Below are 57,305 nucleotides of genomic sequence, written 5' to 3' on the forward strand. Positions count from 1 at the left end.
GCGCCTTTATCTGAGTCAAGGTCGCAGACTGACTATAAAACCTACGCCTTATATCCCCGCCCTCATCGGGCGAGGGTTTACGGCGAAACTGCTAACTGCAGTAAGGGGTTATCGCCGATGTTTTTCATCCACCCCGCCAGCGCGTCTACAACACCAGAACGCCAAAGCGCCTGGCTGATAACCAACACTGCCGCAACGGTTATAACTGCCGCATTACCAAAGCCTGAAAAAACCTCCGTAGTGGGCACTAGTCCAAGCACGGCGGCCGTCAGCAGCGCCATCATTGCGACTAAGTCGTAGCGCCACTTGTCTATGACCAGTAGCACCAACATCGCCAGTAGGATAATACCAATTAACCATTGATCCAGCATATCGCGTGCCTCGTTATAATTTTAGATACCTTACACGCAAGCGACGAGTTGTACTAGCGGCTGAACTTAACTATACCTAGTGTATTAGTTACCAAGGAGTTAATACGATGAGACTGCCTTATACGATGATAGCAGCGACGCTCTCTGCGTTATTTTTTATCGGCGATGCAAGTGCTGATCACCACAAGTCTGCCAGCGGTTTGGCAACAGCACAAGTTCAGGAGTGGGATGTGCCATGGGAAGATACGCGGCCCCGAGACCCCTGGGTGCATAACGGTACGGTTTGGTTTGTGGGACAGTCTGGTAACTATGTGGCAACACTTAACCCGGACAGTGGCGATTTTAAACGCTATGAAATCCCCGAGGGTGCACACCCGCATACGGTGATTGTTGATGACCGAGGTGCATGGTACGCCGGTAATCTGGATGAGCATATTGGTCTGGTTAACCCGAATGACGGCAGCGTTAAGCAATTTCCGTTGCCGGGCGGGGGCACCAAAGATAGTCACACCATGGATTTTACCAGTAACGGTGATATTTACTTTACCGTACAAAATGGCAATCAGTTGGGTTTTTTAGACACCGATAGCGAGCAAATCATGTTGTGGGATGTGCCGACTGATAGTGCTCGTCCTTATGGCTTAATCGTAGAAAATGACAAACCCTGGGCGACGCTGTTTGGCACCAACAAGTTGGCGACAATCGAAAAGGGTCAACTAAAGGAAATCGAGCTGAATCGTGACGATAACCGGCCGCGCCGCCTCGGCATGACCAGTGATGGCCATATTTGGTACGTCGACTATAACCAGGGGTATGTCGGTGTTTATGATCCGGAGTCCGGCGAGAATAATGACTGGCGTGCTCCCGGTGAAATAAACTCACGGCCCTATGGCATGGCTATCGATAAACGTGATGACGTGTGGTTTGTCGAAACCGGCATGCAGCCTAACCGCTTGGTGGGTTTTGATACCGAGTCAAAAACCTTTTCTGAACCGATGGAAATACCCAGTGGTGGCGGTACGATTCGCCATATGTATTATGACGAATCGACCGATTCGATTTGGTTCGGTACCGATGTCGATACCGTGGGTGTTGTTCGCTTAACGCCTTAAGTTACAGCGATAAAACCTCTAAAACGGCCACATAGGAGCCCTGGCGTTGGGTCGCTGGGGCTTCTGCGTTATTGTCCTGGTATTCAGCTTCTAACCAGTACATGCCAGGCTCGTCCACGCTAAAGCTGACTTCGCCTTTGTTATTCGTGGTTAGCGACACTTCGTCAGCTTGGTCACGATAGCGCTCTGCACCTTTGACTAACAAAATGTTAGTCCCCGCAGCAGGTTTTCCGTCCATCATAAAGGTAAAATTGATGGTTTCACCGGTGTACAGGTCGTTAGGATGTGTGCCGGGTTCCAACTCAAGGCCTCTGCCTGTCGCGCCCAGCGTGTCGTAGGTCGGCATACCCGCAGTCACAAACGTTTCTACTCGACGTGAACGCTCGCTAACCTCTAACTGCTTGGCGCTTTTTGGCACTTCCTTATAAAAGTCCGCGTTACTTTTTTGACTGCCACGAGGCGGCCAGAATTGCCGCTGGCCATTGTCATCAACCCAGCGCGCCGTTAACCCTGAGCTGGCTGAATAAATGGTGTAAGTACCTTCTTGTTCAAGCTCGATATCAAACACCGAACGGTACTTACCCTTATGACCGTTCTCCAGGGTGATGGCGTTACCATCAGGGCCCATGGCGTTAACGCGATCTAACGCCAGAGGGAAATGATCAGGATAAAACAGGCCATTGGCGATGGCCGCGTCAAAGGTTACCCATTCTGCTTCGCCGGAAACAACGGTATGGCTTGGTTTTATCCAGATTCGGTGGGCATTCGAGCTGGTGCTGGCAAATAACGTGAGTACTGCCAGGCTAGTGGTTAATACAGAAGATAATTTCATAAATAATGCTCCAGGTATTGGCAATCAAGGTTAAGGAAGTAGGTGGAGTGTTACCGAGCCCAATTCGTGTTCACCTGACTCAGTTACTGACAAGGCATTGGTTAACGGTAGTGTGAGAGGTAAACGCAGTAGCTCGCGGCCACCGACTTCCCGGGCGGCTTCGATATACAGGTAATAGTTGCCGGGTTGCAGTTGTGGCAGCTGTTTTAACAGCGGAGTTAGCTCTACAGTCTGTGTGCCCGGCCGACGAGTGGCACCTGATACACCATCGATAGGCATTTCTGCCATGCGACCGCTGCGGCGCCACCATTGACGCAGGTCTTTAAGCCACTTTTCACTCTCATTGTTGGCTAAGCGTAAGTCATACCATACGGCAATATCAGCGACTCGCTGTTGACGCTCGTTAGCCAACCAGACGGCAACATAAGGTGGATGATATTCTGCGACATTAAGCCGTGGTATTTCGATACTGAGTGTCGCCGTTGGTAAGGGCTTATCGGCGGCATGGGCTGATCCGATAATGGCAAACAAGGGAATCATGAAACCGGCCAGAATCAGTGGCCAGGTGGATTTTCGTCCTTTACTGTATTTATTCAAAAGTAATAACCCCGTCATGGTAAAAATTATGCTGGCGATGGCAAAAACATCAATAAACAGACTCCAGATAAAGCCGGTATTGCGAGCTTTATGCAGATCATTTAAATAAGCAATCCAGCCACGATCGGTATTTTCGCCGTAAATCTCACCGCTGGTTAAATCGACACTAAACCAACGGTCGCCACCGGGTTGCGGCATGCCGACGTAAAGCTCGTAGTCACTCCATTCAATTTGCGCATTGTTGCTAAGTGCATAACCGGACTGTTCCGCATACCATTGTTCGAACGCTGCGGGGAGCGCGTCACTACCGGATGCACTCGATAACTGGTCCAGGGTGTTTTTAGGCAAGGACGTTTCGAACACCTCCACATCCGGGCTTGATTCAATCCAGCCGGCGTGGTTTAACGTAATACCGGTAACCGAAAACAGTAGCATGCCGATTAGGCAAATTGCCGAGCTGATCCAGTGCCAGTCTTTAATGGTTTTAGCGCGCATAACGATGTAACAACAACTATTTGGTGACAACAGAACTTGGTGTTACTCTATATGCAAACAATTCGCATTTACAATATAGTAATCGTGGATGCATTCTTTAGTAAAAGTTAAGAGCAGGTGTTATGAGAAGTATTATTTCGGAAACGGTCACAGCTGTACGTCATTGGAACGATACCCTGTTTAGCTTTAAAACCACGCGCAAGCCGACGTTTACCTTCGAAAATGGTCAATTTGTGATGATGGGTTTGCAGCTGGAAGATAAGCCGTTGTTGCGTGCCTACAGCATTGCCAGCGCTAATTACGAAGACGAGCTGGAGTTTTTTAGTATCAAAGTGCCGGACGGCGCACTCACGTCGCGCTTACAACATATTCAGGTGGGAGATGAAGTAGTGTTATCGACCCGCCCTACCGGAACACTGGTGCCGGGCCATCTGCTACCCGGCAAGAATTTATACTTGCTCGCGACCGGCACTGGACTGGCGCCGTTTATGAGTGTGATAAAAGATCCTGATATGTACGAGCGCTTCGATAAAATCGTGCTAGTACACGGAGTACGTTATGTATCGGAACTAGCGTATCAGGAAGAGATTCAGCAGCAATTGCCAAACAATGAGTTCTTTGGCGACTGGGTACGTGAAAAGCTAATTTATTACCCGACAGTAACTCGTGAGGCGTTTATGGACGAGGCGCACCAACAACGCATTACCACGCTTCTGGAAACAGACACGTTAACGCAGCAACTTGGCTTGCCGGCGATCGACCCGGCCAGCGACCGCTTTATGCTGTGCGGAAACAACGCTATGCTGGATGATATTATGGCGATACTAAATGGCCGCGGATTTACCAAAGCCACCTCACGCAAACAAGGTGACTATGTGATTGAACAGGCCTTTTTGGAAAAATAACAGACGCTCGGGGATGCGCTATCAGCTGGCACCAATTACTGACCGACATTCGAGCTTGTCAGCTCTGTGATAAACACCTGCCGTTGGGTGCCCGGCCGGTGGTTCAATTTCATCCTAATGCGCGCATTCTGATTGCCGGACAGGCACCAGGCCGCCGGGTACATGAGTCAGGTAAGCCATTTGATGATCCGAGCGGCGACCGATTGCGCGACTGGATGGGTGTAGATAAAGCCGACTTTTACGATCCTCAGCAGTTGGCTATTGTGCCAATGGGTTTTTGCTATCCTGGTACCGGCAAATCCGGCGACTTGCCGCCGCGTAAGGAGTGTGCGGATACCTGGCGTGCGTCCATACTCGCTGAGCTGCCAAATCTTGAGCTTATTTTAGCTATAGGCCAATACGCCCAGCAATGGCACGTAAAGAAAACGACCAGGCAAACATTAACCCAGCGCGTAAAAGATTGGCAAATGCACCTGGAACAGGGAGTTTTGCCATTGCCACACCCCAGCCCGCGTAATAATCTATGGTTACGTAAAAACCCCTGGTTTGAAGTCGAGGTTTTGCCCGAACTTAAGCAGCGCATTGCGCAATTGAGGTGACACTATGCGGGTGTTCTATTCTTATCTGCGCCTGATTACTTTTATTTTTGGCGTGCTTATTGGTGTGCAGGTTCCACACTTTGTCGACCAATATGGTAAAGCACTTCAGTCGCATGCAATCGAGTCACAGCAAGCACTTGATGAATTTCAGCAAGAAGCAGACCGTTATTTTAATGGCGATATCGAACAGCTAATAGCCTATTACCGAGAATCAGGTGATCAGGTGTTTAGCGAGGGTGGTGATAGCATCGATGCTATTTACCAACGTAATCAGCAGTTACAACAGGCGTTATCTAATTACCAACAGAGTCTGCGGTCCGCCTACTGGCAAACCTTCGTTGGTCCGCAAACGGATATTCGAAGCGAAGTGGTGACAAGTTACACTTATGCCATTCAGCTGACACCGCATGCGATGGCCATTGGTTTGATTTTAGGGCTTCTCGTGGCTGTGATAATGGAGTCTTTGCTGCGTTTACTGTTATTACCTCTGCGAAAGAAGCAAACGGGAGAACAACATGGATAAATTTATGGAAGCCGCGTTGGCTGAGGCAAAAAAGGGTATGGAAACGGGTGGTATTCCGATTGGCTCAGTGATTGTTCACAACGGTGAAATTATCGGCCGCGGACATAATCAACGCGTACAACAAGGTAGTGCAACTCTGCATGGCGAAATGGATGCACTGGAAAATGCCGGACGTCAGCCGGCATCGGTTTATAAAAATAGCGTTCTCTATACGACGTTGTCGCCCTGCCCGATGTGTACAGGGGCTATTTTGCTGTACGGCATACCAAAAGTGGTGATTGGCGAGAACAAGACCTTTATGGGCGAGGAAGAGCTGTTAAGATCACGAGGCGTAGAAGTCGAAGTGGTGCAGGCAGAGCCCTGTATTGCATTGATGCAGACGTTTATTCAGCAGTCACCGCAATTGTGGAACGAAGATATTGGCTGTGAGTAGTGAATAATAGCTTCGGGAGTAGTAGTTATGCCATACGATTGGGTTGTCTTTGACGCCGACGAAACCTTGTTTAGTTTTGATGCCCGAAAGGGTCTGGAAACCCTGTTTTGGCGTTATGAATTAGACTTTAATGAGGCTGTTTTTAGCCAATTTAAAACCGTCAACGCGCCGCTGTGGCAAGGCTTTCAGCAAGGTAAGCTACAAGCTAAAGACATCAAGCAACGACGTTTTGTGCCCTGGGAACCATACTTTGGTAAGCCCTCAGAAGCAATCAATTTGGAATTTATGCAGTGCATGGCCGACGTTAGCGAAACCATTGAAGGCACACGCAGGTTGTTGGATACCCTGCACGGCAATACTCGCATGGGTATTATCACCAATGGCTTCACCGAGCTGCAACAAGAACGCCTGCAAAAAACACAAACCGATAAGTACTTTGAGTTTTTGGTGGTTTCAGAAGAAGTGGGAATGGCTAAACCCGATCCGGAAATCTTCCACCATACCCACAGAAACCACATTAACGAGTCAGTCCCAGCCGAGCGAATTCTGATGGTCGGTGACAATCCGCACTCCGATATTCTCGGCGGTATCAACGCCGGCTGGCATACGTGCTGGTTTAAACGCGGCGATGATGCTGATAACAGCAATATCGAAGCTAATCACACGATAACTCACTTAGATGAGCTAACCGCGCTACTGGCAAATAGTTGAGTCCGTCCACGACTAAAGCCATCGGTTCGCTTTGCTGCGGTAGTCTTGGTAGGCTTGGCCGAATTTCTCGGTTAAAATGCGCTCTTCGGGTTTTATCTGAAACGCATTCATATAGAACATGTAAGCCGGTAAGCCAAACAAGGCCACCATGTTACCGAGGTATAATCCCCAGCCCAGTAGTATAAATGCAAAACCCAGGTACATCGGGTTGCGGGTGACACGGTAGATGCCGGTAGTTACGATGGTAGAGGTTTTTTCGGGGTTAGATGGATGTACCGTTGTTTGGGCCCGCCGAAAACTAATCGCCGCTACCAGTGGCAGAATGACACCCAGTATCGCTACAGCAAGCGAGATCCAATTGGGTAGAGGCCCAAACTGCACTTGCGGGAACAATGACGCGACTAATAACATCAAGCCGGCGACTAGCACGACGATAATCACCGGTGGTATTTTGAGCTCGAGCGCTTTCATCATTTAGGAGTCTTTTGTGTTGAGCGATGTTGTGATTATTAGCCAAACCGAGGCTTGGGTGCAACGGCTGATTGTTAAATACAATATCTGTCCGTTTGCACGCAAGGAATTAGAGCAGCAAACCGTCCGTTATGTTGTTTTTAACGATACGCAGTTCGAAGCGACACTGGATAAATTGATTAACGAATGCCGTTACCTGGATGAGAACCCGGGCACAGAAACCACCTTGCTAATACTGCCAACGTTTAAAAATTTCGACGATTTTCTTGATTTAATTGCGGTAGCGGAGCGGCTATTAGCCATGAGCAGCTATGAAGGCGTTTACCAGCTGGCGCACTTCCACCCTGACTACTGTTTTGAAGGTGAAGCGGTTGACGACCCAGCCAATTACACTAACCGCTCACCGCATCCAACCTTGCACATTCTGCGAGAAGAATCGATGGCACAGGCGCTTGCGCAAACCGATAGCCCTGAGGCAATCCCCGAGCGTAATATTGAGTTCGCACGTCGTAAAGGCGCACAATTCTTTGAGGCTATTTTAAAGGATATTGTTTAGCGCAATGCCTACACCAAAGCGAGTTTGCTTGTGGTTGTAGTCAATCAGGCTCTCGCCGTATCCGGTGAATAAGCTGGTGTAGCCGGTAAATTTACCCCACAGCGGGAAGGTCCAGTTAATTTCTGCCGACCCGCGGCCCGTGTCTATGGCATGCCGGATGCGGAAAATATATTCAAAGTCACCGTCATTATATGCGGTCGAGAATTCGTAATTGCCGACGTAATCCTCAATATTTGGGTTGTCGTCACCACTAGACTGCAAGGGGTCTTCTTTAGCGTCCTCTTGTAATCTGATCCAGGGCTTAAAGGAAAACACCCAATCACCGTCTTCGACCACAAATTGTGCATAAAACCGGTTCCAGCTGCGCGATAAAGGCTGGCTGCGTCCGTTAGAGAGATGTTCCGCACCAAATGCTATTGCTGTATTGGTGCCAAAAGGATGCCACCCGGTCGGTGTTGCGTACACAAACTCGGGCATATAATTGGTTTCCCGGAAAGGCTTAGAAATTTCATCAGAGTATACCTGCCACCAGGATTGTACTGTGAAGCCAAAAAAGAGGCGGTCATTTTCAAATAACAAACTGTCTTTAATTAGCGGCACTTTAAAGCTTAACTGAACTTTAGCTTCGAGATCTTCAAGATTTTGTTCGTAACCTTCAACGTCTGCGTATTGCAGACGGTTAATGTTGTTGCTTGTTAGCACTGGCAGTATGTAATTACGTCGATGAGGCGTTAGTACATAGGGATCGAATTCAGTCAGTTGCTCACTGCGCATTCGCTCGGTTAGTGCCCCCGGCTTATCTTCCACCGCATCGACCTGAACTACCTCTTCGCTGTCTGTAGAGTTCTCGACTCGAGCGAGCGATTTTTCGCACCAGGCTTTAATCTCCGCTACGGTAACATCCTCATCGGCACTTTGGAGCCGTTCAAGCAAACACTGCTGTTGTTCGTTTTGTTGGGCGCCTGCCTGTAGTGAAAATAATGCAAGTGCTCCTGCAGTAACTGAGAGGTAAAGACGGGTTAGGCTCATTAAGTCATCCCTTTAGCAAATCGGTGCAGTTAAGTAATAAGTTTACCAAGCCTAAGCTTGGTGTCTATCGACTAATACGTTGCGGTAAACGCATTGTGATCATTTTACGTAAGTTTTACCTTAACGTTATGCTATGCTTCGCGATTAATTGAACGGTATAAAAGAGAAGGTAGGTAACGCGTTGCTGAACATTTGGCAAATCAAAACTACGATGATTCGTTTATTTGACCAGTTACCGCTTTACGTGCGCTTTGGGCTGGCTTTTCTACTGCCCGTGTTGGTCATTGCCTGGGTTACTGCCAGTAACATTCTCCAATTAGGCACGTCGGTGAGTCAAATCGATCGCTTGAAAAGCAACCTCGCGTTGACTGTTGATGCCGGGCAGTTAGTTGGTAACTTGCAGGATGAACGAGACTATAGTGTTCTGCGGCTAAAAACGGGTGCTGCTGCCTTCGGGCAGCGTTTACAAGAGAGCCAACAGCGAACGGACACTGTCTTAGCCGATTTAGAACAACGTCTCGACAGTACCACCCCGGCGCATCGACAAAGCGCCACCTACAAAAACTTATCTGAAATTCTGCGCGACCTGTCACAACTAAAAGAAATACGTAGTCAGATCACTACAGCGACGATAAACAGCAACGAAGTCATCGCGTTTTACAGCAAGCCGATAGCCGCTTTTAATGACCAAATTAGTCGATTATCACGGGATGTTTCAGCCCCCCGGTTTGCGCGGCAATTGAATGCGTATTTTATCCTCAACCGGTTACGCGAGTTACTTGGTCAGGAGCGCGCTTTGCTTGGTGTCGCTATCGCTGAGCAGCAATTAAACTCGATTGATTTGCGCGATCTTGTTTATTTGGCAGGTCGACAAAAGAGTTTATTGGTAGGGCTACAAAATCAGACACAGCTGGCAGACGTGATCAATTTACAGTCAGTGGCAACAAACTTGCGAGAGCAGATACTGGAGTCGGAAAATCCGCAAGCATTATTAAGCCAGACCAACTTAGAGAACTGGTATCAACGCCAATCGCGACTGATCGCGCAAGTGAAGCAAGTAGAACAGCAGATTATCGCTAACTTAGAGCAACAATCAGCGGCACAGTATACTGCAGCAAAAGGCGAGTTGTGGCGTTATGCTGTTATTTCGCCACTTGCATTAGTTGTCAGTCTGTTCCTCGCTTTACTTATTTTGCGCTTTGTAAAACGTCGTCTAGTGCTGTCAGACAAGGTGTTTAACCACAGCCATGACCGTATAACTGTCAGCGATGCAAACGGACGTATCGTTGACGTCAACCCTGCTTTTTCGCGAATGACCGGTTACAGCAAGCAAGAAGTGTTGGGGAAAAATCCGCGATTTTTACAATCCGGACGCCAGGACAAGGCGTTCTACAAAGCTATGTGGGATCGTATCCTGCGTGAGGGCTATTGGCAGGGAGAGCTGTGGAATCGTCGCAAGGACGGCGAACTATACGCGGAACAATCGTCAATTAGCGCCATTCGTAATGAGCATGGCACGATACAGAACTTCATTTCGGTTTCTTCAGATGTTACCGAGCGCGCTGAAGCTCATCAGCGAGAACTAGAACATCAGGCCTATCACGATGCTTTGACCGGACTACCGAATCTCATGCTGGTACGGGATCGCCTGGAACATGCAATTAACTTAGCCAACCGAGATACCAAATCAGTGGTTGTGGCGTCGCTTGATATTGATAACTTTAAAGCGATTAATGCACGTTTCGGTCATGTCATCGGCGATAAAACAATCGAGTGCATGGCTAGTCGGCTTAATCATTTGCTACGCAGCGGGGACACCCTGGGGCGAGTCACCGGCGATGAATTTATCTTCATTCTGGAGGGCCACTGCGATACTTCAGTAATCAATAATTTGCTTGAGCGTATCCGTGAGGAAACTTCAGCGCCAATGTCTATTGATGGTCGAACTTTGCAAATTACCGCGAGTATCGGCGCGACCGCTTATCCTAATGATAAACACGATGCGGACACTTTGATTCGCCATGCGACTCAGGCCCTGCATATGGCTAAGCGTAAAGGTCGTGACCAGGTTAATTGGTTTGATGCGGAGCGCGAGCGTGAACAAACTCAGTTAACTCAACTGATCAAAAAGCTCCGTCGTGCAATGGAACACAAAGAACTGATTTTGTATTACCAACCCAAGGTTGATATGAAACGGTGTCAAGTTGTTGGCGTTGAAGCCCTGCTGCGTTGGCAGAAAGCGGATGGCACACTGGTACCGCCGGGCGACTTTTTACCTCACATAGAGCAGCATCCTTTTTCGATAGAGGTTGGTGACTTCGTGATTGAACAAGCATTAACGCAAATGGAAGCATGGCGTAAGGCCGGCTTGAAGCTGCCGGTAAGCGTTAATGTCAGTGCGTTGCAGTTACTAGACCAGCGGTTTGTTGAAGCGTTAGTGACACATTTACGCAATCATCCCAAGGTCGAGCCCGCTGACTTTGAAATAGAAATTCTTGAAAGTGCGGCTATTGGCAAGATCAACGAAGCTGCAAAAGTAATTGAACGCTGTAAAGCGCTTGGCGTGAGTGTTTCATTAGACGATTTTGGTACCGGATATGCCGCTCTGGACTACCTAAAAAGATTACCTGCGCAAACATTAAAAATTGATCAAAGCTTTGTGCGCGATATGCAGGGCGACGATACCGACATGACTATTGTAAAAGGTATCATGGGTTTAGCGGATGCTTTTGGCTTTAACGTGATTGCAGAGGGTGTGGAAACCCCCGAGCAGGGTCGTCTTCTGGTCGCTTTGGGCTGCGATATAGGCCAGGGCTACGGCATTGCCAGGCCTATGCCGGCAACGGATGTACACGACTGGGTAAGTAACTGGAATTGCCCATCTGACTGGCAGTTTCACGGATGATTAACACGGCGTGATGTGGTAAAACAAATTTCGTTACAAATTATGCCTGAGGATAAACTTATTTTTGGTTAACCTTGAGGTTTTAGGCGGAACATACAATGAGTTCGAAGTCGATTAATGTTGTAGAGTCGGTCATTTCGCCCATTTCTTACGATCAGTTTTTCGATGAATTTTTTGGTCAAAAGCCGCTGGTGCTGACGGAAGAAAACGCAGCACGTTTAAAGCTAGCCGGCGAAAACCCACGTCAACAATTGCTTAGTGACTTTAAGCGCTATGCGCCAACTCTGACTAGTCATTCCCGCTCACCCAAAGGCCCCGCGCCTACTCCACGGGCTGTTGATGATGCTGATGCCTTCTATGCCCTGATAAATGAATACTTTAGTGGGGGGTATACTATTCGTATCCCTGAGGTTACCGAGTTGTCGGATGCCTTAACGCGTTTTACACGCTCACTGGAAGTGCAAACTCAATCTGAAGTTGGTGTGGTTGTATTCTGGAGTGAGGCGGGAGCCGCGGCTCCCATACATTATGATGATGTTGACGTTATTGTGGTGCAGCTGGAAGGAACTAAAAGGTGGTTTATCTCTAAAGACCGCCCTGTATACCCAAACAAGTGGAAATTTGCTGGTGAAACACCGCCGCAAATGAAGGACTATCACACTGTAGATGTAAAACCCGGTGATCTGATCTATATACCGAGAGGGACTGCGCATACGGTGCAGTCGACATCGGAGTCAATTCACATTGCGATTGGTTTTGTTCCTGTAACTATCAGAGACGCTATCAATGCCGCGCTGGATCATTATTCTGATTTAAACAAGCCAGTACGCATGGGGTTAGGATCGCGTGCAGATTGCCTGACGGCCAACACAGACCAGCGGAGAGTTATGGAGCAGATCCGGGAACACCTGAGTGGGTTGAGCGATGCCTGCAAAGCAGACGATTTTATCAAGGCTGCATTAAGCCGCCGCAAAACTAGAATGATTCGCGACCTGCCAAAATTACCAAGTGGTAAGGCGATAAATTCATTAGACTTAAATACCCGGGTTAGACACCACCCGCTTGCCATCTGTGAGATAACCGTAACGGAACAAATCGTAGATTTCTGCCAGCCTGGTGAGCAGATTCTAATTCATTTAGGTGCCAGAGAGAGTGTTGAGTTTATTGCCAATACAGATGAGTTTCGGGTAAAAGATATTCCCGGCGGGCTGGAAGATGCGGTTAAACTCGCGCTGGCACAACGCTTCTTACAAAGTGGTTTTCTGGTGCTTGCTGACTAAATTACAGTGCCTCTGCTGCGGCATAGGCACTGGCCCAGGCCCATTGAAAGTTATAACCACCGAGCCAGCCGGTAACGTCTACTACTTCGCCAATAAAGTAAAGCCCGGGCTGCAACTTGCTCTCCATCGTTTTAGAACTTACTTCGTCAACATTGACACCGCCCAGAGTGACCTCTGCAGTGCGGTAGCCCTCGGTGCCATTGGGTTTTAACTGCCAATTGTTCAGCTGGCTCGCAATTGCGTTGAACGTTGCTTTGTTGATATCTGCCAGACGTTTGTCGCCCGGCCAGTTAAACTCATCAATGAGAGCGATCGCTAATCGTTTAGGAAATGCATTTTGCAATAACGTTGATAATTGCATTTTGGGGTTATTGTGTTGACTCGACTGCAGCCAGTCCAGCGCATCAGTGTCGGGCATTAAATTAATACTGACCGGCTCGCCCGGTTGCCAGTAAGAGGAAATTTGTAGCACCGCAGGGCCACTTACGCCACGATGCGTAAACAACATAGCCTCTCGGAAGTAGCCATCACCACTGGCCGCAGTAACAGGTACGGAGATACCAGAAACTTCACCGAACCGTTGTTTTTGTTCTTCATGGAGGGTGAACGGAACCAGCCCTGCGCGCACAGGAATAATCGAGTGGCCGAACTGTTCGGCAATCTGATAACCAAATGGCGTTGCGCCAAGTTTCGGCATGGATAGACCACCGCAAGCTACCACTAATTGTTTGGCATTATAATCGCCGGCGCTGGTTGTTAATTTATAGCACTGATCGTATTCAACAGCTGTTATGTCGGTTCGTAACTGTACTTTGGCACCGTGCTCCGCGCATTCATCCAACAGCATCCTGACGATGTCTTTGGCGGAGTTATCACAGAATAACTGGCCTAAGGTTTTTTCGTGATACGGAATTTTGTAGCGATCGACCAGTGCGATAAAGTCCCACTGGGTGTAACGACTCAGGGCTGATTTACAAAAATGCGGATTGCTGGATAGATAATTTTCGGGGCTTGCGTATAAATTCGTGAAGTTGCAGCGTCCGCCTCCGGAAATAAGTATTTTTTTTCCCGCTTGTTTAGCGTGATCAAGCAGCAGTACGTTTTTGCCACGGCGGGCCGCGTTTGCTGCGCAATGCAGGCCGGCGGCACCTGCGCCAATAATAATCGTGTCGTACTGCTGCATCGGGTTTATTTCAGTTTTTCTAATACGTATTCAGCTTTGCTGACTTCGAATTGCTTGTCATCTTCTACAAACAAGTGCTCAACGACGCCATCCTCAATAACCATGGCATATCGTTTAGAGCGGATACCGCCAAACGCGCCTGTGTCTGTGGCTAAACCTAAGGCTTCGCTAAAAGCACCGTTACCATCAGATAATAACCGAACCTGATCTCCGATCCCCAAGGAATCACCCCAGGCTTTCATTACAAAAGCATCGTTCACAGCCAGGCAGTTAATGCTCTGAACCCCAGCTTTTTTAAGGGCTTCGGCATTTTCGACATAGCCTGGCAGATGCTTCTCCGAACAGGTCGGAGTAAATGCGCCGGGTACGGCGAACAGTACGTGACGTCCTTTGGCAAAAATCTCGCGCGGGTCATAATGCTGAATACCTAAGTCACCTTTACTGGTAAGCGCGCCGTTCGGAATTTGGTCATTTTCTTTAATCATTTGTCGAATCCTTGATTGATATAAATATCGAAACGATGCTTTTTACTGGTTAACTGCTGGTTTGGTTCATTACCATTCAAAAACGGTGCTGAATTAGGGCGTTTTACGACTACACGGTAACGCGCAACGCTTAAAGCCGGCTGCAACAGGTCATCGGCATCCAGGTCACTGCCAACCAGTTGCTGAAACATCTGCATATCTTTTTTAACCTGCGCCTTGCGTTTACCGGTTTTTGGATACATCGGATCCAGATAAACCACATCCGCCGCATTGTGCTCAACTTCGTTAATACTCGATACGTCCAGAAGGTTTAGCCGCTTTGCTGCTTCGCCAATAGCGTCAGACTTTGCTTGTGCGCGGGCCAGCGCGTCATTAAGCAAAGCCCGCACGTATGGCTGGCGCTCAATCAGCAATACCTGACAGCCAAAACCAGCCATCACCATAGCATCTCGTGCCAAGCCGGCGGTAGCATCGATAACAGACGGTTGACGCTTACCGGTGATTCCTACAGCGCGGGCAATGGCCTCTGATTTTAACGCACTATGCTGCGCGCGATAGGCACTTTTACCCTTATGAAAATCAATAATTAATGGCTGAAACCTGGGCTCATCTAACCAAACAAGGGCAAGACCATTATCGGTTTGTTGTAGCTCAAAGCCAACGCTCATTAACGCTCCATATCAATATGAGGAATACCGTCTTCAAGATATTCGTCGCCGATGGGCTTAAACCCGAAGTCTTTATAAAATTGCAGTAAATAGACTTGCGCGCCAACCCGTATTGGCGCATTGCTACAGCGCTGCTCAAGATAATCAATGGCGCGTTGCATGAGTTCGCGGCCGAGCCCTGTGCGGCGCACAGACTGTGCGGTCAACACCCGTCCGATGCGGGAGTAGCTCTGGCTATCGTTAGCTTGGTATAACCTCGCATAGGCTATCATCTGGGCATCATCAGAGCGTGCAAATAAGTGCTCGGCTTGCTCGTCTTCACCGTCTGCATCTAAATACGGACAGTTTTGTTCAACAACAAAGACGTCCTGGCGTAACTTCAGCAATTGGTATAGCTGCCGCAAAGATAGTTCGTCAAAGGTACGTAAAAACCAATTCATGTGCCCACTTTCTTAATCTGTTTAGAAATTGGAATAACCTTTCCTGCTGTGGAGGCTGTTAGGGTGCCTGAATACAATGCTAACAACTCTTTTACCGGCTTCCTGCCATCAGCCTTCTGGCTAATACTCCGGGCAACGGATAATTGGCTTATCGTTGCCGGCTCATACAGCGCTCGCGTCAACGGCGTGTCGTGATTACTTATTAGTACAGGTATTTGTCTTTTACAAGCCGCTCGCAGTGCATGCCGAGCTAACTCGCTTTGGTCACCCAGTCCAAAACCACCGGTTGCATAACTGGTAAAGTTTGATGCCTGAACCAGCGGTGCATAGGGCGGATCGCAATAAATCACATCACCTTTGCGGGCGCGGCGAAAAACATGCTCAAATGAGTGACAAATAAATTTGGCTCGCTTTGCTTTTTCAGCAAAAAACTCTAATTCGGCTTCGGGAAAATAGGGCTTACGGTAATCGCCAAATGGCACATTAAATATACCTTTGCTGTTATAGCGGCAAAGTCCGTTATAACCATGGCGATTCATATATAAGAACAACAGCGAACGGTAATAAGGATCGGCACTGGCATTAAACTCTGCGCGCAGTGCGTAATAAACATCGGCTTGGTTGTTACGCGCAGTAAACAGCTTTTTGGCGTCCTGAATAAAGGTTTTGGGACGGCGTTTTACAAACTGGTACAGGGTGATGAGATCGGCATTTATGTCGTTCAGCAGATAACTTTCGTAGTCCGTATTCAAAAATACAGATCCTGCACCGACAAAGGGTTCGATGAGCTTTTTACCGTGCGGCAACTGATTTTTTATGGGATTGATAAGAGAGTACTTACCGCCCGCCCATTTTAAAAAAGCCCTGTTCTTTTTCATTTGCCGGCCTTTGGTGAATCTTAACGCTAGTGTACCCCAAAGGCCGGGTGATGAAAATTACTGTTGCACTGGTGCTGCAATTTCCGTTTGCATAGCGGCAAAGGATTTGGCCCAGGGCTCCATCTGTTGAACGGCTTGTGGCAGCTCAGAGGTGGCATCGCGTGCTTGTTGCAGCGATGCATAATTTCCGTAAATAATGACGTAACGACCATCTTCGCGTTGATACACCGAGGTACTCTCGGTCAGGTCGTAGTCATTGCGGAACTCTGTTAATAACCGCTCCGTTGTGATGATGGCAATTTGCAATGCAAAATGTTGCGGGTCGGCTGCCATAACTTGATCTGTTTGTAGTGCTCGCTGAGGGGGAGCGGCAGCCGGTTCAACTGTTTCGGCTTCGGCTAGCTTGGGCTCTTTGATCAGCCCAAGCTCAAGTTCACGCGGGTCATTTTCAGCAGCAGCAACCCGGTTAAGATCATCAAGTGCTTCCCGGTAAGAGATAGCAAGATCTTCGGGCATTAGCGCTAATGACTGCTCAGCCAACGGCTCGAAACTAGGGAGCTCAACTGGTGCTTGCGGAGCCTCGGCTTTAACTGGCTCGGGAGCTGATTCAGGCGATTCCGCTGTTGCAGGGACTGACTGCGTCTGGCTAAACCAGTCAGTCAATTGTTCTTTATTAATGAACCCGACAACGGCCAGACTGATTAACATGGCTACGGCAATTATGTAGCCAAGTTTTATTCCGCTGCCTTTATTTTGCTCATGCGTTTGGCTTAACTTGACGTGGTCATCGTCTGGTTCGTCAATAGCAGAGTCTGCCGGTGCAGTATCTTCTTTGTAGCGTTGGGCTTGGGTTGCCAGCGCCAGTTGCAATCGTTGCTGGATTTCACCCGGATAACCGTTAATGGTGCTCAGGAACTGATGAATACGATCAAAATTCCATAGCCGCTGAAGTCTTTCTGGCAGCAAGGCCTGGACAAACTGCACCTGCTCATCTTTATTCAGCGGTTGTACCTCAACCATAACCGGGCCTTGTAAACGCAGGTGAGGTGCAGGCTTTTGTTGATACGCCCAACGGCTGTCGGCAGCGATAATAATACTGACTTTTTGACCGACTGCGGACAGTTGGTTAATGGCAGCAACGCATTCGGCTAAAAAGCTCTCGCTGAGTTGTTCGCCGTTATCGATCACAATGACGGCGTGTTTTAACGGTGTTTGGCGTTGGATTTGTCGACTCAGCGTTTCGTCACTTAAGCTGATAGTGCCAAATAATTGGTTTAATATTTGCGCGCGGAGACGGTCGGGTGTAGAGCGTTCGTTGACAGTAATAAACGCGCACTCAGCATAGTTAGATGCTTGTTCCAGGAACAGTTCCGCTATGGTTGTCTTACCCGAACCATCACTGCCATGCAGCATAATCACCGTGTCAGTTTGCTGACAGTGATGATGTATCTGGTCAATAATCTGCTGTTGAGATGTTTTAACTTTTACCGGAGCGGCAACAATCTGTTGTTGAGCCAAAGCTTGCATAACTGTTTTCCTGTCTGATGCGTTAGCAACATTCAGTGATCACAGCAGCTATCGTTTCGTGTTCGATGTTACTGACTACCTCAGCGGAACCAATCGCTGTTGGCAGGACAAAGTGCAGTCTTCCGTCTTTAACTTTTTTGTCACGCTGCATATAGCTTAACCAGTCTTGCCAGGGCATCTGTGGCGCTTTTATTGGCAAGCCCAGCTGGTTGAGCAGGTCGGCTACGCGACGGAAATCTGACGACGATAGCTTTTGTGTCACTTCCGACAGTTTAGATGCAATAACAGTGCCAGCTGCAACAGCTTCGCCATGAGTCCATTCGCCATAGTGAGTTGCCGCCTCTATTGCGTGACCAAAGGTATGACCCAGGTTCAGCAGCGCTCTTATGCCAGATTCGCGTTCATCGGCAGCCACAACTTCCGCTTTTATGGCGCAGGAACGCTCGATTGCGTAGGTTAATGCAGCGGTGTCCCGGTTGCGCAACTCAGCTACATGGTCTTCCAGCCAATGAAAGAACTCCGCGTCGTAGATGACGCCGTACTTGACCACCTCGGCCAAGCCGCTGCGATAATTTCGTGCGCTGAGGGTTTGTAAGCAGTCAGTGTCAATGAGCACTGCCAGCGGTTGGTAAAAGGCGCCAATAAGATTTTTACCCAGCGGATGATTGATGGCCGTTTTACCGCCAACGGAAGAGTCGACCTGTGCTAACAGGGTGGTTGGTATTTGATAAAAATCCACCCCGCGCTGATAGGTTGATGCAACAAAGCCAGCTAAGTCACCGACAACCCCTCCCCCAAGGGCAATGATCGCACAATCGCGATTAAAGCCTGCACTGATTAACTGTTGCATGATGTCGGCGTAGGTTGTGAGGCTTTTGTACTCTTCCCCATCCTGCATGTTAAACACTTCGACATGATGCGAATGCAACACGCTCAAAAGAGGCTGCAAATAGTGTTCTGCGACCGTGGGGTTGGTGACGATAAGTATTTGGCGCGGGCTGCCGGGAAAAAGGTTTGCTGCTGATCTCAGCGCCTTCGGGCTAATATCAATTGGGTAGCTGCGCTCTGCGAGCTTGACGGTTACTTTTGCCATGCGCAGCTCCGTTTGATGGTTTTAACCTAAGCCGTTAACACCAAGTTTTTCGACAATCTCGTTGACGACGACTTTCGCGCTTTGCTCATCAGTTCGAACGGTGATGTCAGCGATTTCTTCGTAAAGAGGATTGCGAACTTCGGCCAGCTCTTCCAATACCTTGCGCGGATCATCCGCCTCGGCGATAAGTGGGCGTCGTTTATCACGCTGCGTACGGGCCAGTTGCTTTTCTATTGTCGTTTCAAGATAAACCACCACGCCGCGAGCCGATAATCGATTACGACTCTCTTTGCTCATGATGGAGCCACCACCTGTTGCCAGGACAATGCCCATGTGCTCAGTTAGGTCCTCGATGACTTTCTCTTCTCTTACACGAAAGCCTTCTTCCCCCTCCAGCTCAAATACCCAGCTGATGTCTGCACCGGTTCGGCGTTCAATTTCTGTGTCAGAATCATAGAAATCTAGATGGAGTTGTCTGGCAATTTGACGACCAATAGTACTTTTGCCGGCGCCCATAGGGCCGACAAGAAAAATATTACGTTTCTCAGCCATATTCCTGCTTACATCACTGTTTAAATTAGCTGTAACTCACGAATCCGGAGTGTCTAGAGACGTCCCCCAACCCAACGAAAAGAAGCGCGATTATCGCAATTCACCAGCGTTTTAGCAACTCTATTCGGAGCCCTCTAAAATTGTGGGTGTTACGAAGATAACAAGCTCACGCTTCTGCTGTTGTTGACGCTGGTGTTTGAACAAGCTGCCGACTAGCGGCAACGAGGATAAAATTGGGACGCCGGAGTCGTCCTTCAACTCCAGTGTTTGAAAAATCCCACCGAGTACGATGGTTTCGCCGTTTTTTACCAACACTTGTGTCCCCATCTCCTGGGTATCAATGGCTACAGCGGGTCCGGTCGGCGTGCTAACAGTATCGCCGCGGGTGTTTTGGGTAATAGTTAAGTCGAGTAGAACGTGGTTATTGGGTGTGATTTTAGGAGTAACCCGTAAGCCCATTACCGCTTTTTTAAATTGTACTGCGGTTGCCCCTGATGCAGCGCTCTCAACATAAGGAATTTCGGTCCCTTGTTCTATAAAGGCAGGTTGCTGATTAGCCGTGAAAATCTTCGGGCTCGCTATGATCTCACCTTTATTCTCGTGCTCTAGTGCGGTGAGCTCTAAATCCAGAAGCAGATCGTCACTCAGGCGCGCAACGTTAAGACCAACTGTTGCGTGAGGTTGAACAACCGGTGCACTAATTTGCATGCCATGAATAAAATTCGTGTCATCAACTGTTGTGGCTTCTAGCCCCGAGGATGAAGCGCCCCAGCGAACGCCGAACTCTTTTGCCAGGTTAGTTTTTAAGCTTACCATTCTGGCTTCGATCATGACTTGCCTTACTGGCCGGTCGAGCTCAGCAACCAACTGTTTTATTGCCTGCCGGTGTTTCTCAGTATCGTTAATAATTAGGGTATTAGTTCGTTCATCAACGGTAATAGAGCCCTGATGAGAACTTAGATTTTGTCCATTTTGAGTTATTAGCTCAGCTAGCTCATTAGCCGCAGCAAAGTTAACGCTAACCAGTTCCAGCTTTCGTTCTTCCGGTTCCGAAGGGTTGTCATCGCTTTTAGAAACCCACAGTACATTGTTTTGCAGGTGGATGAAGATTCCGTGGGTTTTCGACAAGCTAGTCATAGCGTCCAGCCAGCTGACGTCCTTCAGTTTTAAGTTGGTTGAACCTGTTATATCGTCTGCGACAATAAGGTTTAACTGAAGCTGATCGGCAAGAATCTGTAGCGCCTCGCTTAAACCAACACGAGTAAGATTAAGGTTCACTTTTTGTTGGCGTTGTTGTTCGCTGAGCAAGGAGTACCAAGCATTATCCTTAGCAATACTTACTGTTGTTGCAAAAATACCGCCCAGTAACAAGGTGATAGGAGCTACCGTCCTCAGTATTGCCATAATATCCTCTATAGTTGAATGATTTTTTTTGTGGTGACATTGCAGTCTTCTGTCGGCAACAGCTGGTCAAGCTCGACGTGTTCGTCAGCAATAGAAGTGATAACCGAGGTCGGGTTATAGAACCGTTGGCCGACTGTTGTTTTGATGTACACGCCAGTGTCGGATTGCCAGTATGCGAATGATGCAGCGTGCTTAGAGGTAACGGTTGCTGCTAGCCTTAAGTCAGCCAGGTTCAGCTCGGCTTGCTGCTGTGTTACCGGTGCTTCAGGGCAGCTCACTTCCGTAATCGAAAGGTTTGCCATGATGGGCTCTAACGCTTGCTCCTGATTAGTTCTTGTAAGCTGCCAATTAAGTCGGCCATCCTGTCCTGGCGTTTTAGAAAAGCTGATAAACTGAGAGTGAAGCGCTCGCTTCCAGACACCTTTTAGCGACTGCCCTGATGTAAGCAACAACAGCTGTCGTAATTTAGCGGCTGCACCGGTAACAACTACCGAATAAGTAAACTTAGTATTATTAAGCGGCTGTAAAGTAAGCGTGAGGCCAAGCTCATCAACCCATTGACTTAGCTGCCAGATAAACTCCGTTTGGGGGCCGTCAGGGGGCGTATGAGATCTTATCATGCGCAAATGTTGGTGATGCTGCGTGAGTTGCTGGCGCCGGCTTTTAAGCTCGCTTAAAAGGCTTTTTTCAGCGGCATGAGTCATCATGTAAGCAGCAGCTACAGCAATAATGACAATAGTACAGAACATGCCATAAACAATGTGTGATGTTCGCAGCCAGGGTGTGGTCATGACGCGCGCTCGATTATCGCCCGAATAACAAACTGCCTTGGCGCCGAAAACTGAACGGAAATAGATGAGTTATTGAGAAGATTTGTTAGTTGGTTTTCGAGTAACTTGACACTTTCTGTTCGTAAAAAACTGCCGCTTATTTTTACTTCACGTTTTAATCGGTGAATTGAAGAAATCTGAATTCCCTGTTGTGTCAAGTCGAGTAACTTAATGAACTCAGCTATTACCTGCGCATGAGTTTGTTGCGCAGAGCGCTGTTTTGTGGCTGCGGTGGTGTCTTGTTGAAGTTCACTCGCTTGTTTTGCGACTAGCTCAAAGTCGTTTAATTCAACGTTTAGCGTTGCCAGCTGTTGTTCTAGTTTTATCAGGCGCGAATTAAATGTTAGGTAATAGGCCGCCACTAAAAGTGCAAAGACAGTAGCTACTGTCAGCACACGGCGATACTGCCTGCGCAACACAAGCTGAATGCCGGGGCGGCGCCAATCGGCTAAATTTAATGATGCCAAGAGCTGAAGCCCCTTAATGCGTTGCCAAATAAGCTGATGGCTGCGGTTGAGCCGACTGCAGAACTAAAATCGCCCATCGACTTGGGTAGCTGCAACTCGATAGCAGTGTTCAAAAGATTTTGTGTTGTCTCGGAAAACTTTGTCTTGTCGCCAAAATAAAGGGTTAAGGGTGAGTTAGTTATAACCTCATGAAGTTCCGACTCTGCAACAAACTGCAACCTGTCTAAACAACCGTGATGACAAAACAAACAGGTGGATAAGGGATGGCTGAGTTCAACTATGAGCCACTGTTCGCAAGGGCGACTAGTAATTAATTCGCCTTGCCCTAATAAAAAATTGGTAGCTCTTAGGATGGCCTGAAAAGCGGGCTCGACAATGCTCAAGGGACCCGCGAGTTGAGCAAATAACTGTTGGCGCTTTTTGACCTGTGAGCTGTGAGCAGATATTACGTGTGCTGAAGTAGGGTCGTACTGATAATCGAGTACTATGTCTTGTGTATAGTCAGCAGTTCCACCGTAGGTTTCATGTACGAAACTAGTTACATTGTCCGTAGCACTCGGTTGTGTAAGCCGCTGGTAGTGAGACGCTCGGTGCTCCATCACGGTCATAAGCTCGCGACAATCTAAGCCTTTATTCCAGGCGGTGTTAGCTTTCTGTTTGTGCCACTGATGGATAAAAACATTTCCTCGTTCGGTGCTTAACTGTAAATAAATTAGCTCGTTGTCAATTATGTCGACAGCGGCTAAAGCGGCTTTTGTTCGAGGCATGCGGTTCTCTTTGTAAAGGTTTTTAAAATAGCTTCAAAGGTTAGTTTTTCGGATAAAAATCAGCCATAATGCACAGTCGCGTAATACTGTACGAAATACATGGAAACCGTTGTCCTAAATGGAGCTAACGATTGAAGTTTTTTAAACGTTTTATACTTGCCTTGTTGGTACTTGCGGTGCTTGGAGTTGCCGCTGTTGGTGCGCTTTATTTATATGTTAAGCCAGAACTCCCGAGTGTTGCGACGTTGCGTGATGTGGAGTTGCAAACGCCAATGCAAGTGTTTACCCAAGACGGTGAGCTCATTTCTCAGTTTGGCGAAAAAAGGCGTATTCCCGTTGATTTAGAAGACGTGCCCCAGTCGATGGTAGATGCATTTCTGGCAACGGAAGACAGTCGGTTCTATCAACATATAGGGGTCGATCCGATTGGCGTTATGCGTGCTGTTTGGGTGCTGGTAACAACGGGGGAGATAAAAGAAGGCGCAAGTACTATCACCATGCAGTTAGCGCGAAACTTCTTTTTATCGTTTGACCGTGCGTGGATGCGTAAAATTAAAGAAACATTTATCGCGCTTCATATTGAACAGTTACTGGATAAAGACGAAATTTTAGAGTTGTATCTTAATAAGATAACCTTTGGCCACCGGGCTTTTGGGGTTGGCGCAGCAGCGCAGGTTTATTATGGTAAGTCATTGAATGAACTTACTCTGGCGCAAATAGCAACTATAGCGGGCCTTCCTAAAGCACCTTCTAATCTTAATCCTATTAGCAATCCTGATGCGTCCAAAGCTCGTCGACGAGTGGTCTTGTTGCGCATGCTGGATGAGAAAAAAATCACCCGAGAACAATTTGATCAGGCTGCTGATGCGCCGGTTACTGCCCGCCGCCATGGCGCCGAAGTTACAGTGAATGCGCCTTACCTTGCCGAAATGGTTCGGCAACAAATGATCGATCGTTACGGTGAGGAAGAGGCATATAATGGGGGTTACAACGTCTATACGACCGTTAAGAGTGATGTGCAACTAGCCGCGCGTCAGGCTGTGTGGGATAACCTTCATGCCTATGATGAGCGTCATGGTTACCGTGGTCCCGTCAGTGTGTTGTGGTCTGAAGAAGACGGTAGAGCTGCATTATCGTCAAATGAAATTACTCGTTATCTTGAGAAGTTAAAATCGGTTGGTGCAGTAATCCCCGCGGTTGTTGTTGAAGTGGAGGGACAAACCGCTACTGTTATGGCAAAAGATGTCGGTAGGGTTACCTTGCCATGGGAATCAATGCACTGGGCACGCGAATACCTTAACGAGGAGCGCCAGGGACCTCCGCCGGAGTCGGCCGCCGACATTATGGCCGCGGGGCATGTTATTTGGTTGCGTCGCGTTGCAGCAACAGATGAAAACAACGCTGTCTGGCGTTTAGCCCAACTACCTGAGCCCAGTTCAGCCATAGCGTCATTGCGACCATCAGATGGCGCAGTGGCGGCTGTTGTGGGTGGTTATAGTTTTGCATTAAGTCAGTATAATCGGGCGTTGCAAGCCGAGCGGCAGGTTGGTTCTAATATCAAACCGCTGATTTATTCGGCTGCTTTTGAGCAGGACTTAACGCTGGCAACGCTAGTGAATGACGCGCCGATAAATCAGTGGAACCCCGGCTCCGGCATCGCCTGGCGACCGAAAAACTCGCCTGATGTTTATGAAGGGCCGATTCGTTTACGTAAGGCACTGGCAAAATCTAAAAACGTGGTTTCGGTGCGTTTAATTCGCGAAGTGGGTGTAAAGCAAACCGCTGATCATATTGCTAAGTTCGGACTTGATCGAAGTGAAGTTCCTGAAAATGAATCAATTTCGCTGGGTTCGCTTTCGATGACGCCGATGCAAGTTGCACGAGCTTATGCGACATTTGCAAATGGCGGTTTCTTGGTTGACCCCTATGTTATCGAGCGAATAGAAGACCGCAATGGCGAAGTGATTTTTAATGCTGAGCCTAAGCTGGCTTGCGTGGATTGTGACAATCCTGCGCCACAAATTATTTCGGAGCAGAATGCGTTTCTGGTCGCTCAGGCTATGAACTCGGCGGTTTGGGGCGGTGGCAGTTGGGCCCACAATACCGGCTGGAATGGAACGTCCTGGCGCATACAGCGCTCAAAGCCGATTGTTAATGAAGTCGGTCGCTCTATCGCTGGTAAGACAGGTACCACCAATGATGTTCGCGATACTTGGTTCTCAGGCTTTACTACCGGCCTGGTGACAACAACCTGGGTCGGCTTTGATGATGTATCCCGGCAGCTTGGCAGAACCACCATGAATCCATTGCTTGATAGCAAACAACAAGCTATTTCGGGCGGTGAAGCCGGCGCTAAAACCGCGTTGCCGGGGTGGATTTTGTTTATGGAGAAAGCATTGCCCCGGTATGAGTCAGGCAACATGATGATACCGCCGGGTGTGGTCAACGTGCGAATCGACCTGGCAACCGGCAAGTTGTCACATTTAACTGACCACACGACTCGGTTTGAATACTTTATAGATGGTACCGAACCTACCGAGTATGCCGATACACAAAAAGACAACGGCGACATTTTTAAGGAAGACGATCGCGAGCTCTTTTAAGCTCGCTGTCGTTTACTGCGCAGGTGATCAGCTGATGGCGCTAAGACGCCCCAGTAATTGGTTGAGGTCGGATTGCACTCCGCCTGCAGTCACTTGCTTGCCGGCCCCCGGGCCACTTATTACCAGTGGCATTTCTGAGTACCAATCTGTATAGATCACAAAAATGTTTTCACCCGGGATCAGGTTCGCTAACATGTCTCCCGCGGGTATATATTCGATACCGACTTTTGCTTTAACCCGTCGTTCTTCCGATACTGAAAAGCTGGCGAGCAAGCGCGGGACTTTGCCATCTTTAGCAGCTGATTCAAGCATTTCATTCATTGGCTCGTCGAGCTCGCTACGCCGTTGCATAAACTCAGCAACTGAAATATCACGCAGATGTTCAGGAACCAGACTATTAACCTCGATATCCTGCCAGTCAAGTTTCAGCCCAATCTCGCGAGCCAGGATTAGAAGTTTACGAACCAAATCCTGACACGACAGGTCTTCACGGGGATCGGGCTCGGTGTAGCCGCGTTCTTTTGCCTCGGCAACTAAATCGCTAAATGCTGTGTCGGCACTGAAGTTTTCGAACAGCCATGACATGGTGCCCGAAAAAATTCCTGAAATACTTCGAATTTCATCGCCTTGAGCGCGCAAATCGTTAATGGCGTAATTAAGTGGTAAGCCAGCCCCAACCGTAGTGTTGTATAACCATTCACGTTTGTACTCATGCTGGATTGTGCGTATCTCATGGTACAGAGATTCATGGGCAGAGCCCGCGCGTTTGTTAGCACTGATGATATGCAGTCCGTTAGCAAACAAGCTGGGATACAATTGTGCTATCGGTTTGGCATCGGTTAAATCAAGTATCACCAGTTCATCGTATGGCGCATTAGGTAATTCACGTAATAATTCGGTCAGTACGTAGGGTCGTGCCAGCCGGTCAAAATCAGCAGACCAAGCATTTAACTCAACACCTCCGTAGTCTAGCCACAGGCGCTTAGAGTTAGCTATGCCTATGATCCGCACGTCCATCACCTGGTTGATTCGATCGCGTTGCTGTTTAAACAGTTCTAACCAGGCACTACCAATATTTCCGCGCCCCAACACCAGCACACCCAGACTACGGCGATAATTGAATAACTGGCTGTGTAAACGGTTTAAAAAACGACTATCGAGCTGCTGTTCAAGAATAGCGATAGCCGAATTGCCATGTTCTCCCAGCCCAAACCGACGGACTTTTTGCTCGCTTAGCTGGAGCTTGAATGTGGTATACTGATCGGTCTCCTGTATGCGGTCACCGACCAGAGCGACCATTGAGTAGCCACGTATTTGGGTCACGGCATTGTCATTATCAATCTGCTCTAACCAACGACTTATATAGTCAAGGTGGTTTTGATGAAAGACTAAGTACTGATGATGCTTTTCCGGCTCGGTCCAACTAAATATTGGCTCAAGGTCGAGCTCATCCAATTGATCCACCAGACGTTTATCGTTTAACTCAATTTTAAAAAGCACCACCTCGGATAACGAGGTAAATACCTTGCCGCGGGGCTCAGCATGCTCAAACTGACCAATTCGGGTTTGCTGGTTCTCGACTTTAAGGCTTGAACGAACGGAAATAACCATGCGCTCGCGGTTAACCGGCTGAAAAGTTCGCGGATGCAGTACCGGACTGCCCAGGCGAGCTAACTCTTCAGCTTCAGACCAGTCTAACGCTGGCAAACTGACGACCCGCTCAATTTTGCGGGGATCCGCGGAGTAAACCCCGGCTACATCCTTCCAGATGGTTACTTGTTTTGCATCGAGCAGGCTACCAACCAGAGTCGCTGAGTAATCACTGCCATTTCGACCCAGGGTCAGGCTTTCACTATTTAACCCACGGGCTATAAAACCAGTGACGATAAACCGAGTGCCTGGGTAGGGAGCAACCCGTTGCAGCAGCGCTTCACGCGACACTTGCTCCTGGATTAATGGCTCAGGTGCGTCTTCGGCACAGAGAAAATCCCGGGCATCGATGTGTTCAGCGCGAGTGCCTTGCTTTCTGAGGAGTGCAGCGAGTAAGCGAGCTGACCATAACTCGCCGTACGCTAATAATTCTGCGTCACGGCTAATGCTTTCTTCGCCGCGAATAAAGCGTCGAAAACGTTCAAAGTCTGCATTAGATAGTTGGCACAGGGATTGTGCTAAATCGCTACCAAGCAGTTCATTGATAAGCCCTAACTGAAATTTTTCCAGTTGTTCGAGCAGGATTGCCGCAGTATCGCCGGGCTTTTTAGCCGCTGCAATAATAGCTAAAATGCGGTTGGTAGTGTCGCCGGCAGCAGAAACGACAACAACGTCGCTGGCACCAGCGTATTCGGTCACAATTCGAGCGACGCGGCGGTAACAGAAGGCATCGGCAAGACTACTGCCGCCAAATTTATGAACTTGTACGGTATCAGCAGCAGCCTGCACTTGCTCTTGAGTTAGCCCTTCTATTGCCATCAACTACGTCCTCTAAACTACAAATAATTGGTCGTTATGCTGTAAGGCTAAAATATTGTGGCGCAAATGTCAGCAACTTTTAGCCATCTAGACGGATAAAATTTGACGTAGCTAATCCTGTGAGTACAATTCATTATATCTTATAAGGGTTTTTCATACAGCGAGAGAATGCGATGAAGTGGAACGGTGAGTATATTTACCCGTACGCAGAACATGGGCGTAAAAGTCAACAAGTCAAAAAGGTTACGGTATCGATACCAACCCGTGTACTGAAAGTACTGACTGATGAACGAACTCGCCGCCAAGTAAAGAATTTACGCCATGCTACGAACAGTGAACTCCTGTGTGAAGCGTTTTTACATGCGTTTACAGGGCAACCACTACCAACGGATGAAGACCTGGAAAAGTCTAACCCGCACAAAATTCCAAGCGCTGTGCGTGAGGAACTCGAAGCACGCGGGTTACCTATTCCAACGGACGACGAGCTGGATCAGTCCTGATCCAGCATATAGTTTTTGGGCATGTCGATTTTTGCCGCCCCTGATTTGACGGCGGCTTCTGCTACAGCGCGGGCTACGCGGTGACACAGCCGCGGGTCCATGGGCTTAGGAATGATGTAATCAGAGCCAAAGGTAAGGCTGGATTCGCCTGAAGCCTCGAGTACCGAATCGGGAACTTCCTCTTTAGCTAACTGGCGAATCGCTTCGACAGCTGCAACTTTCATTTCATCGGTAATAGCGGTTGCCCGAACATCAAGTGCGCCCCGGAACATGAACGGGAAGCAGAGCACATTGTTGACCTGATTGGGATAGTCAGAACGGCCGGTACCAATAATGACATCGTTACGCGCCTGTTTTGCGAGTTCTGGTTTAATTTCCGGATCGGGGTTGGAGCAAGCAAATACGACGGGCTTTTCAGCCATCAGCTTAAGTGTTTCTGGTGATAGCAAGTCAGGACCCGAAACCCCAAGGAATAAATCAGCTCCCTCAATTACTTCCTCTAACGAGCGTTTATCGGTGTTATTCGCAAACAGCATTTTATACTCGTTTAGATCGTCGCGGCGGGTATGAATGACACCTTTTGAGTCCAGCATATAAATGTGTTCGCGCTGAGCGCCGCACTTGATCAACAGTTCCATGCACGCAATAGCCGCTGCGCCTGCTCCCATGCATACGATACGTGCGCTGCGCAATTTTTTACCCTGAATCTCCAGTGCATTTAGCATGCCTGCAGCGGTAACTATTGCCGTGCCATGCTGATCATCATGAAAGATGGGCACGCTGCACTTTTCGATTAACGCTTGCTCGATCTCAAAGCACTCTGGCGCCTTTATGTCTTCAAGGTTAATGCCGCCAAAAGAGTCCGCGATATTGGCAACCGTGTTGATAAAGTCCTGCGTCGTTCTGTGCGTAACTTCAATGTCGATCGCGTCGAGTCCGGCAAAGCGCTTAAACAATAATGCTTTGCCTTCCATTACCGGTTTTGAAGCCAACGGCCCCAAATTACCTAACCCCAGAATCGCAGTGCCATTACTGATAACGGCCACAAGGTTTCCTTTGGCAGTATATTTATAGGCGTTATCTGGATCGTCGGCAATTTCCCGAACAGGTTCGGCAACGCCGGGGCTGTAGGCCAGTGCTAAGTCTTTACTGGAATTTGCAGGTTTGGTTAACTCGACTGAGATTTTTCCCGGAGTGGGATACTGATGATAATCTAACGCTTGTTGGCGAAAGTCAGACATAAAAGCCGGCCTTTTATCTGTGATAATATCGAGCTCTTAGTTTAACGGCTTTTCGTGTAGGAACAAATCTTACCTGCTATACAGAGACTTGTTAGAGCAAGATAACTTTTATCGTGTCTAAAAATGCACCGGTTAACTTTTCTTTAACAAAAGGGGCTGCGCAGAAGGCGGGCAACAAAAAAGGCGCTTAATAGCGCCTTCTTTAAAAAACTGATAACAAAGCGTTGTTTTCAGCGGTTTTAATCGTCCGGCTTATTTTTTGCCCAACGTACCAAAACGCTTCTTAAATTTGTCAACGCGACCACCAGTGTCCATTACACGCTGTTTACCAGTGTAGAACGGGTGGCACTCTGAACATACGTCAACCAGCAGATCTTCAGTGCGGGTAGAGCGTGTTTCAAATTTATTACCGCACGAGCAGGTGACGGTAATTGCTTCATACTTAGGATGAATACCTTTTTTCATGGGATAACCTCAATAATGGGCCGCATCGCTATCCGGTCATCGTTATGCCGGACACCATGCGCAAAAAAACATCAATCGTTTGGAGCGCGGCATTCTATGTGATAACAGCTTACTGATCAAGTAAAATATCAGCGCTTGTATTATCTTGAGTAGCGCCACAAAATAGCAAAATGCCGATTGAAAAGCCCCATACACAACGTCAGGTAGAAGTCGCACTGCCGGTGCCACTGCGTAAATCCTTCACTTACCAAATGACCGAGCCTCTCCCTGCTGTAGGCTCGCGGGTTAAAGTGCCGTTTGGGCGCCGAACGTTGATAGGTTTTTATTTAGCACCGCTAGCACACACGGTGACTAATGACTACGCCCTGAAAGATGTCGACGAGGTGCTCGATCAGCAACCGTTGTGGGCTGATGATATTTGGCAGTTAATTTGCTGGGCAGCTGACTACTATCACCACAGCCTTGGTGAAGTTGCCGCTAATGCGTTGCCGACATTGCTGCGCAAAGGCGCGGCTGCCAGCTATCCGCCGGTTGAATATATTGCCTTGACGAAGGTGGGTGCCGAGCTCGACAGCGAGCAAATGAAGCGTGCACAAAAGCAACAAGCGTTAATTCACTTGTTACAGCGGGGTCCGCAGCCGCGAACTGTTGTAAAGGCAGCAGACATTAGTGCCACCGTGATAAAGGCTGCAGAAGAAAAAGGTTGGGTAGAGCGGCAACAGCGCGTTCCCGCAGCAGAAGAGACCCCCTGGCAGCTGGACTCAGATAACCAGCCACTGACGTTGAACCAACAGCAAGCCATTGCGGTGACAACGATCAACCAGCAACAGAAACATGCCGCAATGTTACTGCAGGGCATTACCGGTAGCGGTAAAACAGAAGTTTATTTGCAGGCAATGACACCTGTGCTTAAACGCGGCCAGCAAGTGTTGGTTTTGGTTCCAGAGATTGGTTTAACGCCACAAACGCTGCATCGTTTTCAGCAGCGCTTTGACGTACCCATTGTTATGCTGCATTCAGCATTGAATGATAGTGAGCGCTTACAAGCATGGTTAGACAGCCAAACTGGTAAGGCCGCTATCATAATCGGCACCCGTTCTGCGGTATTCACCCCATGTAAAGAGCTTGGCTTGATTATTATCGATGAGGAACATGACTTGTCCTTTAAACAGCAGGACGGTTTTCGTTACCATGCCAGAGATATTGCAATTAAACGGGCTCAATTGTTGGATATCCCGATTGTTATGGGTACTGCAACGCCCTCTTTGGAAACGCTGAACAACGCGGTAAGTCAGCGCTTTCATTGGTTAAAGCTTGATCAACGAGCTGGTGGCGCAGAGCAGGTAAAACACCAGCTGCTGGATATCAAAGGGCAGAAAGTTGTAGCCGGTATTTCTGAGCCGCTAGAGCAGCAGATTGCCGACGAGCTGAGCAGGGGAAACCAAGTTCTTTTGTTTTTAAACCGGCGTGGCTTTGCACCCGCGCTTATGTGTCACGAGTGTGGCTGGATAGCGCAATGCCAGCGTTGTGATGCCTACTATACGGTACACAAAAGCCTCTACCAGCTACATTGTCATCATTGTGGCTCACAAAGGCCAATTGCAAAACAATGTAATGACTGTGGCTCTTCTCATTTGATGACTCATGGTGTTGGCACGGAACAATTAGAAAATGCATTGCAGCAACGTTTTCCCGATTATGGCGTGTTACGTATCGATCGTGATTCTACCCGTCGTAAGGGTGAACTAGGTAAGCAGTTACAGGCAGCCGCTGATAGTCGTTATCAGATTTTGGTCGGTACCCAAATGCTGGCGAAAGGCCATCACTTTCCCAATGTTACGCTGGTCGCCTTATTAGACGTTGATGGTGCGCTCTATAGTGCTGATTTTCGCGCTGCCGAGCGTTTGGCACAACTATTCACTCAAGTTGCCGGGCGTGCCGGACGGGCGAAAAAAGCAGGCAAAGTGGTCTTGCAAACTCACCACCCTGAACATGACTTGATCCAGGATCTGTTAAATAATGGCTATCAGGATTTTGCCTTAACGGCGCTTGCAGAGCGCCAGGCTGCTCAACTTCCACCTTATGGGCACATGGGGCTATTTCGGGTAGAGAGTACCGACCGTCTTGCTATCACGACAGCACTTGATCAGCTGGTGCAGCAATTACCCGTTGTTCAGGGAGCGCAAATACTGGGTCCAATGCCGGCATTAATGGAGCGCAAAGCGGGGCGTTATCGTTATCAGCTGTTGGTACACTGCCAAACACGTAAATTACGTTATCAGCTACTCGAACACATGCTGCCGCTAATAGACAAACTGCCGAGTTGGCGCAAAGTGCGCTGGTCGTTAGATGTTGACCCACAGGACTTCACATAAGGGCTATAAAGCGAGTAAACTAATACCCTTATCATTCCTTCTTTTTTAATCTATGCACAGGTAGTCGAGTCGATGAAAGAACAACTGGAACAGTTACTTGCTGATGCTATTGGCCAAATAAAAGCCGATGGCGTTTTACCCGCAGATCAAACGGTAAATATTCAGCTCGACCGACCACGAGATAAATCACACGGCGACTTTGCAACTAATTTGGCCTTGATGCTGGCAAAGCCGGCAAAAACAAACCCTCGTCAGCTAGCCGAAACGATCGTTGCAGCGATTCCGCAAAATACGCTGTTAGCGAAAACTGATATCGCCGGACCGGGTTTCATAAACTTTACTATCGCCCAGGATCAGCTCAAGCAACAACTTGAAGCGATGATGACCAGTGATCGTCTGGGGGTTGAGCCCGCACAGGATAAGCGCACAATTGTTATTGACTACTCGTCGCCGAACTTAGCCAAGGAAATGCACGTCGGACATTTACGTTCTGCCATTATCGGTGATGCAGTGTCCCGCGTTAGTGAGTTCCTGGGTCACACGGTCATTCGTCAGAATCACGTGGGTGACTGGGGTACTCAGTTCGGCATGTTGTTGGCTTACATGGAAGCGCTTGATAACCAGGAAGCGGAATACGAGCTGAGTAATTTGGAAACTTTTTATAAAGCGGCGAAACAGCGTTTTGACGAAAGTCCTGAGTTTGCTGAGCGAGCGCGCGAGCTGGTCGTTAAATTACAGTCTGGAGATGAGTACTGCTTAAAACTCTGGAACCAGTTTATTGATGTGTCGTTAAGCCACTGTCAGGAGGTCTACGACCGCTTGGGTGTTAAATTAACGCGCGCTGACGTGATGGCGGAAAGTGCATACAACGACCGCTTACCGGGAGTTATCGAGCATTTAAAAGAAAAGAACCTGTTGGTTGAAGATCAGGGGGCTCAGTGTGTCTTTTTGGATGAGTTTAAAGGTAAGGAAGGCGATCCGTTACCCATTATCGTGCAAAAGAAAGGCGGCGGCTATCTGTATGCCACGACTGATTTAGCGGCTATTCAATATCGGCAACAAGAACTTGGCGGCGATTATCTGATGTATTTTGTCGATGCACGTCAAGCACTGCATTTTGAGCAAATTTTTACGTTGGCGCGTAAAGCAGGATTTATTGAGGGCGATATTCGCACCCAGCACTACGGGTTCGGGACCGTAATGGGTAAAGATGGTAAGCCCTATAAGAGTCGTGATGGCGGTGTGACGAAGTTAGCTGACTTGTTAGATGAAGCAGAGCGCCGTGCGCTTTCGTTGCTACAACAAAAGTCGTCTGATTTGACGGAATCACAGCAGCAGGAAATTGCAAAGGTCGTGGGCATTAGCTCAGTTAAATATTCCGATTTATCGAAGAACCGGACCAGTGATTACATTTTTGACTGGGACTTGATGCTCACCTTTGAGGGCAACACTGCGCCTTATCTGCTCTACGCCTTCACACGAGTCAACAGTATTTTCTCTCGCTTGGGGGAAACCGGTTTTGATCAAACAGCCGACTTTATTTTAGATGACCCGCGCGAAGTTGCGTTGGCTAACCAGTTGGTCAGGTTTAATGAGGTAGTGCATCAGGTTTACGATAAAGCCATGCCGCATTTTCTGTGTGGCTATTTATTTGAACTTGCGGGTCGATTCTCAAGCTTTTATGAAGCCTGCCCTATCTTGAATCAAGATAATGAAGCGTTGCGCAATAGCCGTCTGAAACTGGCTCGCCTTACAGCCAATACACTCAGTGAAGGACTGGATCTGCTGGGTATTCCGACACTGGAGAAAATGTAAGTTTGGATTACGCCAATCGCAAGCCTAATAAGCAGCCTAAACGAGGCGGTAAAAAGAAGTCTGCTGCGCGCAAGTCGGCCAGTGGCGCGACCCGAAGAAAATCGGAGACGCGCAATGTGCCCTGGCTGATTGTTATCATAGCAATCGTGTTGATCGTTGCATTTGCTTATGGCTTGGTCAAGATCAACGGTAGCTCAGAAAGCTCCGCACAACAGCCCGTAATTCAGCCTCCTCCGGAAAATTTGTTGCCTGAAAAGCCGGAAGAACGCTGGCAGTATATTGAGGAGCTGGAAAGCAAAGAAGTCGAAGTCGACGTGCCGGAACGTGAAGTCGGCCCGCCTAAATTGATGCAGTGCGGCTCGTTCAGGCAAGAAGCTGATGCGCAGCGGCTTCGTGCGCAAATTGCTATGGCTGGTTTAGAAAGCCAGATACGCGGTACTACCGGTAAAAACGGTCTATGGTATCGGGTTATTCTGGGTCCATACGAAACCAAACGAGATGCTGAGCGAGACCGGCATAAACTGCAGCGCGCACAAATCTACGGCTGTGCCATCTGGAACTGGAATATCGATTAGCCCCTTGCTGACCTTGAAATTTAAACGGCATACCCTCAGATAGTTGTCATCGCTGTCGCTAATGCGACATCACCAAACTACGAGAGAGGATGAGGTTTTGACCACGATAGTATCAGTTCGACGGGGCGACAAAGTCGTCATTGGCGGTGATGGCCAGGTATCACTGGGCAATACGGTAATGAAATCTAATGCGCGCAAAGTGCGTCGCCTATATCACGAGCAAGTGCTGGCCGGCTTTGCCGGAGGTACTGCTGACGCATTCACATTATTTGAGCGATTCGAATCAAAACTAGAGCAGCACCAGGGTAATCTAATGCGTGCTGCGGTAGAGCTCGCCAAAGACTGGCGCACAGATCGTGCACTGCGCAGGCTGGAAGCCTTACTCGCTGTTGCTGATAAAGAAACCTCCCTAATTATTACTGGTAACGGCGACGTTGTTCAGCCAGAAAATGATCTTATTGCTATTGGCTCAGGTGGGCCTTATGCGCAGTCAGCTGCGCGCGCACTGCTGGAAAATACTGAGCTTGATGCCCGCATGATTGTCGAAAAGTCACTGACAATTGCCGGCGACATTTGTGTTTACACCAATGGCAATCAAACCATCGAAGAGCAGGAGTCTATCGCTGCTGCTAAGAACCAATAACTTAAGGGGACACAACCTGATGTCTGATATGACCCCCAGAGAGATCGTTGACGAACTAAACCGCCACATCATAGGGCAAGACAAAGCAAAGCGAGCCGTCGCGGTAGCATTACGAAACCGTTGGCGCCGCATGCAACTGGATGACGAGTTGCGGCCCGAAGTAACACCTAAAAATATTTTGATGATTGGTCCAACGGGTGTTGGTAAAACAGAAATTGCTCGCCGTCTGGCGAAGTTAGCCAATGCGCCGTTTATTAAGGTCGAAGCAACGAAGTTTACGGAAGTAGGCTACGTCGGCAAAGAGATCGAGTCGATTATTAAAGATTTGACCGATGCAGCGGTTAAGCAGAAGCGTGAAGAGATGATGCAAAAAGTCCGTTATCGCGCCGAAGAAGCCGCTGAAGATCGTATCCTTGATGTGTTGTTACCACCGGCCCGTTCAGCAGGCTCCGGCTGGGGAGCCCAGCAAGAAGAAGCGCCAACTGAGGAAGAACGTAAATCGCGCCAGGTATTTCGTAAAAAGCTACGGGAAGGCCAGCTCGATGATAAGGAAATAGAAATTGACCTGGCGACGCCGCAAATGGGTGTAGAGATCATGGCGCCACCGGGTATGGAAGAAATGACTTCACAGCTACAGAACATGTTCCAGAACATGGGTAGCGATAAGACCAAGAAACGCAAGATGAAGATTAAAGATGCGTTTAAACAGCTGGTCGACGAAGAAGCGGCTAAAATGCTCAATCCGGATGACGTAAAAGAGGCGGCCATTCATTCTGTTGAGCAAAACGGTATCGTCTTTCTGGATGAAGTCGACAAGATTTGTAAACGCGGAGATAGCTCGGGTCCGGATGTGTCACGAGAAGGTGTGCAACGCGACCTGTTGCCATTAGTCGAAGGTACTACGGTTAATACTAAGCATGGCATGATCCGCACCGACCATATTCTATTTATTGCGTCCGGTGCGTTTCAGATGAGCAAGCCATCTGACCTGATTCCTGAATTGCAGGGTAGATTGCCGATTCGGGTAGAGCTTGATGCGCTGACAAGCCATGACTTTGTGCGCATTTTGACTGAACCTAATGCGTCATTAACAACACAGTATCGTGCCTTGTTAAATACTGAAGGGGTAACCGTTGAGTTCACGGATGACGGTATCCAGCGAATCGCTGAAATTGCCTTTCATGTAAACGAAACGACCGAAAATATCGGCGCGCGCCGTTTACATACCGTACTTGAACGGTTAATGGAGGAAGTCTCCTTCAATGCCACCGATCATAGTGGAGATACGATTTCTGTTGACGCGGCCTATGTTGATAAACATATCGGTGAGCTGTCAAAAGATGAAGATCTCAGCCGTTTTATTCTGTAACGGGTGACTTAAATAGCCGCTGCTGCAAAAGGCGCAGGCAGCGGCTCTCTTCCTTCTTTGAGTTCTCGTTCAATCAACTGTTCGGCGAATTCCAGCCGCATTGGCGGTGAGTAGTAATAACCCTGCATCATGTCACAACCGAGCTGTTGTAAAATCATTTGTTGATCTTCGGTTTCTATGCCCTCGGCAATAACTCGCTTACCCAGGCCGTGAGCCAAGCGTATCATTGCTTTTAATATAGTTGCGTCGGTACGATTAACTTGTAGCTCACTGACAAAACTCCGATCGATTTTTATTTTACTTATGGGTAAAGAACGCAGGTATGCCAGAGAAGAGTGACCCGTGCCAAAATCATCAATGGCCACGTTAAAGCCCATTGCTCTTAATTTATTAATCACACTCATGCCATTGTGCAGGTCAGACATGGCAACGGTTTCGGTAATCTCCAACTCAAGTGCCGCAGGTGCAATCTGATATTTATCGACAACCGCTTGTAACTGATCGATGAGTTGAAAATGTTGAAATTGCTGGGCTGATAAATTAACGGCAATCGGCCAACAGTGATCGAACTTTTGATGCCAACGCTTGAGGGTAGCCGCTGCTTTTTCAAGTACCCAACTGTCTAATGTATCGGTCATCCCCAATTGCTCGATGTAAGGTAAAAACTCTGCCGGGGATAACAGTCCTCGCTCGGGATGCTGCCAGCGTATTAACGCTTCGAAACCACAAAGTTGTTGATGATCAAAATCAAACTGGGGCTGTAAATACAGCAAAAATTCGTTGTTTTTAAATGCCCGTTTAAGAACAGGCTCCATATCCAGCAATTGGCTGAACATGTCATCCATACCCCGTTCAAAAAACACCACACCGGGTTGATGGTGGCGTTTGGACTCGGTTAGCGCGATAGTGGCTTTATTTAACAAAATCTCCGCATTGGTTCCGTGTTGCGGATACCGGGAAATACCAACTCCGACACTGATGGCGACTGATTTTTCGCCAACAGTTATGGGTATACTCAAGCTTTGCTGTAGCTCATTGCCAAGATCTTTAAGCAAATGTCGGCTTTTTAAATGGTCAAAAACAATCGCAAAAACGTCTCCGCTAATGCGGGCGACCGCCAATGGTGTTTTGTGGAAGTGTCGCAAGCGACTGGCCACTTCTTTTAAAACTTTATCACCACCTTTAATACCCAAGCTTTCGTTAATTGACTTAAAACGGGAAATTCCGATGAGGCAAACGGTTAGCTGGCGGTTATTGGAACGGCAAAAGTCAATAAGATAAGGAATTTTTAATACCAGCTGCGCACGATTAGACACGCCGGTGAGCGCGTCATGTGTATGCAGATATTCGGCACGTTGTATGGCTCGTACTGATGTGTTGCGCTCTGATTCGAGTAACCAGATAATGATACCGACCATGACTATGGCCAGAAAAATCACCGTAAACACACCTTGTACCGCGATTACCCAGTCAAGCGGACGGTCGCTAAGTGTCTGAATAGCGGCTACCACGACAAGATTTTTAAATGCCACAAACAGAAAGCCGCATGCGACTAGACGTGGACCAATACCCGCCTTAATTTTGCTCCACATGGGTATACCAATGGCGAAAAACAGCAATGCCGGAACCAGAAATTGTAAAAAGCTTTGATTGGGGTTACTTATGGCGACCGACAAACTGTTAGAAGACAGCCAGGCAATAACACCCCCAAGACCTGCTGAAGCGTATCCTAAGTAACGGATAAGACGTGAGGGTTGTCGTTTGTCAATTGCATCGAGCGTCCCCAGCGCAATGTATACGATAGCCAAATATTGCAGAGCCAGTGCAACAGCTTGCGCAAGCTGGACGCTGGTTGCGCTGATTTGAATTTCACCCATGCCCAGTGCGCCTAGCGTGACGCGAATCAGTTCGCTGAAGCCGTACGAGAAACAAGCGAATGACCAATAGCGCAAGTAGGCATAGTCGTATGATGCAAAATAAAAGCGCAGTAGTCCCGTAAACCCTAGTAACAGGAGTGTTTGAACTGAATGGGTTATCGTTTCGATCGCCAATCCGGTGATCAAATCAAGCGTAGGCATGCCACATTTCTTTATTATTATTATTTTCACCTAAATTAATGCACTTTAATGGGTAAGTTCAAGTGCTAGTTAACGTCAAAGTAGGTAATTTGACGCCAATCTTTGATTTGGGTTTTTGAATTAGGCAATACCCGTTATACTCAGAGAGTTAACCCTAACTACGCGGACAAAGACATGGAATATAATACCTCAGAGCTATGCGATCTCTACCCGGATATGGTGGATGTGGTTGAACCCATGTTCGAGAGTTACGGTGGCCGTTCGTCGTTCGGCGGTCAGTTGGTGATTATTAAAAGCTATGAAGATAAGGGCTTGATCGAAGAAACCCTGAATCAGGATGGCGGCGGTAAAGTACTACTTATCGATGGTGGTGGCTCAGTACGCCGGGCGTTAATTGACTTAGCTATTGCTGAACAAGCCATGGATAATGACTGGGAAGGCATTATTTGCTATGGCTCTGTCAGGGATGTCGACGCATTAGAAGAGTTAGATATTGGCATCCTCGGCGTTGCCTCTATTCCGGTCGCGGCACCTAGCGAAGGTACCGGCGAAATGGAAATTCCGGTTAACTTCGGTGGCGTCACGTTTCTACCGGAGGATCATATCTATGTGGATAGTACCGGGGTTATCTTGTCACCCGAGCCGCTTGATATTGAGTAATGTCTGATCTGTCGTTTTTAAAGTTAGTTGAGCCCAGCCATTGGGTTCGAGTTCGAGAGCACGAAACCAAGATTGGCCAGGCAATTCATTCTCTGGCGCTGGAGGGAAGCTTTGAACAAAGCTTAGCCAGCGCCTGGGAGGGCGGCCAACGTGTCGCGATTGTTGGTATTCCGGAAAGCATCGGGATTAAAGCGAACCTGGGCCGTCCGGGGGCAGAAGGTGGCTGGCAGGCATTTCTGCAAAACTTTTTAAACCTACAAAAAACCGGCTTGGTTTCAACGCACGAATTATTACTCGTTGGCTCGATTGAATGTAGCGACTTGATGCAACAAGCTGAGTCACTGAGTATCGAAGACGAGCAAGAACTTGCCGAGTTGCGGCGTCTGACTGCGATGATCGATGCGCGAGTCAGTCGCGTGTTAGCTCCTATTTTTGCGCAAGATTTTGACGTTGTTGTCATTGGTGGCGGTCACAATAACGCCTATCCGCTGCTGAAATCACTGCATCAAGTGACAGACCAGACCGTGGGCGCCGTTAATTTGGATCCGCACGCAGACTTCCGTGCGACTGAGGGGCGGCATAGCGGTAACGGGTTTAGTTATGCGTATGTCGAGGGCATCCTCGAGTGCTATCACGTTGTGGGTTTGCATCCGGGTAAAAATTCAGCGAGTAGTCTACGCAACCTCAGCGATGCGGGTATGCGCTATCACTCTATCCATCGCTTATTCGAGCGGTCTTTTAACGAAGTGATGGATGAAGTTGTCGCTAAAGCTGACTCATGGCAACGCCCGCTGGGTATTGAGCTAGACGTGGATGCGCTAACAGGTGTTCCGGCTAGCGCGATAAATTACAGTGGCTTGTCACTGGCGCAGGGCTTCCAGTTTGTAAAACGCCTGGCTGAGCTTCCCGATGCCAGGTATGTGCACTTGGCTGAGGCAGCTCCAAGTCTTTGTAGCGCCGGTCCTGAAGAGGGTTTAAAGGTGACAGGACAAGTGCTTTGTGAGCTAACTACAGCGTATCTTCACGGTCGTGAGCGACGCCGTTAAGCCATAACGTTTTTAGCGGGTTAACGCCGAATTGATAGGTCAATTCGGCGGGGTTTTGTATATCCCACAATGCCAGATGTGCTTTCATTCCAGCCTTTATTTGACCGTATTCTTTTTCAATGCCAAGCGCTTTTGCAGCATTTACGGTAACACCGCGCAAACACTCCTCCGGCGTTAACCGAAATAACGTTGCACCCATTTGCAACATCAGGGGTAAGTTGTGAATAGGCGAAGATCCCGGATTGGCATCGGTAGCCAGCGCAATCGGCACTCCGTATTGCCGCAGTAGCTTGATAGGCGGCACAGTGTCATCACGCAGAAAGTAAAATGCACCAGGCAGAAGTACCGCAACTGTGCCGTTTTCAGCCATCGCTTTTACGCCGTTCTCGTCCAGTTGCTCCAGGTGATCAGCGGATAATGCGTGGTAACGAGCTGCTAAGGCAGCACCGTTTTGATTGGTGATCTGCTCGGCATGAAGTTTGATGGGTAATTCATGGGCTTTTGCTGCTTTAAAGACACGTTCAGTCTGCTCAAGACTAAAACCGATACGTTCGCAGAAAGCATCAACCGCATCGATTAATCCCTCAGCAGCAAGTGTCGGTAAAATCTCATTAATTATTAATTCGATATAGCCATCGGCATTGTTTTTATATTCCGGAGGCAGGGCATGCGCCGCAAGCAGCGTAGTTTTGATGTTAATGGGTAATTGCTCGCCCAAAGCGCGTGCTACTTGTAATTGTTTGCGTTCGTTTTGCAGATCCAAACCGTAGCCGGACTTAACTTCAATGGTGCCGACGCCTTGTTGCATTAATGCAGATGCACGTTTGCTGGCCAAACGCAGTAACTCATCAAAATCGGCAGCACGAGTAGCCTGGACCGTACTGGCTATCCCCCCGCCCTGTTCAGCGATTTCAGCGTAGCTTTTACCATGTAATCTTTGTGCGAATTCGTCAGCGCGAGAACCAGCCCAAACTAAGTGGGTATGGCAGTCAATTAGTGCCGGCGTCAGGCACATGCCCTGGCCGTCGATAACTGTTGCCGCTGGCGTGGCTGGTGCTTCGACAGCAGGCCCCGACCAATAAATTGATTCACCGTCAATAATCACGACCCCGTCTTCGATAATACCGTAATCGTCAGAGTTGTCGGATAGCGTTGCTAAAACGATGTTTTGTATACGTTGCATAGCTATTATTTAACTTCGTTTTGTGGCTTTGTTATAAGAATAGCAACCTGCTTAGGTCTTGTATAGACAATTCAATTGAACTAAACTTTGTTGCATGGGCTTTCACCAACACTGGTCACATGCAAGGGTGCCTCATGGCAAAATTTTCGACAATAAAGCAGCACATCTACCAAAAAATCGAATCCGGTGAATGGCCGGAAAATCACCCCGTCAGCTCAGAAAATGCGCTTGCCGAGGAGTTTTCAGTAAGTCGTATGACAGCACGCCGAGCACTGCAGGAGCTTGCTGATGAGGGACTAGTTATCCGAACTCAGGGTGCCGGAACGTTCGTCGCCCCAATTAAGTCACAAACGTCTTTCATGGCTATCCGAAATATCGCCGATGAGGTGCGCAGCAGAGGCCACGATTATCGCGCCAAGGTGCATCATATGCGCGTGCAACAAGCCTCAAGTCAGGTTGCGGAAGCGTTAGCACTTGAACCCGGCGTAGACGTGCTGCATTCAACTATTGTGCATTACGAAAACGACAAACCGGTTCAGCTCGAGGAAAGGTATGTTAATCCCAACTTGGTGCCCGACTATTTAAAGCAAGATTTTAGCAAAGTGACCCCACATGAGTATTTGTGTGTTGTGACACCACTAACGGAAGCGAGCCACCAAATAGAAGCTATTCTGCCTATCTCTGCAGTATGCCAATACCTAAGTATTGATCGGCACGAGCCCTGCTTGCGCATCATTCGCCGCACCTGGAGCTCGGGCGGTGTAGTGAGCTACGCCATTCTGACCCACCCAGGCTCCCGCTTTAAGTTGGGTGGGCATTTGAATTTTTCGAATTCTTAGGAGTACGTCATGAGTCAACCACGACTTGATACATCAAGAACAATTAAAGCCGATACCGGTACTGAAATATCCTGCGCTAATTGGCAGATCGAAGCGGCGAAACGCATGTTGATGAACAATCTCGATGACGAGGTGGCGGAGCATCCTCAGGCGCTAGTCGTATATGGTGGCATAGGTCGAGCTGCCCGTAACTGGCCTTGTTATGACAAAATTATAGAAACCCTGGAGCGGCTTAAACCAGATGAATCATTACTGATTCAGTCAGGCAAACCGGTGGGTGTATTTCCAACACATGAGGATGCGCCGCGCGTGCTCATCGCAAATTCAAACTTAGTGCCTGAGTGGGCTAATTGGGAGCATTTTAACGAGCTCGATAAAAAGGGCTTGATGATGTACGGCCAAATGACCGCAGGTTCCTGGATTTACATTGGCTCACAAGGCATTGTGCAAGGTACCTACGAAACCTTCGGTGCGGTAGCTCGACAACACTTTAATGGCGATGCTAAAGGTAAGTGGATACTGACTGGCGGGCTCGGTGGCATGGGTGGCGCGCAGCCACTGGCGGCGACCATGGCTGGTTTTTGTATGCTGGCGGTAGAATGTGACGAGAGCCGTATCGATTTTAGATTGCGTACAGGCTACGTTGACCATAAAGCAACCTCTCTGGATGAGGCAATGACGCTAATAAAAAGCGCGTTAAACAAGGGCGATGCTATCTCGGTTGGGTTACTGGGTAATGCCGCCGACGTTTATAGCGAGATGCAGGAGCAAGGTGTGTTACCTGACGTGGTTACCGACCAAACGTCGGCTCACGACCCGCTGCATGGCTACTTACCGCAAGGATGGACGCTGCAACAGTATCATCAGCAGCAACAGCAAGACCCACAGGGCACGGTGAGCGCTGCTAAGCAATCGATGGCAGTGCAGGTCAAGGCCATGCTGCATTTTCAGCAACAGGGTGCTGCTGTGCTGGATTACGGTAATAATATTCGGCAAATGGCAAAAGATGTCGGTGTTGAGCATGCATTTGACTTCCCGGGCTTTGTACCAGCCTACATTAGGCCGTTGTTCTGTGAGGGTATAGGGCCTTTCCGGTGGGTCGCGCTATCGGGAGATCCTGAGGATATTTATAAAACCGACGAAAAGGTTAAAGAGCTAATCCCGGACAACCCGCATCTGCACAACTGGCTGGATATGGCTAAAGAGCGCATTTCGTTTCAGGGGTTGCCGGCAAGGATTTGTTGGATTGGTTTAAAAGACCGCGCGCGTATTGCTAAGGCGTTCAACCAGATGGTCAAAAATGGTGAGTTAAAAGCGCCGATTGTAATAGGGCGTGATCATCTGGATTCAGGCTCTGTGGCTAGCCCCAATCGTGAAACCGAAAGCATGAAAGATGGCTCAGATGCAGTGTCTGACTGGCCGTTGCTCAATGCGTTATTAAATACCGCTGGCGGCGCAACCTGGGTAAGTTTACACCATGGTGGTGGCGTTGGTATGGGTTATTCGCAGCATGCCGGGGTTGTAATTGTTGCCGACGGCACGGATGCAGCAGAAAAACGCCTGGGTCGTGTGTTATGGAATGACCCCGGAACTGGTGTTATGCGTCATGCCGATGCGGGATATGATATCGCCAAAGATTGTGCCAGGGAGCAGGGCTTAGATTTGCCAATGCTCGAGAATCAAACATCGTAGCGTTTAGCATTACGAAAAAGGAATTGTTATGAGTAGTTTTCCGTTAAATCCGGGCCAGCTAACACTGGCAGATCTGCGCCAGTGGTACTTTGCTTCGCATACGCTGAAGCTCAGTGAAGCAGCTGTTACTGACATTAATCAATCAGCAGAGACCGTAGCTAACGTACTGGAGCGCGGGCAAACAGTTTATGGTATCAACACCGGGTTTGGTTTGTTGGCCAACACCCGGATACCGCCAGAACGCTTGACTGACTTACAACGCAGGATCGTATTATCGCACTCCGTGGGAACGGGCGAATTGCTGGCTGACGATGTGGTGCGGCTGATGCTATTGCTTAAGGTTAATTCCTTGTCACGGGGGTTTTCCGGCATTCGTTTAAGGGTCATTGATGCCTTAATTGCACTGCTGAATCACCAAGTATATCCATGTATTCCCAGCAAGGGTTCGGTGGGAGCGTCAGGCGATCTGGCACCGCTTGCTCACATGGTATTGCCGCTATTAGGCGAGGGCGAAGTGCGATTCCAGGGCAAGATATTGCCAGCTACTGAAGGGCTTAAAAAAGCCGGGCTGGAGCCGCTTGAGTTGGCTCCGAAAGAAGGTTTAGCTTTGTTGAATGGTACTCAGGCTTCAACAGCTCTGGCATTGGCAGGACTGTTTAAAATCGAGCGGGTTTTTCATAGCGCTATTACCATTGGAGCCATGTCGGTGGAAGCGGCGATGGGCTCTCGGTCGCCTTTTGATGCGCGTATTCACCAGGTTCGTGGACAGCATGGACAACAACAGGTTGCAGCTGCCTTCAGGGATATTCTTACCGATAGCTCTGCTATCGCTAAAGATCATGAGAACTGCGAGAAAGTACAGGACCCCTATTCACTGCGTTGCCAGCCGCAAGTGATGGGAGCCGCCTATGACAACCTCAAACATGCGGCGACCATTCTGGAGCGCGAGGCTAACGGGGTAACTGATAATCCGCTGGTATTTAGCGAACAACAGGATATTTTATCCGGCGGCAACTTCCATGCAGAGCCGGTTGCGATGGCAGCGGATATCATTGCTATTGCTGCAAGTGAGGTCGGTTCTATTTCTGAACGTCGGGGCGCTTTGTTGATCGATAAACACCTGAGCAACTTGCCGCCGTTTTTGGTTAATGACGGTGGCGTTAATTCCGGGTTTATGATGGCGCAAGTGACCGCAGCAGCGCTGGCATCCGAAAACAAGAGTCTGGCGCATCCTGCTTCGGTCGACAGTATTCCGACATCGGCTAACCAGGAGGATCACGTATCGATGGCTACCTATGCGGCCCGTCGCCTCGGCGATATCGCCGATAATATTGCTGATATTGTTGCCATCGAATGGCTCGAAGCGGCACAAGGACTGGACTTTAGACGGCCGTTAAAAGCGTCTGACAAAATTGAAGTGGCTTACAGCTGTTTACGTGACCAGGTACCTTTTTATGATCAGGACCGCTACTTCGCGCCGGATATTAAAGCCGCCAGTGACTTAATCAAAGCGGGTGCTTTAGGCATGACATTGGCAGACTTTACCGTTTAGCTAAAACCACGAAGCGGCCGGTGAATTCTGCCACCGGCCGATCGTCATCTAAAATTTGAGACTTCATCGTCAGGCGGGCATTTTTGCCCTCTTTAAGAGCCGAAAAATCTCCGGTTACGTCACTTAAGCGTGCAACTGAACGTGGTTCTTGTGTGACCGGTTTGTGATAATGGATATTTCCGTCTCCCAGTACTACTGAGCCCTCTAACCCCCGTTCCAACAGTTGTAAGTGCAATAAGCCCCAGCAGGTGAGCGTGCCCAGCGAATAAATACTACCGGCAAACATAGTGCCGTGGACGTTAATGTTGCGCGATAATACCGCCCGGGTTTCAAATAGGCGGCCAGTGTACTGGTGTATCTTAATACCCATTGCATCAGATATGGGGATATCGTTTTGCCAGGTCTGTTGCAGCTCGGCACACCACTCAGGCCGGTAGATGATGCGGTTTTGCTCGCTAAACGATTTACGTAACTGGTGTTCAGCCATGGGGTTATTTACGGTATTGCCTTCTTCAGCAATGTAGTAACCGCATTTTTTATAAAAACCAATGGTATTGTCGCGTGAGTTAATCACGACGTGTTGTGCGCCTTCATTTCTGGCCGCCAATTCGAGTGCGTAAATAATAGCTACGCCGTGGCCTTCGCCCCGATATTCGGGCGCTACAGCCATAAAACGAATCTGAGCTTCCTCAGGACTGTTAAAGTGCACACGGCCCACCGCCACAGCTTCACCGGCTGCATTGACGACCATGCGGTGTTGGCCAACCTGATCATACTCGTCTTGCTCCGAGCCTCGTGGTCGTTGAAAGGGTTCGCGCAGCACCCGCCAGCGTAAGTCATAGTAACGCTCGAGTTGTTGCTGTGTTTCCGGGGTAATAACTTTGTACATTAATCGACCCTTAACTCAAACGTGACTGGTCCATCGTTAACCAAAGACACTTGCATGTCGGCGGCGAACTGACCGGTTTCTACAGCAATACCTTGTTGCTTTAGTGCGTCGCAAAATACTTCGTAGAGCTGTTTGGCTTGCTCCGGGGTTGCAGCTGACGAAAACGAGGGCCGGCGACCTTTGCGGGTATCGGCGGCAAGTGTAAACTGAGAAACAACCAGTGCTGATAGTTTCTGGTCTAGCAGGCTTTCGTTCATTTTGCCGTCGGCGTCACTAAATATACGGTAACCGGCAATGCGTGCGGCTAATTTTTTGGCTTTATCTTCGTTATCTGCATGCTCTACACCCAGCAGTATCAGTAAACCCGGACCAATCTCGCCAATGGTCTGTTGTTCAACCTCTACTTTTGCTTGTGAGACACGTTGCAGTAGTCCAATCATTCGTCCTTGTCCTTCGATCTACGGTTCAGGTATTGATATTCTTCCAGGCTGACAGTCAGCTCTGCACCAACTAACACTATGTTCCAGGATAAATAAATCCAGATAAGCAAAATGGGAACCGTCGCTAACGCACCATAAATGGCCTGATAAGTGGGAAAGTGCGTGATATATAACGAGAAGATTTGTTTACTAAGTTCAAACAAAATAGCGGCAATGACGGCACCAAAAGCGGCATAACGGAACTTAACGGTACGATTAGGTACCAGCTGATAAAGCAGAACAAATGCCACAAAGCTGGTTACAACGGGAACAAACCACAGCATAAAACTGCGCACACCGGATACATATTCTTCCGCAAACTGCGTCAGAGAAATGAGATAAGAGGTTGCAGCTAACCCTGAACCAATAAGCACGGGCCCGAGCGTGAGTATCATCCAGTAAATGGCCAACGACACAATAAAGCGCCTTTTACTGGTGTCTCGCCAGATAGTATTTAGCGTGGAGTCGATGGCTGAAATCAGCATCACCGCGACCACAAATAAAAAGCCAATGCCTACAGCTGTCATTCGTGAGGCGTTAGCGACAAACTCGTCGATATACTGTTTGAGTTGCTCGCCTGATGTCGGCAGTAAATTAGCGATCAAAGCGTCTTCAATATTGCGCTGTAACTGTTCGAATACCGGAAACGCCGAAAAAATAGTAAACATAACAACAATCAGCGGCACCAACGACAGCAGACTGACGTAGGTAAGATGACCTGCCGTGACGTTGATTTTATCAGCAGAGCAGCGTTGTCCGAAATACTTAAAGAACTGCGCACCCTGTTGTAGCTTTTGCTGCCAATCCATCGTTGTTTTCACGCGTGAGTCCTGAGCCAATTTGTGATTAAGATACGTATCAGTACGTACTATATCATGTGGGAGTTTATCACTTATGGCAATGGTGGTGTTCGGAGCAGCAGGCGGACTAGGCTGTGCGATAACGGAGCGTTTGGTTCATGAGTTCCCGGAGCAACAGGTAATTGCTATTTCTCGTCAGCCAACTAAGCGTCGTATCGCCGGCGTTCAATATATTGCGCTGGGTGAGTACAGTGAACAAAGTTTGAGTCAATGGGTGTCCAATTTTAAGCAAACCGGAGCGCAACTTGATGGCGTGGTCTCCACCATCGGTATGTTGCACGATGAAGAAGCATTTCCGGAGAAGCAACTAGCAGATATCACAGCGGATAATCTGGAAAAGTTGTTTGCCGTTAACGCGGCTGCTCCGATGCTGATCCTCAAGCATTGCCAGTCGTTATTCGATAAGAAACACAAGGCATTTTTTGTTCAGTTATCGGCTAAAGTGGGTAGTATAGAGGACAATTACCTGGGTGGCTGGTACGCGTATCGGGCGTCAAAAGCCGCGCTCAACATGCTGTTAAAAACAGCCTCGATAGAGTTAAAACGCAGTCATAAGAAGCTGGTTGTTGCGGCGATTCATCCCGGAACAACGGATACCCGGTTATCGAAGCCTTTTCAAAAGCGCGTACCTGAAGGCAAGCTCTATTCTGCTTCCTTGTCCGCTAAGCGTATTGTGCACGTGATAAAAGGATTAACCCCTGATAAGTCAGGAGGACTGTTTCACTGGGATGGAGTAAAATTACCTTATTAGATGTCATTATTGCATTTAGTCTGCAAATGGTTCTAAATTGGTAAAAAACCAAGGAGCATCACATGTTATACATCCTCGCGATCTTATTGCCGCCGTTGGCGGTGTTATTCACCGGTAAAATATTTCAGTTTATTTTTAATCTTATTTTGGCGGCTGTCGGTGTGATTTTAGCCGTGGTCACGCTGGGCGCGTTCGGTTTAATCTATATTCTCGCTATCATTCACGCGATCATCATTGTGCATGGACACCGCCAGGAAAAACGTGACGAACGGTTAGTGCGTGCAGTGCGGGGGGATAAAAAATGAGGCTATTAGCCGCAGTTACGGCAGTTTTATTGTTAACGGGGTGCCAGACGGCTTATTACTCGACAATGGAAAAACTGGGTATCGAAAAACGCGATATATTGGTTGACCGTGTTGACGAGGCCAAAGATTCTCAAGGTGAGGCACAGGAAGAGTTTCGTTCAGCTTTAGAGCGTCTGGATACCATGCTTAACATTGATGGTGGCGAGCTGGAAGAGCAGTACAATGCCCTGAATGACGATTACGAAGCCAGCAAATCCGCAGCTGAGCGCGTACGTGAACGTATTGATGCCGTCGACAATGTCGCTCAGGACTTATTTGATGAGTGGAGTGAGGAGTTAGAACAATATTCTAATGATTCGATGCGCCGCCAAAGTGAACGCCAACTGCGCGAAACAGAGCGCCGTTACGCCGACCTGATTCGTACCATGGAACGAGCTGCGAGCAAGATGGATCCGGTGTTGGCGAAGTTACAGGATAACGTTCTGTATCTTAAACATAACCTTAATGCACAGGCAATTAGTGCCATTCGAGGCGAGTTTGATAATTTACAGGTGGATATCCGCGATTTAATCAAAGAAATGGAAGCGGCGATTGCTGAATCGGATAAGTTTATTGCGTCGATGAACTAAGCGGCTCGCTCGTTACGTATGCAATACCTAGTCACAGCAAATAAAGGATAGCTTTGAATGTCAATTTTATTAATTGGCGGTAGTCGCCGAAAAGACTCACTTAATACAAAAGTTAAACATCGTATTGCAGAGGTCGCTGATAAATACGGTATTCACTACAAGTTACTTGATGCCGATGCACTTGATGCACCGATTTATCACGGTGATTATGAAGCAGCTGAAGGCGTGCCGGAGTCGATGCAAACGTTGGCGCGGGAAATAAAAGCTGCGTCTAAGGTTGTGTTAATCAGCCCGGAATATAATTCATCTGTGTCGCCATTAATTAAAAACGCTATCGACTGGGTTTCTCGAGTTGAGAGCCAGGCATGGCAAAACAAAAAGGTGCTCTTAGGCGCGGCGTCACCGGGTGGTTTAGGCGGAATTCGTGGTTTGATGCACTTGCGCGACATTTTGGGCAATGTGCAGGCCTGGACTGCGCCTAATTTCGCTATCTGCCCAAACGCCAATGACGAAACCATTGCAAATATGGACGAGTCATTTCTGAAAAGCTTTCTGGAGCAGGGTGATTAGTCTCTCTGGCTAAGGCCGTCGAGATAAGTTTCGATGGCCTTACTGCCATACTCACTTAAATCAAAATAGTTGCTGTCGAGTAACCAGTTGTAAATTAATCCATCAACCATACCGAAAAGGCCAATCACCGCCATTCTGGGGTCAGTCTCGGGTTTTAATTGCTGATCCTGCAATGCTTTCTCGAACAACGTTTCGAAGTCTTCTATGCATTCATTCCGACCACTGACATGACGCAATTTTATGGGGTTGACTTCATCAACGTATTCACACTTGTGCAGTAAAATACTGGCTAGCGCCTGTACCCGCTCATTACTTTGAATTCGGGTAAGAAACTCAATGGTGCGTTTACGGATTTCCTTTAAGGCGTCGTAGTCTTTGAGTTCAGCGATGTGCTCGCGCATCTCGTCTATGGGTAACCGAACTCGATCCATCAGTGACTCGATCAAATCCTGTTTATGACGAAAGTGGTGGTAGATGGCGCCGCGAGTTACTCCTGCTTGCTCTGCAACCTGGGCCATAGACGTGTGGGCGACACCATTTTTACCGAACAGAAGTTCGGCTGCATCGAGCAATTTAGCCCGCGTTTCCATGGCATCTTCTTTAGTCCGTCTTACCAAAATATCACCTTCCAGTCAGTTACCTGCGAACTTAAGCACAATTAATTATATCGCACATTGTTTAATCATGCACCTACGCATGTATAAGTACCAAGTTCGGAATTGAAAAGTCCTTGTGATAGCGGTCTAGCTGTGCAGATAATACGTAAGACATAGTACTGATTATACAAGTAGTCGGAAACCGTGGAGGTTTTATGAAAAACGAAATTGATTTTCGCCTGATTCTTGATGCGTACGAAAAAATTCATGAGCATGGTGAGGCAAAGCAGGGCCAGCACGTGTTAGACGGCATCACTGCATTTACTGACCATGATGGCTACACGGTGTTTCTGGAAGGGCATGGTGTTAAGTTTCGGCTGGAATTTCATAACAAATATCATCTGGATTATGATAACGGCACGCAATTAGATAACTTTATTCGAGCCCTTAAAAACATTTCTGAAGGTTATGAAACGCCCGGCAGAGAGCGTGGATGAGTAAAAAAGCCTATACCTTCCGGGAAGAAGTTGCGCATGCCCTTACGCATGGTATTGGGGCTGCGCTGAGTATTGCAGCACTATCGGTGATGGTTTGGTGGGCTTTAGCCTACGGCGATGTTTGGCACGTCGTGTCCGCGAGCATTTATGGTGCCAGCCTTATCATTCTTTATACTGCTTCAACTCTTTACCATGCATTCCCGTGGCCGAGGCTAAAAGGATATTTTCAGCAGCTCGATCATGCTGCAATCTTTTTATTGATAGCAGGCACTTATACGCCCTTTGCGCTGATTAATTTGCGCGGTCCCTGGGGCTGGAGCCTGCTCGGCGTGGTGTGGGGTATCGCACTCATTGGCGTGGTAATTGAGCTGTTTGTAAAAGACGCGCCCAAATGGCTATCGTTGACCTTGTATCTGGGTATGGGATGGATGGCGTTGGTTGCCATTAAGCCAATGCTGGATAATGTCCAACTCGAAGGTTTGATGTTACTTCTGGCTGGCGGCCTGGCCTATACGCTGGGCGTGGTATTTTATGTTTGGAAGTCATTACCCTACCATCATGCTATCTGGCATTTGTTTGTCTTGGCCGGTAGCGTTTTTCACTTCTTTTCTATTTTTTATTACGTACTGCCGCAGCCTGAAATATTGGCGCTTGGATAAAAAAATACCCGCTCAATGGCGGGTATTTTTAGCTAAGCAGCGTGGCTGTTAAGCTTTAGGCTCACGGCCCGCGCGCTTACGTTCGTTTTCGGTTAACAAACGCTTACGAATGCGGATAGATTCAGGCGTAACCTCAACCAATTCGTCATCGTTAATAAACTCTAACGCTTGCTCAAGTGTGTATTTAATTGGCGGGCTCAATGTTTGAGCGTCGTCAGTACCTGAAGCACGAACGTTGGTTAGCTGCTTACCTTTTAGACAGTTAACGGTTAAGTCGTTAGAGCGGTTATGAATACCAATAACCTGGCCTTCATAAACTTCGTCACCGTGCGCTGCGAATAATTTACCGCGTTCTTGCAGGTTAAACAGTGCATAGGTCAGTGCTTTACCCTGTGCGTTAGAAATCAATACGCCGTTTACACGCTGGCCGATGGTACCGCCTTTATGCGGGCCGTAATGGTCAAACGTGTGGTACATCAAACCAGTACCTGAGGTCAATGTCATGAACTCAGTCTGGAAACCAATCAAGCCACGGCTTGGTACTTCGAAATCGACGCGCACGCGGCCTTTGCCATCCGGAGTCATGTTGGTCATTTCGGCTTTACGCAAACCAAGCTTTTCCATAACCGCACCCTGGTGCTGTTCTTCGATGTCTACCGTCAATGACTCATACGGTTCCATTTTCTGGCCGTCTTCGTACTTGATGATAACTTCCGGGCGCGATACGGCTAATTCGAAGCCTTCACGACGCATGTTTTCGATTAATACGCCTAAGTGCAGCTCACCACGACCAGAGACACGGAATTTATCCGGGTTATCAGTTTCTTCAACACGCAATGCGACGTTATGGACTAGCTCTTGTTGCAAACGCTCAAGAATTTGACGAGAAGTAACGAATTTACCTTCTTTACCGGCAAATGGTGAGGTGTTGACCTGGAACGTCATGGTAACAGTCGGTTCGTCAACGCTTAGCGGCTTCATCGCTTCAGCAGCACCTACCGCACAAACGGTGTCTGAAATTTTAAGTTCACCCAAACCGGTTATGGCACAAATGTCGCCTGCATGAGCTGATTCTGCGTCAATGCGGTCAAGACCCAGGTAATTAAATACTTTACCGATTTTACCGCTACGCTCTTTGCCGTCAGCACCAACGATAGTAACCGGTTGGTTTACTTTAACGCTACCACGAGTTACACGACCAATACCGATAACGCCAAGGTAACTTGAATAATCAAGTTGAGAAATCTGCATCTGTAAGTCAGCGTCAGGATCTGCGTCCGGGTGGCTGACTTCGTTAACGATAGTTTCGAACAACGGCGTCATGTTTTCGCCAACCGTTTCTTCTTCACGAGTAGCCCAGCCATTCAGTGCCGAAGCGTAAACAACAGGAAAGTCTAACTGTTTGTCGGTTGCGCCTAAGTTATCAAACAAATCAAACACCTGATCCATCACCCAGTCAGGGCGAGCGCCGGGACGGTCGATTTTGTTGATGACAAGAATCGGGTTCAAACCGTGCTCAAACGCTTTCTGTGTAACGAAACGCGTTTGCGGCATAGGGCCGTCAACAGCGTCGACCACCAGCAATACGGAGTCAGCCATTGATAATACACGTTCTACTTCACCACCAAAGTCGGCGTGTCCCGGAGTATCCAGAATGTTGATGCGGTAGTCCTGCCAGTTAACGGCTGTATTTTTTGCCAAAATGGTGATGCCGCGTTCTTTTTCCAGATCGTTAGAGTCCATGATGCGCTCTTCGAGCTCACCACGACTTTCTAAGGTGCCAGATTGTTGAAGTAGTTTGTCGACCAGTGTGGTTTTGCCATGGTCTACGTGCGCAATAATCGCAATGTTGCGAAGTTTATTAATATCAAATGCCTGAGTTGTCATTAAGAAAGCCTGTGTTTGTCGGAGTAAACCCTGCCGACAGAGGGTTGATAAAAAAGAGCGGCGTATTCTACCTGTTTAGTGACTAATTAAAAAGCCTTTGTTCGTTTTTTACTCAAAAGATTCATAAAGCAACATCAAGATGCACCATTATGGTGTACAATGCACTAATATGGTGCGAAAGGTGTTGCTAGGCTTCCCTTCTAAAATCGTAACCTATTGAAATAAGTGAAATATTTATATTGGCACGGCTGTTGCTTAGTAAAACGTGTCGAGTCATTACAACAAAATTAATTGTGATCGAAACCGCTATTAACAGAGTTATCGATTACACTAGTTAAAAATAACTAATTTATTCATTCCGCTGGAGGAAAACATGTCAGCAAGCAAGATTTTCGATGCCATTAAAGAACACGACGTAAAATTCGTTGATTTGCGCTTTACCGATACCAAAGGTAAAGAGCAGCACGTCACTATTCCGGTGTCGCAAATCGATGATGACTTCTTTGAAGAAGGTAAAATGTTTGACGGCTCATCGATTTCGGGTTGGAAAGGGATCAATGAGTCAGACATGGTATTGATGCCTGATTCAGATTCACTGGTACTGGACCCGTTTACTGACGAAATGACCCTGAACGTGCGTTGCGATATTCTGGAACCGGATACAATGCAAGGCTACAGCCGCGATCCACGTTCTATTGCTAAACGAGCAGAAGAATTTTTACAGTCATCAGGTATTGCTGACAACGCCTTTTTTGGTCCCGAACCGGAATTTTTCTTATTTAATGATGTGCGATTCCACACCGACATGAGCGGCTCGTTTTATAAAATAGATGCCGAAGAAGCCAAGTGGAATTCAGGTCGTGAATACTCTGAAGGTAACCTGGCACACCGCCCAGGTGTTAAAGGAGGCTATTTTCCGGTTCCTCCGGTAGATTCAGCACACGATATTCGCGGCACCATGTGTCTGGTTATGGAAGACATGGGATTGGTGGTTGAAGCACACCACCATGAGGTTGCAACCGCAGGACAAAACGAAGTTGCTACTCAGTTTAACTCGTTGACTAAGAAAGCCGACGAAATTCAGGTTTACAAGTATGTTGTGCACAATGTAGCCCATAGCTATGGCATGACAGCGACCTTTATGCCGAAGCCATTGGTGGGTGATAATGGGTCCGGTATGCATGTGCACATGTCATTGCAAAAAGGTGGCGAAAACCTGTTTGCAGGTGACCAGTATGGTGGGTTAAGCGAAACTGCATTGTATTATATTGGTGGTATTATCAAACACGCACGTGCCATTAATGCGTTTACCAACCCATCGACCAACTCATACAAACGCTTAGTACCTGGTTTTGAAGCGCCGGTAATGTTGGCTTACTCTGCACGTAACCGTTCGGCTTCTATTCGTATACCGCTGGTTTCGAGTGCAAAAGCACGCCGCATTGAAGTACGCTTCCCTGATCCAAGCGCAAACCCATACTTATGCTTTACTGCGCTACTGATGGCAGGTCTTGATGGCATCCGCAATAAGATACACCCTGGCGATGCTATGGATAAAGATCTGTATAACCTGCCGGCCGAGGAAGCGCGCGATATTCCTACCGTGTGTCACTCTCTGGAGATGGCATTAGAAGCGCTGGACAAAGATCGTGACTTCTTAAAACAAGGCGGAGTAATGGATGACGATATGATCGACGCATACATTGATCTGAAATATAACGAAGTCGAGACACTGAAGAAAACAACGCACCCCGTTGAGTTTGATATGTACTACAGCTGCTAATTTCTATTGCTAAGACTTTAGCAATTACTAAAAGGGAGCAAGGCTCCCTTTTTTAAGCAGAATACATGCACTATATTGGTGCATCCAACGTGAGTTAATTTATGGCGGCGCTAAAAACACAACAGGCAACTATACTGGATGCTTTGCTGACAGCGGTCGTGGTGCTGGATGAACAACTGGTTATTCGACAGGTCAATGCGGCAGCTGAATCGTTACTCGACCATAGTGCCCGTAGACTGTTAAACGAGCCCTTTGCCAGTAGTTATGTGTCTACCACATTAAGTTCGGATTTACTAAAGAGTTGTTTACTCGACCAACAAACACTGGTTAATTCCGAAGCTGAATTGGTGTTGCATTCTGGGCATAAGATCACGGTTGAAGTGAGTATCCAGTTTTGGCACGACGGCGCTGCCGATATGCCCCGTTTGTTGCTGGAATTGAGACAAGTTGATTTACAGCGTCAAATTTTGCGGGAAAACTCGCAACGGCAACAATTATTCGCAACACAAAGTTTGTTACGCGGCATGGCTCATGAAATTAAAAATCCTCTTGGCGGGCTGCGAGGGGCTGCACAATTGCTAGCGAGGCAATTACATGATGACGAGCTGTTGGAATATACCGACCTTATTATTGCTCAATCTGACCGACTACGTAATTTGATTGACCGGCTGTTGGGACCATCACGGATTGACCAGCCAAAAACAGTTAACTTACACCAGGTAATCGAGCGTGTACTTCAGACGGTTAGCTACGAGTATGAGAAAACCTTGGTGTTAAAGCGTGACTATGATCCTTCGTTGCCGCATTTGAGTGGCATAGAGGATGCGCTCGAGCAAGTGTTCTTAAATATCGTACAAAATGCAGCACAAGCCCTGGATGGCGACGGTGTTATTACCGTTAGAACCCGGGTCGAGCACCAATTAACGCTGTTTGGGCAACGCTACCGTCAGTGTGCGGTTATCAGTATTCACGACAATGGTCCGGGAATACCGGCCTCACTTCAGGGGCAAATATTCTATCCGATGGTGAGTGGACGACCCGCAGGTACCGGCCTTGGGTTGTCATTAGTGCATAGCCTAGTCCATCAGCACGGCGGCAAAATTGAGTTTAGCTCAGAGCCAGGCCATACCTGTTTCAACCTTTTCCTTCCTTACCGGCAGCCGGAGGCGTTTGCGCATGACG

At 48.2% G+C, this 57,305-nt stretch carries 57 protein-coding genes (2 of these 57 only partly in view); 30 read left to right on the forward strand and 27 right to left on the reverse strand.

Annotation, left to right across the window (positions count from 1 at the left end; genetic code table 11):
- Positions 1-77: 77 nt before the first annotated feature.
- A complete protein-coding gene (locus tag DEU29_RS08720) occupies positions 78-371 on the reverse strand; it encodes an SLC13 family permease (protein ID WP_243734530.1) in 294 nt (97 codons plus the stop codon).
- A gap of 107 nt (positions 372-478) precedes the next feature.
- Between DEU29_RS08720 and DEU29_RS08725 the strand changes: the two genes are divergently transcribed.
- Entirely contained in the window at positions 479-1,483 is a 1,005-nt protein-coding gene (locus tag DEU29_RS08725) for a Vgb family protein (protein WP_243734531.1), read from the forward strand.
- Position 1,484: 1 nt separating this feature from the next.
- Here the strand turns inward: DEU29_RS08725 and DEU29_RS08730 are convergent, their stop codons facing one another.
- Positions 1,485-2,315 carry a DUF4198 domain-containing protein gene (locus tag DEU29_RS08730; RefSeq protein WP_133539983.1) on the reverse strand — a complete coding sequence of 277 codons (831 nt, stop codon included), beginning with the start codon at positions 2,313-2,315 and terminating at the stop codon, positions 1,485-1,487.
- A gap of 30 nt (positions 2,316-2,345) precedes the next feature.
- Positions 2,346-3,407, reverse strand: a complete 1,062-nt coding sequence (locus DEU29_RS08735) for a PepSY-associated TM helix domain-containing protein (protein WP_133539984.1) — start codon at positions 3,405-3,407, stop codon at positions 2,346-2,348.
- 122 nt (positions 3,408-3,529) lie between these two features.
- Here DEU29_RS08735 and DEU29_RS08740 point away from each other — a divergent pair, with 122 nt between their 5' ends.
- Genes DEU29_RS08740 through yjjG form a run of 5 tightly spaced genes read left to right on the forward strand, consistent with a single transcriptional unit; the run spans position 3,530 to position 6,578 of the window.
- Positions 3,530-4,312: a ferredoxin--NADP reductase gene (locus DEU29_RS08740; RefSeq protein WP_133539985.1), complete on the forward strand. Its 783-nt coding sequence runs from the start codon at positions 3,530-3,532 to the stop codon at positions 4,310-4,312.
- A 20-nt stretch (positions 4,313-4,332) separates the two neighbouring features.
- Complete coding sequence (locus tag DEU29_RS08745; protein WP_133539986.1) at positions 4,333-4,911, forward strand: uracil-DNA glycosylase family protein; 579 nt, start codon at positions 4,333-4,335, stop codon at positions 4,909-4,911.
- 4 nt (positions 4,912-4,915) lie between these two features.
- On the forward strand, positions 4,916-5,434 hold the full coding sequence (locus tag DEU29_RS08750; protein WP_133539987.1) for a DUF2937 family protein: 519 nt from the start codon (positions 4,916-4,918) through the stop codon (positions 5,432-5,434).
- Positions 5,427-5,867 carry a nucleoside deaminase gene (locus tag DEU29_RS08755; protein ID WP_133539988.1) on the forward strand — a complete coding sequence of 147 codons (441 nt, stop codon included), beginning with the start codon at positions 5,427-5,429 and terminating at the stop codon, positions 5,865-5,867. Before DEU29_RS08750 ends, DEU29_RS08755 begins: the two co-directional genes overlap by 8 nt.
- 27 nt (positions 5,868-5,894) lie before the next feature.
- A complete protein-coding gene (gene yjjG / locus DEU29_RS08760; protein WP_133539989.1) occupies positions 5,895-6,578 on the forward strand; it encodes a pyrimidine 5'-nucleotidase in 684 nt (227 codons plus the stop codon).
- Between the two features lie 12 nt (positions 6,579-6,590).
- On the opposite strand, the gene DEU29_RS08765 is transcribed toward yjjG, so the two are convergent.
- Positions 6,591-7,052 (reverse strand): methyltransferase family protein, encoded by a 462-nt coding sequence (locus tag DEU29_RS08765; protein WP_243734532.1) that lies wholly within the window; start codon positions 7,050-7,052, stop codon positions 6,591-6,593.
- 13 nt (positions 7,053-7,065) lie between these two features.
- Between DEU29_RS08765 and DEU29_RS08770 the strand changes: the two genes are divergently transcribed.
- Positions 7,066-7,605, forward strand: a complete 540-nt coding sequence (locus DEU29_RS08770) for a DUF1415 domain-containing protein (RefSeq protein ID WP_133539990.1) — start codon at positions 7,066-7,068, stop codon at positions 7,603-7,605.
- On the opposite strand, the gene DEU29_RS08775 is transcribed toward DEU29_RS08770, so the two are convergent.
- Positions 7,588-8,634 (reverse strand): phospholipase A, encoded by a 1,047-nt coding sequence (locus tag DEU29_RS08775; RefSeq protein ID WP_133539991.1) that lies wholly within the window; start codon positions 8,632-8,634, stop codon positions 7,588-7,590. The two genes, DEU29_RS08770 and DEU29_RS08775, sit on opposite strands and share 18 nt — an antisense overlap.
- 211 nt (positions 8,635-8,845) lie before the next feature.
- Between DEU29_RS08775 and DEU29_RS08780 the strand changes: the two genes are divergently transcribed.
- Together DEU29_RS08780 and DEU29_RS08785 are read left to right on the forward strand one after the other, a co-directional pair.
- Positions 8,846-11,539 (forward strand): EAL domain-containing protein, encoded by a 2,694-nt coding sequence (locus DEU29_RS08780; RefSeq protein WP_133539992.1) that lies wholly within the window; start codon positions 8,846-8,848, stop codon positions 11,537-11,539.
- 98 nt (positions 11,540-11,637) lie between these two features.
- On the forward strand, positions 11,638-12,819 hold the full coding sequence (locus DEU29_RS08785) for a JmjC domain-containing protein (protein ID WP_133539993.1): 1,182 nt from the start codon (positions 11,638-11,640) through the stop codon (positions 12,817-12,819).
- 1 nt (position 12,820) lies between these two features.
- Here DEU29_RS08785 and DEU29_RS08790 read toward each other — a convergent pair whose 3' ends face one another.
- The 12 genes from DEU29_RS08790 to DEU29_RS08845 form a co-directional block, all read right to left on the reverse strand.
- Entirely contained in the window at positions 12,821-14,002 is a 1,182-nt protein-coding gene (locus DEU29_RS08790) for an NAD(P)/FAD-dependent oxidoreductase (protein ID WP_133539994.1), read from the reverse strand.
- Between the two features lie 5 nt (positions 14,003-14,007).
- Complete coding sequence (locus DEU29_RS08795; protein WP_166635899.1) at positions 14,008-14,487, reverse strand: peroxiredoxin; 480 nt, start codon at positions 14,485-14,487, stop codon at positions 14,008-14,010.
- Entirely contained in the window at positions 14,484-15,155 is a 672-nt protein-coding gene (locus DEU29_RS08800) for a class I SAM-dependent methyltransferase (protein WP_133539996.1), read from the reverse strand. The genes DEU29_RS08795 and DEU29_RS08800 overlap by 4 nt, the downstream gene beginning before the upstream one ends.
- Positions 15,155-15,595, reverse strand: coding sequence for a GNAT family N-acetyltransferase (locus DEU29_RS08805; RefSeq protein ID WP_133539997.1), 441 nt, complete (start codon positions 15,593-15,595; stop codon positions 15,155-15,157). The genes DEU29_RS08800 and DEU29_RS08805 overlap by 1 nt, the downstream gene beginning before the upstream one ends.
- A complete protein-coding gene (locus tag DEU29_RS08810; RefSeq protein WP_133539998.1) occupies positions 15,592-16,473 on the reverse strand; it encodes a Dam family site-specific DNA-(adenine-N6)-methyltransferase in 882 nt (293 codons plus the stop codon). Before DEU29_RS08810 ends, DEU29_RS08805 begins: the two co-directional genes overlap by 4 nt.
- Positions 16,474-16,530: 57 nt before the next feature.
- Positions 16,531-18,000 (reverse strand): AAA family ATPase, encoded by a 1,470-nt coding sequence (locus tag DEU29_RS08815; protein WP_133539999.1) that lies wholly within the window; start codon positions 17,998-18,000, stop codon positions 16,531-16,533.
- 22 nt (positions 18,001-18,022) lie between these two features.
- On the reverse strand, positions 18,023-19,093 hold the full coding sequence (gene aroB, locus DEU29_RS08820; protein ID WP_133540000.1) for a 3-dehydroquinate synthase: 1,071 nt from the start codon (positions 19,091-19,093) through the stop codon (positions 18,023-18,025).
- A gap of 21 nt (positions 19,094-19,114) precedes the next feature.
- The gene (gene aroK / locus DEU29_RS08825; protein WP_133540001.1) at positions 19,115-19,645 is read right to left on the reverse strand and encodes a shikimate kinase AroK; all 531 of its coding nucleotides are present in this window, start codon (positions 19,643-19,645) and stop codon (positions 19,115-19,117) included.
- A 120-nt stretch (positions 19,646-19,765) separates the two neighbouring features.
- Complete coding sequence (gene pilQ / locus DEU29_RS08830) at positions 19,766-21,049, reverse strand: type IV pilus secretin PilQ (RefSeq protein ID WP_133540002.1); 1,284 nt, start codon at positions 21,047-21,049, stop codon at positions 19,766-19,768.
- Positions 21,050-21,057: 8 nt separating this feature from the next.
- The gene (locus DEU29_RS08835) at positions 21,058-21,840 is read right to left on the reverse strand and encodes a hypothetical protein (RefSeq protein WP_133540003.1); all 783 of its coding nucleotides are present in this window, start codon (positions 21,838-21,840) and stop codon (positions 21,058-21,060) included.
- Positions 21,837-22,346 carry a hypothetical protein gene (locus DEU29_RS08840; protein ID WP_133540004.1) on the reverse strand — a complete coding sequence of 170 codons (510 nt, stop codon included), beginning with the start codon at positions 22,344-22,346 and terminating at the stop codon, positions 21,837-21,839. Before DEU29_RS08840 ends, DEU29_RS08835 begins: the two co-directional genes overlap by 4 nt.
- Positions 22,334-23,113, reverse strand: a complete 780-nt coding sequence (locus DEU29_RS08845; protein ID WP_133540005.1) for a hypothetical protein — start codon at positions 23,111-23,113, stop codon at positions 22,334-22,336. Before DEU29_RS08845 ends, DEU29_RS08840 begins: the two co-directional genes overlap by 13 nt.
- A gap of 131 nt (positions 23,114-23,244) precedes the next feature.
- Here DEU29_RS08845 and DEU29_RS08850 point away from each other — a divergent pair, with 131 nt between their 5' ends.
- A complete protein-coding gene (locus DEU29_RS08850; protein ID WP_133540006.1) occupies positions 23,245-25,716 on the forward strand; it encodes a penicillin-binding protein 1A in 2,472 nt (823 codons plus the stop codon).
- Positions 25,717-25,743: 27 nt separating this feature from the next.
- Here DEU29_RS08850 and metL read toward each other — a convergent pair whose 3' ends face one another.
- Positions 25,744-28,185, reverse strand: a complete 2,442-nt coding sequence (metL, locus tag DEU29_RS08855) for a bifunctional aspartate kinase/homoserine dehydrogenase II (RefSeq protein WP_133540007.1) — start codon at positions 28,183-28,185, stop codon at positions 25,744-25,746.
- Positions 28,186-28,358: 173 nt separating this feature from the next.
- On the opposite strand from metL, the gene metJ reads away from it, so the two are divergent.
- Positions 28,359-28,685: a met regulon transcriptional regulator MetJ gene (metJ, locus tag DEU29_RS08860; RefSeq protein ID WP_133540008.1), complete on the forward strand. Its 327-nt coding sequence runs from the start codon at positions 28,359-28,361 to the stop codon at positions 28,683-28,685.
- Here the strand turns inward: metJ and DEU29_RS08865 are convergent.
- Both DEU29_RS08865 and rpmE read right to left on the reverse strand, forming a co-directional pair.
- Positions 28,676-29,926, reverse strand: a complete 1,251-nt coding sequence (locus tag DEU29_RS08865; RefSeq protein WP_133540009.1) for a malic enzyme-like NAD(P)-binding protein — start codon at positions 29,924-29,926, stop codon at positions 28,676-28,678. The genes metJ and DEU29_RS08865 overlap by 10 nt on opposite strands.
- 252 nt (positions 29,927-30,178) lie before the next feature.
- On the reverse strand, positions 30,179-30,391 hold the full coding sequence (gene rpmE / locus DEU29_RS08870; RefSeq protein WP_105307524.1) for a 50S ribosomal protein L31: 213 nt from the start codon (positions 30,389-30,391) through the stop codon (positions 30,179-30,181).
- A gap of 170 nt (positions 30,392-30,561) precedes the next feature.
- Between rpmE and priA the strand changes: the two genes are divergently transcribed.
- The 5 genes from priA (at position 30,562) to hslU (ending at position 37,168) form a co-directional block, all read left to right on the forward strand.
- Entirely contained in the window at positions 30,562-32,766 is a 2,205-nt protein-coding gene (gene priA, locus DEU29_RS08875; protein WP_133540010.1) for a primosomal protein N', read from the forward strand.
- A gap of 72 nt (positions 32,767-32,838) precedes the next feature.
- Positions 32,839-34,581, forward strand: a complete 1,743-nt coding sequence (gene argS / locus DEU29_RS08880; protein WP_133540011.1) for an arginine--tRNA ligase — start codon at positions 32,839-32,841, stop codon at positions 34,579-34,581.
- A gap of 2 nt (positions 34,582-34,583) precedes the next feature.
- Positions 34,584-35,156, forward strand: coding sequence for an SPOR domain-containing protein (locus tag DEU29_RS08885; RefSeq protein ID WP_133540012.1), 573 nt, complete (start codon positions 34,584-34,586; stop codon positions 35,154-35,156).
- 97 nt (positions 35,157-35,253) lie between these two features.
- Positions 35,254-35,799, forward strand: a complete 546-nt coding sequence (gene hslV, locus DEU29_RS08890) for an ATP-dependent protease subunit HslV (protein WP_133540013.1) — start codon at positions 35,254-35,256, stop codon at positions 35,797-35,799.
- 19 nt (positions 35,800-35,818) lie between these two features.
- The gene (hslU, locus tag DEU29_RS08895) at positions 35,819-37,168 is read left to right on the forward strand and encodes an ATP-dependent protease ATPase subunit HslU (RefSeq protein WP_133540014.1); all 1,350 of its coding nucleotides are present in this window, start codon (positions 35,819-35,821) and stop codon (positions 37,166-37,168) included.
- A gap of 8 nt (positions 37,169-37,176) precedes the next feature.
- On the opposite strand, the gene DEU29_RS08900 is transcribed toward hslU, so the two are convergent.
- Positions 37,177-39,246 (reverse strand): putative bifunctional diguanylate cyclase/phosphodiesterase, encoded by a 2,070-nt coding sequence (locus DEU29_RS08900; protein ID WP_133540015.1) that lies wholly within the window; start codon positions 39,244-39,246, stop codon positions 37,177-37,179.
- A 174-nt stretch (positions 39,247-39,420) separates the two neighbouring features.
- On the opposite strand from DEU29_RS08900, the gene rraA reads away from it, so the two are divergent.
- Both rraA and DEU29_RS08910 read left to right on the forward strand, forming a co-directional pair.
- On the forward strand, positions 39,421-39,906 hold the full coding sequence (gene rraA, locus DEU29_RS08905; RefSeq protein ID WP_133540016.1) for a ribonuclease E activity regulator RraA: 486 nt from the start codon (positions 39,421-39,423) through the stop codon (positions 39,904-39,906).
- Complete coding sequence (locus tag DEU29_RS08910; RefSeq protein ID WP_133540017.1) at positions 39,906-40,952, forward strand: formimidoylglutamase; 1,047 nt, start codon at positions 39,906-39,908, stop codon at positions 40,950-40,952. Before rraA ends, DEU29_RS08910 begins: the two co-directional genes overlap by 1 nt.
- Here the strand turns inward: DEU29_RS08910 and hutI are convergent.
- Positions 40,915-42,135, reverse strand: a complete 1,221-nt coding sequence (gene hutI, locus DEU29_RS08915) for an imidazolonepropionase (protein WP_133540018.1) — start codon at positions 42,133-42,135, stop codon at positions 40,915-40,917. The two genes, DEU29_RS08910 and hutI, sit on opposite strands and share 38 nt — an antisense overlap.
- 134 nt (positions 42,136-42,269) lie before the next feature.
- Between hutI and hutC the strand changes: the two genes are divergently transcribed.
- The 3 genes from hutC to hutH are packed head-to-tail and all read left to right on the forward strand — an operon-like array spanning position 42,270 to position 46,218.
- Entirely contained in the window at positions 42,270-42,974 is a 705-nt protein-coding gene (hutC, locus tag DEU29_RS08920; RefSeq protein WP_133540019.1) for a histidine utilization repressor, read from the forward strand.
- Between the two features lie 9 nt (positions 42,975-42,983).
- Positions 42,984-44,666, forward strand: a complete 1,683-nt coding sequence (gene hutU / locus DEU29_RS08925) for a urocanate hydratase (RefSeq protein ID WP_133540020.1) — start codon at positions 42,984-42,986, stop codon at positions 44,664-44,666.
- A 28-nt stretch (positions 44,667-44,694) separates the two neighbouring features.
- Positions 44,695-46,218 carry a histidine ammonia-lyase gene (gene hutH / locus DEU29_RS08930; RefSeq protein ID WP_133540021.1) on the forward strand — a complete coding sequence of 508 codons (1,524 nt, stop codon included), beginning with the start codon at positions 44,695-44,697 and terminating at the stop codon, positions 46,216-46,218.
- On the opposite strand, the gene DEU29_RS08935 is transcribed toward hutH, so the two are convergent.
- From DEU29_RS08935 to DEU29_RS08945, 3 genes are read right to left on the reverse strand one after another with little or no spacing between them, the layout of a single operon-like run.
- Entirely contained in the window at positions 46,208-47,107 is a 900-nt protein-coding gene (locus DEU29_RS08935; RefSeq protein ID WP_133540022.1) for a bifunctional GNAT family N-acetyltransferase/hotdog fold thioesterase, read from the reverse strand. The genes hutH and DEU29_RS08935 overlap by 11 nt on opposite strands.
- On the reverse strand, positions 47,107-47,547 hold the full coding sequence (gene dtd / locus DEU29_RS08940; protein ID WP_133540023.1) for a D-aminoacyl-tRNA deacylase: 441 nt from the start codon (positions 47,545-47,547) through the stop codon (positions 47,107-47,109). Before dtd ends, DEU29_RS08935 begins: the two co-directional genes overlap by 1 nt.
- Positions 47,544-48,395 (reverse strand): virulence factor BrkB family protein, encoded by an 852-nt coding sequence (locus DEU29_RS08945; protein WP_133540055.1) that lies wholly within the window; start codon positions 48,393-48,395, stop codon positions 47,544-47,546. Before DEU29_RS08945 ends, dtd begins: the two co-directional genes overlap by 4 nt.
- A gap of 85 nt (positions 48,396-48,480) precedes the next feature.
- Here DEU29_RS08945 and DEU29_RS08950 point away from each other — a divergent pair, with 85 nt between their 5' ends.
- The 4 genes from DEU29_RS08950 (at position 48,481) to DEU29_RS08965 (ending at position 50,701) form a co-directional block, all read left to right on the forward strand.
- A complete protein-coding gene (locus DEU29_RS08950; RefSeq protein ID WP_133540024.1) occupies positions 48,481-49,197 on the forward strand; it encodes an SDR family NAD(P)-dependent oxidoreductase in 717 nt (238 codons plus the stop codon).
- 62 nt (positions 49,198-49,259) lie between these two features.
- Positions 49,260-49,502 (forward strand): YqaE/Pmp3 family membrane protein, encoded by a 243-nt coding sequence (locus tag DEU29_RS08955; protein WP_133540025.1) that lies wholly within the window; start codon positions 49,260-49,262, stop codon positions 49,500-49,502.
- The gene (locus tag DEU29_RS08960; RefSeq protein WP_133540026.1) at positions 49,499-50,131 is read left to right on the forward strand and encodes a DUF2959 domain-containing protein; all 633 of its coding nucleotides are present in this window, start codon (positions 49,499-49,501) and stop codon (positions 50,129-50,131) included. The genes DEU29_RS08955 and DEU29_RS08960 overlap by 4 nt, the downstream gene beginning before the upstream one ends.
- 57 nt (positions 50,132-50,188) lie before the next feature.
- Positions 50,189-50,701 (forward strand): NADPH-dependent FMN reductase, encoded by a 513-nt coding sequence (locus tag DEU29_RS08965; protein ID WP_133540027.1) that lies wholly within the window; start codon positions 50,189-50,191, stop codon positions 50,699-50,701.
- Here DEU29_RS08965 and DEU29_RS08970 read toward each other — a convergent pair.
- Entirely contained in the window at positions 50,698-51,318 is a 621-nt protein-coding gene (locus DEU29_RS08970; protein WP_133540028.1) for a TetR family transcriptional regulator, read from the reverse strand. The two genes, DEU29_RS08965 and DEU29_RS08970, sit on opposite strands and share 4 nt — an antisense overlap.
- A gap of 194 nt (positions 51,319-51,512) precedes the next feature.
- Between DEU29_RS08970 and DEU29_RS08975 the strand changes: the two genes are divergently transcribed.
- Positions 51,513-51,794: a DUF3081 domain-containing protein gene (locus DEU29_RS08975; protein WP_133540029.1), complete on the forward strand. Its 282-nt coding sequence runs from the start codon at positions 51,513-51,515 to the stop codon at positions 51,792-51,794.
- Positions 51,791-52,453, forward strand: coding sequence for a PAQR family membrane homeostasis protein TrhA (trhA, locus tag DEU29_RS08980; RefSeq protein WP_133540030.1), 663 nt, complete (start codon positions 51,791-51,793; stop codon positions 52,451-52,453). Before DEU29_RS08975 ends, trhA begins: the two co-directional genes overlap by 4 nt.
- Positions 52,454-52,501: 48 nt before the next feature.
- Here the strand turns inward: trhA and typA are convergent, their stop codons facing one another.
- A complete protein-coding gene (typA, locus tag DEU29_RS08985) occupies positions 52,502-54,340 on the reverse strand; it encodes a translational GTPase TypA (RefSeq protein ID WP_133540031.1) in 1,839 nt (612 codons plus the stop codon).
- A 373-nt stretch (positions 54,341-54,713) separates the two neighbouring features.
- Here typA and glnA point away from each other — a divergent pair, with 373 nt between their 5' ends.
- Positions 54,714-56,123, forward strand: coding sequence for a glutamate--ammonia ligase (gene glnA / locus DEU29_RS08990; protein ID WP_133540032.1), 1,410 nt, complete (start codon positions 54,714-54,716; stop codon positions 56,121-56,123).
- A gap of 101 nt (positions 56,124-56,224) precedes the next feature.
- Positions 56,225-57,305 carry the 5' portion of a nitrogen regulation protein NR(II) gene (gene glnL / locus DEU29_RS08995; RefSeq protein WP_133540033.1) on the forward strand. It continues 8 nt past the right edge of the window, so only the first 1,081 of its 1,089 coding nucleotides appear in the window; the start codon lies at positions 56,225-56,227; the stop codon falls past the right edge of the window.
- Positions 57,300-57,305: the beginning of a nitrogen regulation protein NR(I) gene (ntrC, locus tag DEU29_RS09000; protein ID WP_133540034.1), read on the forward strand. It continues 1,392 nt past the right edge of the window; only the first 6 of its 1,398 coding nucleotides appear in the window; the start codon lies at positions 57,300-57,302; its stop codon lies off the right edge, out of view. The genes glnL and ntrC overlap by 14 nt, the downstream gene beginning before the upstream one ends.

The organism is Idiomarina aquatica (assembly GCF_004362895.1).
Classification (GTDB): domain Bacteria; phylum Pseudomonadota; class Gammaproteobacteria; order Enterobacterales; family Alteromonadaceae; genus Idiomarina.

Excerpts from the sequence above, each read along its gene's own strand:
- DEU29_RS08720 (WP_243734530.1), bottom strand. The coding sequence starts at position 371 with ATGCTGGATCAATGGTTAATTGGTATTATCCTACTGGCGATGTTGGTG.
- DEU29_RS08725 (WP_243734531.1), top strand. The coding sequence starts at position 479 with ATGAGACTGCCTTATACGATGATAGCAGCGACGCTCTCTGCGTTATTT.
- DEU29_RS08730 (WP_133539983.1), bottom strand. The coding sequence starts at position 2,315 with ATGAAATTATCTTCTGTATTAACCACTAGCCTGGCAGTACTCACGTTA.
- DEU29_RS08735 (WP_133539984.1), bottom strand. The coding sequence starts at position 3,407 with ATGCGCGCTAAAACCATTAAAGACTGGCACTGGATCAGCTCGGCAATT.
- DEU29_RS08740 (WP_133539985.1), top strand. The coding sequence starts at position 3,530 with ATGAGAAGTATTATTTCGGAAACGGTCACAGCTGTACGTCATTGGAAC.
- DEU29_RS08750 (WP_133539987.1), top strand. The coding sequence starts at position 4,916 with ATGCGGGTGTTCTATTCTTATCTGCGCCTGATTACTTTTATTTTTGGC.
- DEU29_RS08755 (WP_133539988.1), top strand. The coding sequence starts at position 5,427 with ATGGATAAATTTATGGAAGCCGCGTTGGCTGAGGCAAAAAAGGGTATG.
- yjjG (WP_133539989.1), top strand. The coding sequence starts at position 5,895 with ATGCCATACGATTGGGTTGTCTTTGACGCCGACGAAACCTTGTTTAGT.
- DEU29_RS08765 (WP_243734532.1), bottom strand. The coding sequence starts at position 7,052 with ATGATGAAAGCGCTCGAGCTCAAAATACCACCGGTGATTATCGTCGTG.
- DEU29_RS08775 (WP_133539991.1), bottom strand. The coding sequence starts at position 8,634 with ATGAGCCTAACCCGTCTTTACCTCTCAGTTACTGCAGGAGCACTTGCA.
- DEU29_RS08780 (WP_133539992.1), top strand. The coding sequence starts at position 8,846 with ATGATTCGTTTATTTGACCAGTTACCGCTTTACGTGCGCTTTGGGCTG.
- DEU29_RS08785 (WP_133539993.1), top strand. The coding sequence starts at position 11,638 with ATGAGTTCGAAGTCGATTAATGTTGTAGAGTCGGTCATTTCGCCCATT.
- DEU29_RS08790 (WP_133539994.1), bottom strand. The coding sequence starts at position 14,002 with ATGCAGCAGTACGACACGATTATTATTGGCGCAGGTGCCGCCGGCCTG.
- DEU29_RS08795 (WP_166635899.1), bottom strand. The coding sequence starts at position 14,487 with ATGATTAAAGAAAATGACCAAATTCCGAACGGCGCGCTTACCAGTAAA.
- DEU29_RS08800 (WP_133539996.1), bottom strand. The coding sequence starts at position 15,155 with ATGAGCGTTGGCTTTGAGCTACAACAAACCGATAATGGTCTTGCCCTT.
- DEU29_RS08805 (WP_133539997.1), bottom strand. The coding sequence starts at position 15,595 with ATGAATTGGTTTTTACGTACCTTTGACGAACTATCTTTGCGGCAGCTA.
- DEU29_RS08810 (WP_133539998.1), bottom strand. The coding sequence starts at position 16,473 with ATGAAAAAGAACAGGGCTTTTTTAAAATGGGCGGGCGGTAAGTACTCT.
- DEU29_RS08815 (WP_133539999.1), bottom strand. The coding sequence starts at position 18,000 with ATGCAAGCTTTGGCTCAACAACAGATTGTTGCCGCTCCGGTAAAAGTT.
- aroB (WP_133540000.1), bottom strand. The coding sequence starts at position 19,093 with ATGGCAAAAGTAACCGTCAAGCTCGCAGAGCGCAGCTACCCAATTGAT.
- aroK (WP_133540001.1), bottom strand. The coding sequence starts at position 19,645 with ATGGCTGAGAAACGTAATATTTTTCTTGTCGGCCCTATGGGCGCCGGC.
- pilQ (WP_133540002.1), bottom strand. The coding sequence starts at position 21,049 with ATGGCAATACTGAGGACGGTAGCTCCTATCACCTTGTTACTGGGCGGT.
- DEU29_RS08835 (WP_133540003.1), bottom strand. The coding sequence starts at position 21,840 with ATGACCACACCCTGGCTGCGAACATCACACATTGTTTATGGCATGTTC.
- DEU29_RS08845 (WP_133540005.1), bottom strand. The coding sequence starts at position 23,113 with ATGCCTCGAACAAAAGCCGCTTTAGCCGCTGTCGACATAATTGACAAC.
- metL (WP_133540007.1), bottom strand. The coding sequence starts at position 28,185 with ATGGCAATAGAAGGGCTAACTCAAGAGCAAGTGCAGGCTGCTGCTGAT.
- metJ (WP_133540008.1), top strand. The coding sequence starts at position 28,359 with ATGAAGTGGAACGGTGAGTATATTTACCCGTACGCAGAACATGGGCGT.
- DEU29_RS08865 (WP_133540009.1), bottom strand. The coding sequence starts at position 29,926 with ATGTCTGACTTTCGCCAACAAGCGTTAGATTATCATCAGTATCCCACT.
- rpmE (WP_105307524.1), bottom strand. The coding sequence starts at position 30,391 with ATGAAAAAAGGTATTCATCCTAAGTATGAAGCAATTACCGTCACCTGC.
- priA (WP_133540010.1), top strand. The coding sequence starts at position 30,562 with ATGCCGATTGAAAAGCCCCATACACAACGTCAGGTAGAAGTCGCACTG.
- argS (WP_133540011.1), top strand. The coding sequence starts at position 32,839 with ATGAAAGAACAACTGGAACAGTTACTTGCTGATGCTATTGGCCAAATA.
- hslU (WP_133540014.1), top strand. The coding sequence starts at position 35,819 with ATGTCTGATATGACCCCCAGAGAGATCGTTGACGAACTAAACCGCCAC.
- DEU29_RS08900 (WP_133540015.1), bottom strand. The coding sequence starts at position 39,246 with ATGCCTACGCTTGATTTGATCACCGGATTGGCGATCGAAACGATAACC.
- rraA (WP_133540016.1), top strand. The coding sequence starts at position 39,421 with ATGGAATATAATACCTCAGAGCTATGCGATCTCTACCCGGATATGGTG.
- DEU29_RS08910 (WP_133540017.1), top strand. The coding sequence starts at position 39,906 with ATGTCTGATCTGTCGTTTTTAAAGTTAGTTGAGCCCAGCCATTGGGTT.
- hutI (WP_133540018.1), bottom strand. The coding sequence starts at position 42,135 with ATGCAACGTATACAAAACATCGTTTTAGCAACGCTATCCGACAACTCT.
- hutC (WP_133540019.1), top strand. The coding sequence starts at position 42,270 with ATGGCAAAATTTTCGACAATAAAGCAGCACATCTACCAAAAAATCGAA.
- hutU (WP_133540020.1), top strand. The coding sequence starts at position 42,984 with ATGAGTCAACCACGACTTGATACATCAAGAACAATTAAAGCCGATACC.
- hutH (WP_133540021.1), top strand. The coding sequence starts at position 44,695 with ATGAGTAGTTTTCCGTTAAATCCGGGCCAGCTAACACTGGCAGATCTG.
- DEU29_RS08935 (WP_133540022.1), bottom strand. The coding sequence starts at position 47,107 with ATGTACAAAGTTATTACCCCGGAAACACAGCAACAACTCGAGCGTTAC.
- dtd (WP_133540023.1), bottom strand. The coding sequence starts at position 47,547 with ATGATTGGACTACTGCAACGTGTCTCACAAGCAAAAGTAGAGGTTGAA.
- DEU29_RS08945 (WP_133540055.1), bottom strand. The coding sequence starts at position 48,395 with ATGGATTGGCAGCAAAAGCTACAACAGGGTGCGCAGTTCTTTAAGTAT.
- DEU29_RS08950 (WP_133540024.1), top strand. The coding sequence starts at position 48,481 with ATGGCAATGGTGGTGTTCGGAGCAGCAGGCGGACTAGGCTGTGCGATA.
- DEU29_RS08955 (WP_133540025.1), top strand. The coding sequence starts at position 49,260 with ATGTTATACATCCTCGCGATCTTATTGCCGCCGTTGGCGGTGTTATTC.
- DEU29_RS08960 (WP_133540026.1), top strand. The coding sequence starts at position 49,499 with ATGAGGCTATTAGCCGCAGTTACGGCAGTTTTATTGTTAACGGGGTGC.
- DEU29_RS08965 (WP_133540027.1), top strand. The coding sequence starts at position 50,189 with ATGTCAATTTTATTAATTGGCGGTAGTCGCCGAAAAGACTCACTTAAT.
- DEU29_RS08975 (WP_133540029.1), top strand. The coding sequence starts at position 51,513 with ATGAAAAACGAAATTGATTTTCGCCTGATTCTTGATGCGTACGAAAAA.
- trhA (WP_133540030.1), top strand. The coding sequence starts at position 51,791 with ATGAGTAAAAAAGCCTATACCTTCCGGGAAGAAGTTGCGCATGCCCTT.
- typA (WP_133540031.1), bottom strand. The coding sequence starts at position 54,340 with ATGACAACTCAGGCATTTGATATTAATAAACTTCGCAACATTGCGATT.
- glnA (WP_133540032.1), top strand. The coding sequence starts at position 54,714 with ATGTCAGCAAGCAAGATTTTCGATGCCATTAAAGAACACGACGTAAAA.